Origin of the sequence: Pseudofrankia inefficax (assembly GCF_000166135.1) — a bacterium.
Lineage (GTDB): Bacteria > Actinomycetota > Actinomycetes > Frankiales > Frankiaceae > Pseudofrankia > Pseudofrankia inefficax.
In genome coordinates, this window is sequence record NC_014666.1 from 5,044,964 (window position 1) to 5,099,316 (window position 54,353).

The 54,353-nt window shown below is 71.4% G+C and carries 57 protein-coding genes (2 of these 57 running past the window's edge); 29 read left to right on the forward strand and 28 right to left on the reverse strand.

Annotated elements, in window-relative coordinates; genetic code table 11:
• The 3 genes from FRAEUI1C_RS20565 to FRAEUI1C_RS20575 form a co-directional block, all read right to left on the reverse strand.
• Positions 1–227, reverse strand: the start of a protein-coding gene (locus tag FRAEUI1C_RS20565) for a cytochrome P450 (protein WP_013425263.1). 1,063 nt of this gene lie to the left of the window's left edge; 227 of the gene's 1,290 nt are visible here — the first part of the coding sequence; the start codon lies at positions 225–227; its stop codon lies off the left edge, out of view.
• A gap of 118 nt (positions 228–345) precedes the next feature.
• Positions 346–1,509: an amidohydrolase family protein gene (locus FRAEUI1C_RS20570; RefSeq protein ID WP_013425264.1), complete on the reverse strand. Its 1,164-nt coding sequence runs from the start codon at positions 1,507–1,509 to the stop codon at positions 346–348.
• A gap of 186 nt (positions 1,510–1,695) precedes the next feature.
• Positions 1,696–2,577, reverse strand: a complete 882-nt coding sequence (locus FRAEUI1C_RS20575) for an alpha/beta fold hydrolase (RefSeq protein ID WP_013425265.1) — start codon at positions 2,575–2,577, stop codon at positions 1,696–1,698.
• A 150-nt stretch (positions 2,578–2,727) separates the two neighbouring features.
• On the opposite strand from FRAEUI1C_RS20575, the gene FRAEUI1C_RS20580 reads away from it, so the two are divergent.
• The gene (locus FRAEUI1C_RS20580) at positions 2,728–3,576 is read left to right on the forward strand and encodes a FadR/GntR family transcriptional regulator (protein ID WP_013425266.1); all 849 of its coding nucleotides are present in this window, start codon (positions 2,728–2,730) and stop codon (positions 3,574–3,576) included.
• Between the two features lie 34 nt (positions 3,577–3,610).
• Here the strand turns inward: FRAEUI1C_RS20580 and FRAEUI1C_RS20585 are convergent, their stop codons facing one another.
• The 4 genes from FRAEUI1C_RS20585 to FRAEUI1C_RS20600 are packed head-to-tail and all read right to left on the reverse strand — an operon-like array spanning position 3,611 to position 7,243.
• Positions 3,611–5,155: a glycosyltransferase 87 family protein gene (locus FRAEUI1C_RS20585; RefSeq protein ID WP_013425267.1), complete on the reverse strand. Its 1,545-nt coding sequence runs from the start codon at positions 5,153–5,155 to the stop codon at positions 3,611–3,613.
• Positions 5,152–5,868, reverse strand: a complete 717-nt coding sequence (locus FRAEUI1C_RS20590; RefSeq protein WP_013425268.1) for a class I SAM-dependent methyltransferase — start codon at positions 5,866–5,868, stop codon at positions 5,152–5,154. Before FRAEUI1C_RS20590 ends, FRAEUI1C_RS20585 begins: the two co-directional genes overlap by 4 nt.
• Entirely contained in the window at positions 5,865–6,566 is a 702-nt protein-coding gene (locus FRAEUI1C_RS20595; RefSeq protein WP_013425269.1) for a TIGR04282 family arsenosugar biosynthesis glycosyltransferase, read from the reverse strand. The genes FRAEUI1C_RS20590 and FRAEUI1C_RS20595 overlap by 4 nt, the downstream gene beginning before the upstream one ends.
• Positions 6,563–7,243 carry a glycosyltransferase family 2 protein gene (locus tag FRAEUI1C_RS20600; protein WP_013425270.1) on the reverse strand — a complete coding sequence of 227 codons (681 nt, stop codon included), beginning with the start codon at positions 7,241–7,243 and terminating at the stop codon, positions 6,563–6,565. The genes FRAEUI1C_RS20595 and FRAEUI1C_RS20600 overlap by 4 nt, the downstream gene beginning before the upstream one ends.
• A gap of 272 nt (positions 7,244–7,515) precedes the next feature.
• On the opposite strand from FRAEUI1C_RS20600, the gene FRAEUI1C_RS20605 reads away from it, so the two are divergent.
• Positions 7,516–8,697: a sensor histidine kinase gene (locus tag FRAEUI1C_RS20605; protein ID WP_013425271.1), complete on the forward strand. Its 1,182-nt coding sequence runs from the start codon at positions 7,516–7,518 to the stop codon at positions 8,695–8,697.
• A 92-nt stretch (positions 8,698–8,789) separates the two neighbouring features.
• Positions 8,790–9,833: an NAD-dependent epimerase/dehydratase family protein gene (locus tag FRAEUI1C_RS20610; protein WP_013425272.1), complete on the forward strand. Its 1,044-nt coding sequence runs from the start codon at positions 8,790–8,792 to the stop codon at positions 9,831–9,833.
• Here FRAEUI1C_RS20610 and FRAEUI1C_RS20615 read toward each other — a convergent pair.
• The 5 genes from FRAEUI1C_RS20615 to FRAEUI1C_RS20635 form a co-directional block, all read right to left on the reverse strand.
• Positions 9,822–10,289 (reverse strand): hypothetical protein, encoded by a 468-nt coding sequence (locus FRAEUI1C_RS20615; protein ID WP_013425273.1) that lies wholly within the window; start codon positions 10,287–10,289, stop codon positions 9,822–9,824. The genes FRAEUI1C_RS20610 and FRAEUI1C_RS20615 overlap by 12 nt on opposite strands.
• 129 nt (positions 10,290–10,418) lie before the next feature.
• Positions 10,419–11,072 (reverse strand): hypothetical protein, encoded by a 654-nt coding sequence (locus FRAEUI1C_RS20620; RefSeq protein WP_013425274.1) that lies wholly within the window; start codon positions 11,070–11,072, stop codon positions 10,419–10,421.
• A 178-nt stretch (positions 11,073–11,250) separates the two neighbouring features.
• On the reverse strand, positions 11,251–11,952 hold the full coding sequence (locus tag FRAEUI1C_RS20625) for a response regulator transcription factor (RefSeq protein WP_013425275.1): 702 nt from the start codon (positions 11,950–11,952) through the stop codon (positions 11,251–11,253).
• 92 nt (positions 11,953–12,044) lie between these two features.
• Positions 12,045–12,572 carry a hypothetical protein gene (locus FRAEUI1C_RS20630; protein WP_013425276.1) on the reverse strand — a complete coding sequence of 176 codons (528 nt, stop codon included), beginning with the start codon at positions 12,570–12,572 and terminating at the stop codon, positions 12,045–12,047.
• Positions 12,569–13,789, reverse strand: a complete 1,221-nt coding sequence (locus FRAEUI1C_RS20635) for a molybdopterin-dependent oxidoreductase (RefSeq protein ID WP_013425277.1) — start codon at positions 13,787–13,789, stop codon at positions 12,569–12,571. The genes FRAEUI1C_RS20630 and FRAEUI1C_RS20635 overlap by 4 nt, the downstream gene beginning before the upstream one ends.
• 230 nt (positions 13,790–14,019) lie before the next feature.
• Between FRAEUI1C_RS20635 and FRAEUI1C_RS20640 the strand changes: the two genes are divergently transcribed.
• Complete coding sequence (locus FRAEUI1C_RS20640; protein WP_013425278.1) at positions 14,020–14,997, forward strand: alpha/beta fold hydrolase; 978 nt, start codon at positions 14,020–14,022, stop codon at positions 14,995–14,997.
• 15 nt (positions 14,998–15,012) lie between these two features.
• Here FRAEUI1C_RS20640 and FRAEUI1C_RS20645 read toward each other — a convergent pair whose 3' ends face one another.
• Entirely contained in the window at positions 15,013–15,897 is an 885-nt protein-coding gene (locus tag FRAEUI1C_RS20645) for an NmrA/HSCARG family protein (RefSeq protein WP_013425279.1), read from the reverse strand.
• An 88-nt stretch (positions 15,898–15,985) separates the two neighbouring features.
• On the opposite strand from FRAEUI1C_RS20645, the gene FRAEUI1C_RS20650 reads away from it, so the two are divergent.
• From FRAEUI1C_RS20650 to FRAEUI1C_RS20660, 3 genes are all read left to right on the forward strand, one after another.
• Positions 15,986–16,801, forward strand: a complete 816-nt coding sequence (locus tag FRAEUI1C_RS20650; RefSeq protein WP_013425280.1) for a helix-turn-helix transcriptional regulator — start codon at positions 15,986–15,988, stop codon at positions 16,799–16,801.
• 68 nt (positions 16,802–16,869) lie between these two features.
• Entirely contained in the window at positions 16,870–17,475 is a 606-nt protein-coding gene (locus FRAEUI1C_RS20655; protein WP_013425281.1) for a TetR/AcrR family transcriptional regulator, read from the forward strand.
• A gap of 206 nt (positions 17,476–17,681) precedes the next feature.
• Entirely contained in the window at positions 17,682–18,746 is a 1,065-nt protein-coding gene (locus FRAEUI1C_RS20660) for an oxidoreductase family protein (RefSeq protein WP_013425282.1), read from the forward strand.
• 109 nt (positions 18,747–18,855) lie between these two features.
• Here the strand turns inward: FRAEUI1C_RS20660 and FRAEUI1C_RS20665 are convergent, their stop codons facing one another.
• Positions 18,856–19,314 carry a group II truncated hemoglobin gene (locus FRAEUI1C_RS20665; protein WP_013425283.1) on the reverse strand — a complete coding sequence of 153 codons (459 nt, stop codon included), beginning with the start codon at positions 19,312–19,314 and terminating at the stop codon, positions 18,856–18,858.
• Positions 19,315–19,713: 399 nt separating this feature from the next.
• Here FRAEUI1C_RS20665 and FRAEUI1C_RS20670 point away from each other — a divergent pair, with 399 nt between their 5' ends.
• Positions 19,714–21,252 (forward strand): WD40 repeat domain-containing protein, encoded by a 1,539-nt coding sequence (locus FRAEUI1C_RS20670; protein WP_013425284.1) that lies wholly within the window; start codon positions 19,714–19,716, stop codon positions 21,250–21,252.
• A gap of 132 nt (positions 21,253–21,384) precedes the next feature.
• On the opposite strand, the gene FRAEUI1C_RS20675 is transcribed toward FRAEUI1C_RS20670, so the two are convergent.
• Positions 21,385–21,843, reverse strand: coding sequence for a hypothetical protein (locus FRAEUI1C_RS20675; RefSeq protein WP_157734994.1), 459 nt, complete (start codon positions 21,841–21,843; stop codon positions 21,385–21,387).
• Between the two features lie 40 nt (positions 21,844–21,883).
• Positions 21,884–22,420: a hypothetical protein gene (locus FRAEUI1C_RS39670; protein WP_157734995.1), complete on the reverse strand. Its 537-nt coding sequence runs from the start codon at positions 22,418–22,420 to the stop codon at positions 21,884–21,886.
• A 209-nt stretch (positions 22,421–22,629) separates the two neighbouring features.
• Between FRAEUI1C_RS39670 and FRAEUI1C_RS20685 the strand changes: the two genes are divergently transcribed.
• Positions 22,630–22,902, forward strand: a complete 273-nt coding sequence (locus FRAEUI1C_RS20685) for a hypothetical protein (RefSeq protein WP_041259567.1) — start codon at positions 22,630–22,632, stop codon at positions 22,900–22,902.
• Positions 22,903–22,950: 48 nt separating this feature from the next.
• Here FRAEUI1C_RS20685 and FRAEUI1C_RS41680 read toward each other — a convergent pair whose 3' ends face one another.
• Entirely contained in the window at positions 22,951–23,082 is a 132-nt protein-coding gene (locus FRAEUI1C_RS41680) for a hypothetical protein (RefSeq protein ID WP_269724360.1), read from the reverse strand.
• 309 nt (positions 23,083–23,391) lie between these two features.
• Entirely contained in the window at positions 23,392–24,135 is a 744-nt protein-coding gene (locus FRAEUI1C_RS20690; protein WP_013425288.1) for a maleylpyruvate isomerase family mycothiol-dependent enzyme, read from the reverse strand.
• A 427-nt stretch (positions 24,136–24,562) separates the two neighbouring features.
• Between FRAEUI1C_RS20690 and FRAEUI1C_RS20695 the strand changes: the two genes are divergently transcribed.
• Complete coding sequence (locus tag FRAEUI1C_RS20695) at positions 24,563–24,751, forward strand: low molecular weight phosphatase family protein (protein ID WP_049806958.1); 189 nt, start codon at positions 24,563–24,565, stop codon at positions 24,749–24,751.
• Positions 24,752–24,808: 57 nt separating this feature from the next.
• Here FRAEUI1C_RS20695 and FRAEUI1C_RS20700 read toward each other — a convergent pair whose 3' ends face one another.
• Positions 24,809–26,053, reverse strand: coding sequence for an ABC transporter substrate-binding protein (locus FRAEUI1C_RS20700; RefSeq protein ID WP_013425289.1), 1,245 nt, complete (start codon positions 26,051–26,053; stop codon positions 24,809–24,811).
• Between the two features lie 193 nt (positions 26,054–26,246).
• Here FRAEUI1C_RS20700 and FRAEUI1C_RS20705 point away from each other — a divergent pair, with 193 nt between their 5' ends.
• Positions 26,247–27,161, forward strand: a complete 915-nt coding sequence (locus tag FRAEUI1C_RS20705) for a LysR family transcriptional regulator (RefSeq protein WP_013425290.1) — start codon at positions 26,247–26,249, stop codon at positions 27,159–27,161.
• A gap of 33 nt (positions 27,162–27,194) precedes the next feature.
• Here the strand turns inward: FRAEUI1C_RS20705 and FRAEUI1C_RS20710 are convergent, their stop codons facing one another.
• Positions 27,195–27,992, reverse strand: a complete 798-nt coding sequence (locus tag FRAEUI1C_RS20710) for an SGNH/GDSL hydrolase family protein (RefSeq protein WP_013425291.1) — start codon at positions 27,990–27,992, stop codon at positions 27,195–27,197.
• A 102-nt stretch (positions 27,993–28,094) separates the two neighbouring features.
• Positions 28,095–28,760, reverse strand: a complete 666-nt coding sequence (locus FRAEUI1C_RS36540; RefSeq protein WP_013425292.1) for a TetR/AcrR family transcriptional regulator — start codon at positions 28,758–28,760, stop codon at positions 28,095–28,097.
• 161 nt (positions 28,761–28,921) lie between these two features.
• On the opposite strand from FRAEUI1C_RS36540, the gene FRAEUI1C_RS20720 reads away from it, so the two are divergent.
• The 7 genes from FRAEUI1C_RS20720 (at position 28,922) to FRAEUI1C_RS40250 (ending at position 34,957) form a co-directional block, all read left to right on the forward strand.
• On the forward strand, positions 28,922–30,409 hold the full coding sequence (locus FRAEUI1C_RS20720; RefSeq protein WP_013425293.1) for an aldehyde dehydrogenase family protein: 1,488 nt from the start codon (positions 28,922–28,924) through the stop codon (positions 30,407–30,409).
• Between the two features lie 16 nt (positions 30,410–30,425).
• Positions 30,426–30,629: a ferredoxin gene (locus tag FRAEUI1C_RS20725; protein ID WP_013425294.1), complete on the forward strand. Its 204-nt coding sequence runs from the start codon at positions 30,426–30,428 to the stop codon at positions 30,627–30,629.
• Entirely contained in the window at positions 30,626–31,090 is a 465-nt protein-coding gene (locus tag FRAEUI1C_RS20730) for a nitroreductase family deazaflavin-dependent oxidoreductase (RefSeq protein WP_013425295.1), read from the forward strand. Before FRAEUI1C_RS20725 ends, FRAEUI1C_RS20730 begins: the two co-directional genes overlap by 4 nt.
• A gap of 78 nt (positions 31,091–31,168) precedes the next feature.
• Positions 31,169–32,428 carry a cytochrome P450 gene (locus FRAEUI1C_RS20735; protein ID WP_013425296.1) on the forward strand — a complete coding sequence of 420 codons (1,260 nt, stop codon included), beginning with the start codon at positions 31,169–31,171 and terminating at the stop codon, positions 32,426–32,428.
• On the forward strand, positions 32,425–32,967 hold the full coding sequence (locus tag FRAEUI1C_RS41165; protein ID WP_013425297.1) for a Zn-ribbon domain-containing OB-fold protein: 543 nt from the start codon (positions 32,425–32,427) through the stop codon (positions 32,965–32,967). Before FRAEUI1C_RS20735 ends, FRAEUI1C_RS41165 begins: the two co-directional genes overlap by 4 nt.
• Positions 32,964–34,124 carry a thiolase family protein gene (locus FRAEUI1C_RS20745; RefSeq protein WP_013425298.1) on the forward strand — a complete coding sequence of 387 codons (1,161 nt, stop codon included), beginning with the start codon at positions 32,964–32,966 and terminating at the stop codon, positions 34,122–34,124. Before FRAEUI1C_RS41165 ends, FRAEUI1C_RS20745 begins: the two co-directional genes overlap by 4 nt.
• A gap of 116 nt (positions 34,125–34,240) precedes the next feature.
• A complete protein-coding gene (locus FRAEUI1C_RS40250) occupies positions 34,241–34,957 on the forward strand; it encodes a TetR/AcrR family transcriptional regulator (protein WP_198318608.1) in 717 nt (238 codons plus the stop codon).
• On the opposite strand, the gene FRAEUI1C_RS20755 is transcribed toward FRAEUI1C_RS40250, so the two are convergent.
• Entirely contained in the window at positions 34,876–36,069 is a 1,194-nt protein-coding gene (locus FRAEUI1C_RS20755) for an amidohydrolase family protein (protein WP_198318609.1), read from the reverse strand. The genes FRAEUI1C_RS40250 and FRAEUI1C_RS20755 overlap by 82 nt on opposite strands.
• Before the next feature lie 321 nt (positions 36,070–36,390).
• On the opposite strand from FRAEUI1C_RS20755, the gene FRAEUI1C_RS20760 reads away from it, so the two are divergent.
• From FRAEUI1C_RS20760 to FRAEUI1C_RS20795, 8 genes are all read left to right on the forward strand, one after another.
• Positions 36,391–37,539: an amidohydrolase family protein gene (locus FRAEUI1C_RS20760; RefSeq protein WP_013425301.1), complete on the forward strand. Its 1,149-nt coding sequence runs from the start codon at positions 36,391–36,393 to the stop codon at positions 37,537–37,539.
• A gap of 73 nt (positions 37,540–37,612) precedes the next feature.
• Positions 37,613–39,049, forward strand: coding sequence for an aldehyde dehydrogenase family protein (locus tag FRAEUI1C_RS20765; RefSeq protein WP_083819605.1), 1,437 nt, complete (start codon positions 37,613–37,615; stop codon positions 39,047–39,049).
• A gap of 68 nt (positions 39,050–39,117) precedes the next feature.
• Positions 39,118–39,993, forward strand: a complete 876-nt coding sequence (locus FRAEUI1C_RS20770) for an SDR family NAD(P)-dependent oxidoreductase (protein ID WP_013425303.1) — start codon at positions 39,118–39,120, stop codon at positions 39,991–39,993.
• 343 nt (positions 39,994–40,336) lie between these two features.
• Positions 40,337–41,680 carry an ABC transporter substrate-binding protein gene (locus FRAEUI1C_RS20775; RefSeq protein ID WP_013425304.1) on the forward strand — a complete coding sequence of 448 codons (1,344 nt, stop codon included), beginning with the start codon at positions 40,337–40,339 and terminating at the stop codon, positions 41,678–41,680.
• 156 nt (positions 41,681–41,836) lie between these two features.
• Positions 41,837–43,012, forward strand: a complete 1,176-nt coding sequence (locus FRAEUI1C_RS20780) for an acyl-CoA dehydrogenase family protein (RefSeq protein ID WP_013425305.1) — start codon at positions 41,837–41,839, stop codon at positions 43,010–43,012.
• Between the two features lie 54 nt (positions 43,013–43,066).
• Complete coding sequence (locus FRAEUI1C_RS20785; RefSeq protein ID WP_013425306.1) at positions 43,067–43,525, forward strand: Zn-ribbon domain-containing OB-fold protein; 459 nt, start codon at positions 43,067–43,069, stop codon at positions 43,523–43,525.
• Entirely contained in the window at positions 43,522–44,691 is a 1,170-nt protein-coding gene (locus FRAEUI1C_RS20790; protein ID WP_013425307.1) for a thiolase C-terminal domain-containing protein, read from the forward strand. The genes FRAEUI1C_RS20785 and FRAEUI1C_RS20790 overlap by 4 nt, the downstream gene beginning before the upstream one ends.
• A gap of 83 nt (positions 44,692–44,774) precedes the next feature.
• Positions 44,775–45,437 carry a TetR/AcrR family transcriptional regulator gene (locus tag FRAEUI1C_RS20795; RefSeq protein ID WP_013425308.1) on the forward strand — a complete coding sequence of 221 codons (663 nt, stop codon included), beginning with the start codon at positions 44,775–44,777 and terminating at the stop codon, positions 45,435–45,437.
• 191 nt (positions 45,438–45,628) lie between these two features.
• Here FRAEUI1C_RS20795 and FRAEUI1C_RS20800 read toward each other — a convergent pair whose 3' ends face one another.
• Positions 45,629–46,873, reverse strand: coding sequence for an ABC transporter substrate-binding protein (locus tag FRAEUI1C_RS20800; RefSeq protein WP_013425309.1), 1,245 nt, complete (start codon positions 46,871–46,873; stop codon positions 45,629–45,631).
• A gap of 82 nt (positions 46,874–46,955) precedes the next feature.
• Positions 46,956–48,176 carry an acyl-CoA dehydrogenase family protein gene (locus tag FRAEUI1C_RS20805; RefSeq protein WP_013425310.1) on the reverse strand — a complete coding sequence of 407 codons (1,221 nt, stop codon included), beginning with the start codon at positions 48,174–48,176 and terminating at the stop codon, positions 46,956–46,958.
• A 197-nt stretch (positions 48,177–48,373) separates the two neighbouring features.
• On the opposite strand from FRAEUI1C_RS20805, the gene FRAEUI1C_RS20810 reads away from it, so the two are divergent.
• The 3 genes from FRAEUI1C_RS20810 to FRAEUI1C_RS20820 all read left to right on the forward strand — a co-directional run bounded on the left by FRAEUI1C_RS20810 (position 48,374) and on the right by FRAEUI1C_RS20820 (position 50,360).
• The gene (locus tag FRAEUI1C_RS20810) at positions 48,374–49,114 is read left to right on the forward strand and encodes a hypothetical protein (RefSeq protein ID WP_013425311.1); all 741 of its coding nucleotides are present in this window, start codon (positions 48,374–48,376) and stop codon (positions 49,112–49,114) included.
• Positions 49,111–49,869, forward strand: coding sequence for an SDR family NAD(P)-dependent oxidoreductase (locus tag FRAEUI1C_RS20815; RefSeq protein ID WP_013425312.1), 759 nt, complete (start codon positions 49,111–49,113; stop codon positions 49,867–49,869). The genes FRAEUI1C_RS20810 and FRAEUI1C_RS20815 overlap by 4 nt, the downstream gene beginning before the upstream one ends.
• Positions 49,870–49,934: 65 nt before the next feature.
• Entirely contained in the window at positions 49,935–50,360 is a 426-nt protein-coding gene (locus FRAEUI1C_RS20820) for a VOC family protein (protein ID WP_013425313.1), read from the forward strand.
• 51 nt (positions 50,361–50,411) lie between these two features.
• Here FRAEUI1C_RS20820 and FRAEUI1C_RS20825 read toward each other — a convergent pair whose 3' ends face one another.
• The 4 genes from FRAEUI1C_RS20825 to FRAEUI1C_RS20840 form a co-directional block, all read right to left on the reverse strand.
• Positions 50,412–51,314: a crotonase/enoyl-CoA hydratase family protein gene (locus FRAEUI1C_RS20825; RefSeq protein ID WP_013425314.1), complete on the reverse strand. Its 903-nt coding sequence runs from the start codon at positions 51,312–51,314 to the stop codon at positions 50,412–50,414.
• A gap of 63 nt (positions 51,315–51,377) precedes the next feature.
• Positions 51,378–52,184: an enoyl-CoA hydratase/isomerase family protein gene (locus FRAEUI1C_RS20830; protein WP_013425315.1), complete on the reverse strand. Its 807-nt coding sequence runs from the start codon at positions 52,182–52,184 to the stop codon at positions 51,378–51,380.
• Positions 52,185–52,314: 130 nt separating this feature from the next.
• Positions 52,315–52,986, reverse strand: a complete 672-nt coding sequence (locus tag FRAEUI1C_RS20835) for a TetR/AcrR family transcriptional regulator (RefSeq protein WP_198318611.1) — start codon at positions 52,984–52,986, stop codon at positions 52,315–52,317.
• 233 nt (positions 52,987–53,219) lie between these two features.
• Positions 53,220–54,353, reverse strand: the 3' portion of a protein-coding gene (locus FRAEUI1C_RS20840) for an ABC transporter substrate-binding protein (protein ID WP_041261155.1). 216 nt of this gene lie beyond the right edge of the window; the window shows 1,134 of its 1,350 coding nt (coding positions 217–1,350); the start codon falls outside the window, past its right edge; its stop codon occupies positions 53,220–53,222.

A 54,353-nucleotide genomic window follows, 5' to 3' on the forward strand; every position in this document is an offset into this window, starting at 1 on the left:
AGCGGGACCGGGAACGCCGCGAACGGGCCCGCGAAGGAGTTGCACGACGAGAAGGTCTCGACGTTGCGGTACACCTCGGTGGCCTCGTCGTAGCCGGACACCGCCACCACTCCGAGGTGCGGCAGCGGCAGCACCGGGCACTCCGCCCGCAGCGACTCGAAGTACGGGTACGGGTCCTCGACGAGCGACGCGTCGTTGAAGAAGTCGATCGTCTTCCAGTCAGGCATCACGCTTTCCTTCCAGCATGCGGTGTGCACAGGATCCGGGCGTTCCTACATCTGGGTGCTCCCTTTGCCGGCGAGGATCATGCCGGCAAAGGGACGTGTCATGCTGGCTGGGCGGTACTCAGAGCCGGTAGAGCTTCCTGGCGTTCTCGCCGAGGATCTTCGCGCGCGCGTCCTGGGACAGGGTCGCCATCTTCGCCTCGACGCTCTGCAGCGGTCCCGGGTAGAGGCAGGTCGGGTGCGGGAAGTCGGTCTCGAACAGGATCCGGTCCTCGCCGACCGCCTCGATGAGGTCGGGCAGCTTGTTGCGGTTGTTCTCGAACCAGAACGTCGCGTAGATGTTGCTGCGGAAGTAGTCCGACGGCATCTTCCTCAGCTGGGCGAGCTCCTCCGGGGCGTTCTCCGCCATCTCGTAGTCGAGCGTCTCGAGGATGAACGGGATCCAGCCGATGCCACTTTCCACCGACACCGTCTGCAGGTCGGGGTGGCGGTCGAAGATGCCGGACAGGATCAGGTTCGTCACCACCCGAGCGTTGCCGATGAACAGCAGTGTGCCGCCGATCGCGAGCTTGGTGTTGGCGCCGTGGGACTCCCACGGGTACTTGCCGTAGAAGGTCATGCCGGTGACGCTGGCGCCGATGTGGAAGTGCACCGGCAGCCGCAGCTCGCTGCAGGCCTCCCAGAACGGGTCCCAGGCCCGGTTCGCCAGGTCGGGCGAGCCCAGGTCCTGCGGGTCCGACGTCATGTTGATACCGCGCGCGCCCAGCGCCGCGACCCGCCGCGCCTCGCTGACGCACAGGTCGATGTCCCACGCCGGCATCAGCGGCAGCGGCAGCAGCCGGTTGCCCGACTCGCTCTGGATCTCGGCCATCGCGTCGTTGTAGATCTCGATCGACAGCCGCGTCAGGGCCGGATCATCCGAGAGCCCGAGGTCCTGGCCGCCGAGTCCGATGGTGCTCGGAAAGATGATCTGGGCGTCGATGCCGCACTCGTCGAGAACCTGGAGCCGGACCTTCGGGTCGTAGGCGCCGACGTGGATCTCGTCGATCGTCCACTCGAATAACGCCTTGTTGGCGCTCTCCTTCTTGCCGTCACGGCCGATGACGCCGCCGGCGCTGTAGGCTCCGACCGGTTTTCCGTCGAACACCCACATCTGCTGTCCGTCGATGGTCTCCACCCGGGGAACCCGGTCGCGGAACTGGGCCGGCGCGCGCTTCGTGAAAAGATCGGCTGGTTCTGACCAGTGAGAGTCGGAGTCGACGATGAAGAGGCCGTTATCCGTCATGGTGGCCGATGCTAATCTCCCACCGAGTCACGCGCAATAGTCGCAAAGGCCTCGCGCACAATGAGTCTGCCGCCGCCGGACTTAGCCACAACCGATAAGTAAATGGCCGCTATTCGGGCGCGCGAACACCGTGCGCAGCCGCATCGCGCGCCGGGCAAACAAACCACGAGCGGTTCGCTCGACGTGTCATTTCTCGTCGAAGAACTCCAGCAGGACGGGCGCGGCCAGCACCCAGGGGTCGAAAAGCGCGCCAGTACCCGCCTGCGCCGCGGCGACCGCGCGCTCCCAGGCGTCCTCGGGCCACGGAGGCTCGACCAGGCGGGATCCCTCGATGAGCGCGTGCACCTCCAGCGAGGTCCGCTTCGGGTGGTCGTAGTCCTTCTCGCCGCCCCGGATGATCAGCGTCGGTACCTTGATCTGCTCGAACTCCCAGTCGCTGACCCCGGGGATGGGCTCGTTGGGCTTCGGCACGAAGGCGTCCAGCCAGCGGTTCATGACCCGTTCGAACCGCTCGGCGCCCAGGGCGAGCAGCCGGTCCTTGTTGCGCGGGTTCGCCGCGATGGCGTCGGCCCAGCCGCCCGCGGCGCCCGACATCTCGAGGACGCCCTCGATGCCCTTGGCCCGGACCACCCGCAGCTCGTCGATGACGTACACCTGCGCGAGCGACATCGTGCTGAAGGTGCCGCCGACGATCGACCAGACGGCCAGCTTCCGGACCAGCTCGGGCCACATCATGGCGAAGATGATCGAGTCCCGGGCGCCGCCGGAACCGCCGGCCACGAGGACCTGCCTCACTCCGAGCGCCTGCAGCATCAGCCCGAGCGTCTCGGCGCGCAGGTGGGACTCCGACCGCCCGTAGAGCTGCACGTCGGACTTCCCGCAGTTCGGCCGGTCCCACAGCAGGACCCGCTTGCCACCCGCGGCCAGCGCGTCGGCGAACTCGTGCAGGCCGCCGACGTCCTTGCCGAACCGGCCACCCGGGGTGAGGACGACGGTCTCACCGTCAGGTGGACCGACGAACTCGTAGACGACGACACCGCCGTTGATCTCGATCTCCTGATCCGGCATACCCCTCCTCCGACCCCGCCCGAACCGCCACCGGACGCGCCGCCCGGGTGGGCGACCATAACAGCCTAATCATATATATTGATCAACTGGCGTCGTCAACATCTCTATGATTCGGATGAAGCGGTCGGGCGCTGCTACAGTCGGGGGTCTATGGGCCACGCCGAGCAGCAGCTAGCCGGTGATCCGCGCGCGCCGCAGGTCCACGTGCCGAAGGTGGCGGAGCTCGTCGCCGCCGAGTTCCGGCGGCGGATCGTCGGGGGCGAGCTCGGTGAGGGCGACGAGCTCCCGCGCGAGTCGGACATGCAGGAAGAGTTCCGCGTGAGCAGGCCCAGCCTCCGCGAAGCCCTGCGGATCCTGGAGACCGAGGGCCTCGTGCGGATCCGCCGCGGCAAGGTCGGCGGCGGCGTCGTGCGGCGGCCGACCGTCACCACCGCCGCGTATCACCTGGCCCTCACGCTGAAGGCCAACGAGGTCACCCACCAGGACCTGGCCACCGCTCGGCTGGCGATCGAGCCGAGCTGCGCCTCGCTGGCGGCCGAGCTTCCGGACCGACGCGCCGTCGTCGACGAGCTCACCCGCCTCGTCGACGAGAGCGAGGAATGCGCCACGACCGCGGCGTTCACCGAGGCCGCGCACGCGTTCCACCTGCGGCTCACCGAACTGTGCGGCAACACGACGATGACGCTGCTCGCGGGCACGCTCGAGGCCGTCTGGAGTTTCCAGGAGTCACGGGTCGCCCGCGTCGTCCTCGACGCCGAGGACCATCCCGACAACCTGAAGACCAGACAGCGCTCGATCGCGTCCCATCGGCGTCTCGTCGCGGCGATCGCCGACGGCAACAGTGATCGAGCAAGCCGCGAGATGCGCAGACATATCGTCGACATGCAGCAGGAAGTGATCGGAACCTACGGGTCCACCGTCATCGACCTCGCGACGACGCCGACAGCGGGCGCACAGCGTCCTCCGGGCCGATCGACCGCTCCCACTCCGTCCTCGTAGCGAGCCCGTCGCCCAGCGGCCAGGCCGCCGAACCTCAGAGCCGGGCCCGCGGGACCGGCTGTCCGACGGCGACGCCCACGTCGGCCCCGGGCCCGGCGCGCCGAACGGAACGGCTGACGGCGACCGCGAGCACGATGGCCGCGGCCACGGCGTAGGCACCGACCCGCAGTGTCCAGGCGTCGCCGGGCAGGTTGACGAACAGGGAGATGTAGAGCGGGTAGGCCGCCGCGGTCACGGCGAGCCACTCCAGCCGGCCAGCGAGAACGGCGAGAGCGGCCAGCAGGATGCCGTACCAGGGCTGCGCCGGGGTGGCCGTCAGGAAGGCCGCGCCGACGAGCCACAGCGCGGCCCGCTCGACGGGCACCCGGTCGGGATCGCGGCACAGCACCGCGGCCGTGACCGCCGCGAGCACGGCGACCGCGACGGCCTTGGCCGCGGTGCCGCGCAGGCCGAGGCCGGCCAGCAGCAGGAACCGGCTGCCCTGGTCGTAGCCCTCGACGTTCAGGTACTGCGGGAGGAAGCCCAGCACGCCGGTGCCCACCGCCAGAACATGCGGCAGGTACGACAGCCCGATCACCGCGCCGGTCCCGCACAGCACGCTGACGGGCCGGGACCGCCGTCCCCGCCAGGCCAGCGCCGGGATGAGCAACGCCGGGTACAGCTTGACCGCGACGGCGGCTCCGAGGAGCGCGCCGGCCAGCCACCGCCGTCCACGGGACGGGACAGCGCCGGTCGGCGGCGGCAGGCCGCCGGCCCGGGAGACGGGTGGCGCCAGCACGGCGATGGCCCCGAGCGCCAGGAGCACGCCGACGACGTCCACGTGCGCGTCGGAGCCGGCGTCGATACCGGCGAGCGGCGTCAGCGCGTAGAACGCGGCGTGACGCGGGTCCCGGCCACGGACCGCCAGCAGGCGCATGAGCATGCCGACCAGGGCGAGCGAGGCGAGCGAGGCGTAGAGCTGCGGCTTGTGCTCGCGGGGCGGCCCGGGCAGGACGTGCACCGCCGTGAAGTAGGCCTGGGCGACCGGCGGGTAGATGGTGTGCGCCCGCGGATAGTTCAGCCGGGTGCAGTGTGGCCGCGGGTGGTCCGCGGTGCAGCCGGCCGAGTCGGGGAACAGCCAGGCGTCGCGCTCCCCCGCGAGCTCGGGCGCGAGCGGGCCGTAGCGGTAGGGGTCGATGCCGGCGGCCTGCACCCGGCCGTCCCAGGCGTACCGGTAGAGGTCATCGGACAGCCGAGGCCCGTGGGTCAGTGCCAGGGCGGGGATCGCGACCGTCCCGGCGAGCATCAGCGCGAGGGCCAGCCGGCGGGGAGCCGCGAGGACGAGCAGCGCCGCCGTGAGCAGCCCGAGCGCCCACCAGGCCATGGTCAGGTACAGCAGGGCGGCTCGGCTGACGAGATAGCCCGGCTGCTGGAGCACCGCCACCTGGATGGCGAGCACCCCGGCGAGCCCGAGGCCGGCGCCGATGAGCGCCGCCAGGCGGCCCCCGCCTGGCCGGTCCGCCCGCCCGGTCGCCGGCATGGTCGTACCCTGGCCGCCGGCGTCGGCCTCGGCGCCGCCCAGGACGCTCGGCAGGTTCACGCCCGGCTCAGGGCCGCGAAGTGCCGCCCCGCGCTCGACCAGGTCTCCGCGACGCGGAGCCCGGCGGCCGAGGCGTGGTGGTGGATCTCCCCAGGTCCGACGAACGCCCAGGGGAAGGACCGTGACACGCGGCCATCCGGCCCTTCGAGGCGGACGAGCAGTCGACCGGACGGCACCGCCGGCGGCTGGAGCTCGACGAGCGCCTGACCGGTCGCGCTGAGGATCTCGGCGGCCCGGGCGAGCAGGCGGCCGGGGTCGCCGCCGATGCCGATGTTGCCGTCGGCGAGCAGCAGCCTCGACCAGCGTCCCTGCCCGGGCAGCCGGTCGAACACGTCGCGGCACAGTGCGGGCGCGCCCGCCCGTCGGGCCAGGCGCACGGCGTACGGCGCCACGTCGATGCCCAGCGTGAGGACGCCACGGGTGGCCAGGGCGGCGACCAGCCGGCCCGGGCCGCAGCCGACGTCCAGGGTCGGCGCGGCGCAGCGCCGCAGCAGGGACGCGTCGCCGGGGACGAGCCCACCACGCCAGGACGGCACGGGCAGCAGGTCGCGCTGGCCGTCGGAGTGGCTCACCCACAGCCGGCCGTCCGCCGAACGCAGCGCCTCCTCGTACAGCGCGGTCGGCGAGGCGTCGAGCGCGACCGCGGTGCCTGCGCCGACGGGCCGGCCGCGCATGGCGGCGGCCGCCCGGCGCCCGGTCGTGACGGCCGTCATCGGGTGACCAGGGCCTGGGTCGCGGCCGTCGCGCCGCCGGTCACGCCGCGCACGGCGGCGGCGAAACGGCCGTGCGGGACGAGCCGGGCGACCGCGTCGGCGTCGGCGCAGGTGTCGACGTCGCGCAGAACCGGCAGCGTCGCCACGCGTAGGCCGGCCCGGGTCAGCCGGTCTCGCTGGCGGGCCCCGGTGTCCGGCCGGGAGGTCGCGACCCCGCGCAGCAGGCCGCCGTCGGGGCGGCGCAGGCCGAGCGCCCACCAGCCACCGTCGGCGGCCGGTCCGAACACCGCGTCTGCGCGGCCCAGCGCCCGGCAGGCGTCGGCGAGCAGTGCGGGCGTCACCTGCGGGGTATCCATGCCGATCAGGAGCGCCGGGCCGGAGACGGCGTCGAAGGCGGCGGCGAGCCGAACGTCGAACGGTCCCGCGGCCTGCGGAACCACCTCGACGGGCACCCGCAGCCACGGGCCGGCGGCGCCGTCCAGGACCAGGACCGGCCGGACCGCTCCGAGGCCGGGAATCCGGGCCAGACCGCTGACCGCCGTCAACGTGTCGGCGATGGCCGCCTCGGCCACGGCGGCGGCCTGCGCCGGGGTGAACGGCGGCGTCAGCCGGGTCTTCACCCGGCCGGGGACCGGCTCCTTCGCGACCACCAGCACGGTCACCGCCGGCCTGGCCTCCGCCGGCCGTCGCGTCGTCATCGCAGGCTCGCCAGCGCGGCGGTCATGTCCCGCACCGTGCGGGCCGTCCCGAGCGGCGTCCCGGTCACCTTGGAGCGCCCGACCCTGGGGTGGTAGTCGACGTCCGTCTCGGCGATGCGCCAGCCCGCCTGCGCGGCGCGCAGCAGCAGTTCCAGCGGGTAGCCGAAGCGGCGGTCCGCCACCGGCAGGCCGAGCAGCTCCGCGCGGCGGGCGGCCCGCATCGGGCCGAGGTCGCGGACCGGGACGCCGCGGCGGCGCAGCCGCTGGGCGACCACGGCGTTACCCAGCCGGGCATGCGGCGGCCAGGCGCGCGCGGACGTGGGCCGGCGCCGGCCCAGGACGAGGTCCGCGCGCCCGCTGGTCAGCTCGGCGACGAGCCCGGGCAACTGCCCGGGATCGAGGGAGGCGTCGGCGTCGCAGACACAGACCACGTCAGCGTCCGCCGCGAGCAGGCCGGCCTGGACGGCCGCCCCGTAGCCGCGCCGCGGCACGTCGACGACGAGGGCGCCCCGCGCGCGGGCCAGCCCGGCCGAGCCGTCGCTGGACCCGTTGTCCGCGACGATGGCTCGGTAGCCGGGAGGTATCCGGTCAAGAACCCAGGGCAACGCCTCGGCCTCGTTCAGGCAGGGCAGCACGACGTCCACCGACCCGGCCACCTGGTGACATTGCGTGATCATGAGCGCGACTCTAGTGACGGTCCGCCAACATCGACCCTTACCGAATGGAGAACTCCGGCCGGCGCCGAGCCGCCGCACCCGAACTGACGCGGGCGTTCTTACGAACCTGTGACGGCTCGCCCGGCACCGGCCGGGTCGGGCAGCGGCGGCCTATCGTGGCGGTGGGCCATCGTCGGCCATGGCGGCCGCACGGGGCCTCCCGGATCGTGCGGGGCTGGCCCCGGGCCGTTCGCGGGCAGAGCCAACGGCCCGGTCGGAGGGGAGACATCGGCATGAGCCCGGACCTGCAGGTCGTGGCGATCGCCCTGGCCTGCTCCGCGGTGGCCGCGCTGACCGGCGTTCCGTTGCTTCGGCTGCTGCGCGCCCGCCCGCTCTGGGCGACGGCCGCCGTGCTGTGCGTCGTTCCCGTCCTGGCGGTCGCGGCCGGGGTAATCGGTACGGCGCGCGCCATGTTCCTCTCGCACCACGACCTGCGGGTCGTGCTGATCGTCGTCGCCGTGTCCGCCGTGGTCGCCGCGGCCGTGGCGGTCGGTCTCGGCCGTCCGCTCGTCGCGGCCACCAGTCTGCTGACCCGCTCGGCGGACACGCTGGGCGAGCCGGTGTACCGGCACGCCGGGCGGCTCCCGACCGCCGAGCTGACCACCCTCGCGGACACGCTCGACGCGACGCACCTGCGGCTGGTGGAGTCGCGGGGCCGCGAGCGCGCGCTGGAGGCCAGTCGACGCGAGCTGGTGGCCTGGATCAGCCACGATCTGCGGACTCCGCTCGCCGGCATCAGGGCCACCGCGGAGGCGCTGGCGGACGGCCTGGTCTCGGACGTCGAGACGACGGAGCGCTACCACCGGCAGATGCTCGCCGACGCCGAACGGCTGACCGGCATGGTCGACGACCTGTTCGAGCTCGCCCGCCTCCAGGCCGGAGCTCTCGAACTGGCGCTGGAGAAGGTCTGCCTCGCCGACATCGTGTCCGACGCCGTCGCGACGGTCGACCCGATCGCCCGCGCCAGGAGGGTCACCGTCACCGGCGACACGGACGACGCGGTCTACGTCGACGCGGACGCGGCCCAGGTCAGCCGGGCACTGATCAACCTGCTGGTCAACGCCGTCCGGCACACCCCGGACGACGGCACCGTCGAGGTCAGGGTCGGGTGGGAGCACGGAGTGCCGGGCGGCGGCCCGCCGGGCCAGCTCGACGCCAGCCGGGCGATCGTCGCGGTCGCGGACCGGTGCGGCGGGATCCCCGCCGAGGACCTGCCCCGGCTGTTCGACCTCGGCTTCCGCGGGGAGACCGCGCGCACCCCCGGCGACGGGGGCGATCACCCGCACCAGCCCAGGGTGCGGTCCGGCATCGGGCTGGCGATCGTCCGGGGCATCGTGGAGGCGCACGGCGGCGATGTCACCGTCCACAACCAGCACGGCGGCTGCCGGTTCGTCGTCGCCCTCCCCGCGGCCTGAGCCGTCCCGGCCGCGGCAGGCTCCTGTCTCCCTGAGCAGGCTTCCGCGGCTCGTAAGATCCAGCGCGCCCGCGGGCCACTAGCGTCGCGGACATGCAGGTCCTCGTCACCGGCGGCGCCGGCTTCATCGGTTCCCACATCGTCGACGCGCTGGTCGAAGCGGGTCATCAGGTCCGGGTGCTCGACGCGCTGCTGCCGGCCGTCCACCGGGTGAGACCCGAGGTCAACGACGCGGCGGAGTTCCGCGCGGGCGACGTGACCGACCGGTCCGCCGTGGAGGCCGCGCTCGACGGGGTGGACGCGGTCTGCCACCAGGCGGCCATGGTCGGCCTCGGGGTGGATCTGGACGACCTTCCGCTCTACGCCACCCACAACGATCTCGGTACCGCGGTCCTGCTCGCGGCGATGGCCCGCCGGGGCGTCGGGCGCCTCGTGCTCGCCAGCTCGATGGTCGTCTACGGCGAAGGCGGCTTCCGCTGCGCGACCGACGGCCCGGTGCGCCCCGGTGCGCGCCGGCGGACGGACCTGGACAACGGGCGGTTCGAGCCGCCCTGCCCGCGGTGCGGCGCGCCGCTGCGGTCGACCCCCGTCACCGAGGGCGCGCCGCTCGACCCGAGAAACGTCTACGCGGCCACCAAGGTCGCGCAGGAACACCTCGCCGCCGCCTGGGCGGCGGCCTGCGGCGGCACGGCCGTGGCGCTGCGCTACCACAACGTCTACGGGCCGCGGATGCCGCGGAACACCCCCTACGCCGGGGTCGCCTCGCTGTTCCGCAGCGCCCTGGAGCGAGGCGAGGCGCCCCGGGTCTTCGAGGACGGCGGCCAGCTGCGCGACTTCGTCCATGTCCACGACGTCGCGGCCGCCAACCTGGCGGCGCTGGAGCACAGCCCCGAGCCCGGCCGGCTCGTCCCGGTCAACGTCGGCTCGGGGCAGGCTCACACCGTGGGCGAGATGGCGGGTGCGCTGGCCGGCGCCTTCGGCGGGCCGCTCCCCCGCGTCACCGGGCAGTACCGCATCGGCGACGTCCGGCACATCGTCGCCTCCAGCGACCGGGCCCGCGCCCTGCTCGGCTACCAGCCGGCGACGACCTTCGAGGCGGGGATGACCGCCTTCGCCCGCGACCCGCTACGCGCCTGAGTCCAGCGACCTGCAGCTGGCCTCCAGCAGCACGTCGACGAGGCCGGCGAGGTCGGCGGCCGCGGCGGCCACCCGTTCGTAGCCACAGGGCGCCGGCGCCGGCGCCGGCCCGTCGGCGGCGGCAGCCGTCACGGCGAAGACCGCCGCCCGCAGCGTGTCCAGGCGAACGCGCAGGTCGCGCCCGGCACGGGTGACCTCACGCCGGTGCCGTCGATCGGCGTCCGCCTTCCGCGCGACCGCGTCGAGGGTCCGCAGATGCGCGGTGTCGAGAGCCTCGGCGAGCCGGGCCAGCTCGGTGCTCGTCCGGGACCGCAGGAGCCGGTAGCCGGGCTGGCCGACGACGCGGGCCCCGTCGTGGACGAGGCGCAGCTCCGCGCCACGACGGCGCAGAGTCCGGGCGGCCACCACGACTCCGGCCGCGCCGAGCAGGAGGACGGCGGCGGTCAGCACGTTCATGCGGCTGCTCCCAACGGTCCCGCGTCGCGGCCGTCCGTCGGTGGCCGCCTGGAGGTCCTCCGCGACGGGGGCGAGGCGCCGGGTTCGTCGGCCCGCCCCCGCGGCGCGAGGTGGTGTCGTGCGGGAAGGTCAGCTCGCGGTGATGTGCGCGATGCCGATCAGCATGCCGGCCTCGAACGCGGTGACGCCGAACGTCGAGTTCAGCGCGCCGGCGGCCGTGCTGGTGAGCTCGACCTTCGTCCCGTCGAGCTTCGCCCGGCCCTGCGCGTCCTTCGTGATGGACAGGTCGGTGCCGTCCAGGTTGAACAGCGGGACCCGCGCGTTGTTCATCTGCACGACCTCGGCGGTCAGCAGCGACGTGCCCGGATTGACGTCGAAATTGTCGACCGTGAGGGTCTTGCCGTTTCCGGTGAACGTCAGGCCGCTGCCGTCGTGGTGAAGAATCCCCTGGACGTAGGGCGAGACCTGCCCCTTGGGATAGATCGTCACGTTGCCGCCGGTGATCGGGAAGACCAGGGTCGGTCCGTACTGGGAGGTGAGAGTGCCGGTTCCGGACGGAGCTACCGCCACGCCGAGACTCTTCAGCGCGGCCAGCGTCGCCGGCTCGACGGCGACCGCCGTGTCGACCCCGTTGACGCTGGCGATCGTCGCCGCCGGGGTCGGACTCGACGAGGTGGCCCGGGCGGGGGACGCCCCGGAACCGCTGCTGCTACCGCAGGCCGCGAGGCCGACCGTGAGGGAACCGGCGAGGACCGCGGAGGTGGCCAGGTATCGCACGCGCATTTCTCTCTCCTCATCGTGGGACTACGAGAGAGATTCGGAACCCACACCCAGCGGGATGGGTGGCCCGTCCATAATTTCGAGAATTTCCCGCCGCGCGTCCGCGAGTATCCGCGCGGGCGGAGATCTGTGGACGTCTGATCAGTAGAGAATTCTTAAACCAGTTGAGCTGGTTACGCGGTCACGCCGCCGTCACCGGACCGGGCGGCTCGTAGCGGTAACCGACGCCCCAGACGGTCACCAGGATCGACGGCGACGAGGGATCGGCCTCCAGCTTCTCCCGCAGCCGGCGGATGTGGACGGTGACCGTCGACTGGTCGCCGTAGGACCAGCCCCAGACCGCCTCCATCAGCTCAGGCCGGGAGAACGCCCGGCGCGGATGGCGGACCAGGTAGGCCAGCAGGTCGAACTCGCGGACCGTCAGCGAGATCGTGCCGTTCTCACCCCGCACCTCCCGGGCCGGGAGATCGACGGTGAACGGGCCGACGTCGATCACTCCACCGGCCGTGGAGGTGGGCGGCCCGGCGGCCCGGCGCAGCACCGACTGGACCCGCAACGTGAGCTCCCGGGGGGAGAACGGCTTGGTCACGTAGTCGTCCGCGCCGTGCTCCAGTCCGACGATGCGGTCATGCTCGGCGCCCAGCGCGGTCAGCATCACCACCGGAACCGACCCTGTCTCCCGCAGCCGCCGGCACACCTCCAGGCCGTTCAGTCCGGGCAGCATCAGGTCGAGGACCACCAGGTCAGGCCGGGTGGCGGCCGCGGTGGCGAGGGCGGCGTGGCCGTCGGCGGCCAGGTCGACCTCGTAGCCGGCCCGTTGCAGGTAGCGGCTCAGCACGTCGGCGACCGTCGGATCGTCGTCGACAATCAGCACCCGCGCCATCGGTCCAGGTTAGGCCGCCATCGGGCGGGCGCGGCGATCGTTCACCGCCCCGTAAGGACCTCCGGCCGGCGGCCGGTTCGGATGGCCGCCGGTCACGCCGTCGGGCCGTCCTGCTCCGGTTCCGTGGCCGATTCCGGCGCGCGCCGGCGAGCCAGGACGACCATGGCGGCCGCGGCGGCGACCCAGACGGCCGCGAGGACGATCAACAGGTTGCGGCCGTAGGGCAGCGGATCGACGGTCGGGTTGCCCGGATCGCTGGTGTAGCCCCGCCAGAGCGGGAGCGACATCAACGCCACGCTGCCGCTGACGAACAGGGCGGCCTGCGTGACGGCCCGGTAGGGCGCGGGTAGGAGCCGCGCGAGCAGCCAGCCGATGACCGCGAGCGCAGGGATGAGGACGGCGTCGTGGAGCACGATCGCGACCATCGCCCATTTCAGCGAGTAGGACGGGTTGCTGAGCCGATGGGCCCCGAGCGCGCCGTGCACGCCGTAGACCAGTCCGGCCAGGCCGATCAGGACGAACGCCGCCTGCGCCGTCCGCACCGCCCGGCCGGGGGAACCGCGCCCGGTGACGGCACTGCTGGGGCCCGGCTGGTCGGTCGACGGCTCCGGGGCGCTCACGGCAGCATCACGATGCGGTGGATCCACTTGGTCTGCAGGACGCCGGGCCTGTTGGGGGCGATCAGCCGGGCCGGGTAGCCGTGGTCGAGCGCGAGCGGCTCGCCGTGCAGGCCTGTCGCGATCAGAGTGAGCGGATCGCGGGCGTGGGACGGGTTCACCTCGCTGAGCCGGTATGGCCCGCCGGACTCCAGCGACTCCACCTGGACGCTGCGCCCGTGCGGGATCTCCGCCTGGTCCAGCAGGGCTCGCAACGGCACTCCCGTCCAGGTGCCGTCCGCCGACCAGCCCTCCACACAGGTGATGGGCAGGTGCGAGGTGACGTGCGGCAGCGCCAGCAGGGCGGCGAGGCTCAGGGTGAACGGGCGGGGCCCGACGACCTCCAGCGTGTACGCCGGGTCACGGGCCGCCGTCAGCACCCGGGCGGCGGCCGCCGTCTTGTTGACCGGGAGGCGCTGCGGGCCGAGGTCGGGCCTGCGCGGGGCGAGCACCGCCAGGTCGGACAGCCCGGGGACCGACTGGCCGACCGTGACGACGGTGATGACCCCCGACGCGGCGGTCACGGCCGCCAACAGCCCGCGACGAGACAGGCCGCCGCCGGGTGGCTCGGGGGTGCTGATCCGGTCGGTCGTCCCGGCACGGAGCGCCTGCGCCGCGCGGGCCTCCCGGCCCGGACCGACGTTGGCCCGGACGACCACGATCTTCGCGCCGACGTGGAGGAACAGCGCGCCCATCGTCACCCACGCGCCCCAGTAATGAGCGACCGTGAAAAAGAACCGGAACGGGTACCACTGCGCGATGTTCGCGATCCCGGTCGAGAGCTGGAAGAGCGCTCCCCCGATCAGCGGGACGATGGACAGCCGTTCCAGGGCGCCGGCCACACTGCGCAGCGGCGGCCATTTCCAGAACAACGGCGCGACGGTCCACAGCTTCGCCAGCAGCAGCGGCACCGTCGCCAGGCCCGTCGCGACGTGCAGCCCCTGCGTGAACCGGTACAGGTTGACCGGACGCGACGGCCATCGCAGCCACGGCGCCGGATGCTGCATGAAATGTGAGACGAGCCCGGTGACGAAGCAGGTCGTGAAAGCGACCCCCAGCCAGATGCCCAGCAGCGAGGCGACCCGAGGATCGTGCAGCCTGCTGGGGAAGGCGCCCTCCCGCAGCGGGCCGCGCCGCAGGGTCTCCGGTGGTGGCGGCAACGGCCTGGTCAACGGGTTCACGTCGAATCACGCTAGGTCGCTCCTGGCCGTGAACGGCCCGGGCCGCACCTTACGGACCGAGGAAGTTCCGCCCCGCGGCTCCGGACGGTGCGCCGCGGCTGTCCGGGGCCGGAAACACGAATCTCGGCGGCGTGCATCGCCCTGGCGCGCGGAGCCAATTCTCAGCCGGACCGGGAATCGCCCGGGAGAGGGATGCGCGAGCGCGGGTCGTTGACCTATCGTTCGGGCCCGTGAGGCATCAGGTCGTCGACGCCCGCGGGACGCGGATCCACTGCGTCGAGGAAGGCTCCGGCCCGTTGGTGCTCTTCGTCCACGGGTTCCCCGAGTCGTGGTACTCGTGGCGTCACCAGTTGCCGGCGGTCGCCGAGGCCGGCTTCCGGGCCGTGGCGATCGACGTCCGAGGGTACGGGCGGTCCTCCGCTCCCCTCGAGGTCGAGGCGTACGGGATGCTCCAGCACGTCAACGACAACCTCGGGGTGGTCGAGGGGCTCGCCGGCCGGGGCTCGCCGGCGGTCATCGTCGGCCACGACTGGGGAGCGCCGATCGCCGCCCACTCGGCCCTGTTGCGACCGGACATCTTCACCGCCGTAGCGCTGCTCAGCGTCCCGTACAGCCCCCCGGGCGGGCGGCGGCCCACCGAGGCCTTCGCCGAGATGGGAAGGCTGGCCGGCCCGGACCACGAGTTCTACATAAACTACTTCCAGGAGCCGGGACGGGCCGAGCGGGAGATCGAGCTCGACGTGCGGTCCTGGCTGCTCGGCGGCTATGTCGCGTCGTCGGCTGACGGGTTCACGTCGACGCCCGACGGGCACACGGCCGGCACCGTCGCGCCCGGAGGAATGCTGCGGGACAGTTTTCCCGTTCCCCACCGGCTCCCGGACTGGCTCACCGAGGACGACCTCGCGTTCTACGTCGAGGAGTTCGAGCGGACCGGATTCCGGGGGGCCCTCAACCGCTACCGCAACGTGGACCGGGACTGGCGGGACCTTCAGCCGTGGCGAGGCGCGCCCATCCGGGTGCCGTCGCTGTTCATCGCCGGGGAGAAGGATGCCCCGGCCCTGTGGGGAAGCCGGGCCATCGCCCGCTTCCCCGACACCCTGCCCGGCCTGCGCGGCAGTCACATTCTCCCCGGCTGCGGCCACTGGCTTCAGCAGGAACGAGCCGACGAGGTCAACCGGCTCCTCGTGGACTGGCTGACAACGCTGTAACGCCGCTGACGCGTCCTAAGGACGCCAGCCGGTCGAGCGCAGCCACGCAGCCAGCGTCCTGACCTCGGGGTGCAGTGCGCGCAGGGCAGGCAGGTCGGGGCTTTCCATCTCGCCGGAATCGAACCAGTCGAACATCTTCGCGACCTCCTGGTCGAAGGCGCGCAGCTGCTCGATCGGCGTCTGGCGGAAACGCGCCGGAATCCCGGCCGCCTCGCCGAACCGTTCGGCCATCGCCGCCGCGGACAGCCGGTCACCCGCGATCACGAGGGTCTGCCCGAGAAACGTATCGGGACGCTCGAACGCCAGGGCCGCGAACTCGCCGATGTCGGGGATCGAGATCAGCGGCAGCTCGCTGGTCGGGCGCAGGGCCAGCGCGACGACCAGCCCGCCGTCGGCCAGCACCGGTCGGGTGACGGTGGTGAAGTTCTCCATGAAGAACACCGGCCGAAGGACGGTCGCCGGCAGGCCCAGCTTCCGGATGTGCGTCTCGATCTGTCCCTTGCTCTCCAGGTGAGGGATTCCCGTGTTCTGGTCCGCGCCGGCGACCGAGCTGTACACGAGGTGCGTGACGCCGGCCTCCGCCGCCAGGTCGGCGACGGCCTTTCCGCGCCGCACCTCGGCCTCGACGTCGGCCAGGTTCACCGTTCCCGAGGTCACGCTGGTCAGCATCAGGAAGACGCGGCCGACGCCGGTCACCGCCGCGCGCACCGACGCCAGGTCGTCCAGATCCCCCACGACCAACCGAGCCCCCGCCGCCTGAAGCTCCCGCGCGCCGGTTCGGTCGGGGTCACGGACCAACGCGTGCACCGTGCGCCCGCGGGCCAGCAGCGCCCGAGCGACCGCCCCGCCCTGCTGGCCGGTCGCGCCGATGACGAGTACCGATTCCTTGTGATCATCCATGGGGCGTCACGCTAGCCACGGGCACGGCCGACAACCTGGTGGGAATGCTGCTACTCAGCTCCCCTGGACAGTGAGGGAACGAGGATCTATGGACCGCGCCGAACTGGCCACCTTCCTGCGCGCGCGGCGGGCGAGCCTGCGGCCCGGGGACGTCGGCCTGCCGGACGGCCTGGGCCACCGGCGGATACCCGGCCTGCGCCGCGAGGAGGTCGCCGAGCTGGCCGGGCTCTCGATCACCTGGTACACCTGGCTGGAGCAGGGCCGCCCGATCGCGGCCTCCGCGCAGGTCGTGGACGCGCTGGCCCGCGCGCTGCTCCTCGACGTCGACCAGCACCGCCACCTGCGCGTCCTGGCCGGCCTGCCGGTGCCGCCGGCACGGACCGCGATCGACGCCATCGAGCCCAGGGTCCAGCGCCTCGTCGACTCGACCGCGCCGAACGCGTCCGTCATGTTCGACCGCTATTTCGACTTCATCGCCTGGAACTCGCCCTACGTTCGGATCAGGCACGACCCCGCCGCGATGCCGGACGACCGGCGCAACCTGCTGTGGATGATGTTCACCGACCAGGAGAACCGCGCCCGGATGCCGTCCTGGGAAGCAGCCGCCCGCGCCGTGCTGAGCCAGTTCCGCGCGGCCGTGGGGCGAAGCCCGGGCGACCCCCGGTTCGTGGAGTTGGTCGGCGCGCTGACCAGCGAAAGTCCGGAGTTCGCCCAGTGGTGGAGCGGCTATCCGATCCGCGATTTCAGGCCGGCGACCATTCTCGTCGACCACCCCGCCGCCGGCCGGATCGCCCTGGACGTCTACCAGCTGCGGCCCGTCGAATACCCGGACCTTCTGCTGGTCATGCAGGTCCCGGCGACGCCGGAGGACCTCCGCCGCGCCGCCTCACTGGCCGACGCCTGACGGGGCACTACGTGCAGGTCCTCTGGTGCACGCGGCGGCCAGGGAGTCCGGGGCCGTAGCCTCGCGCCATGACTGACCCCGGTCGGCCGCGGCGCGCCTACGACAGCAGCCGGCGGCGTGAAGGCGCCGCTGAGACACGGGAGCGCATTCTCGCGGCCGGTGTGGAACTGCTCCACCGCTATCCGATCTGGAACTGGCAGCCGCTGACCGTCCCCGCCGTCGCCCATCGGGCGGAGGTGACCGAGCGCACGGTCTACCGGCACTTCCCGACCGAGCGTGCGCTGCGGGATGCCGTGCTGGCACGCACCGCCGAGGACGTGGATGTCGACCTCGACGCGATGACGCTGGACACGGTGGAAGGCTTCACCGCCAGGGTCCTCGAGTACGTCGCGTCGTTCCCGGTGAAGGAACGGCAGCAACGTGACCCGACGGTCGTCGCCGCCCGGGAGCGGCAACGAGAGGCGCTGCTGCGCGCGGTCGCCGCCTCGGCCGCCTGGGCCGAGCCCGAGGTGCGGGCGGCGGCGGCGATGCTCGACGTGCTCTGGAGCGTGGTGTCGTTCGAGCAGCTGGTGACCGAGTGGGGCATGCAGCCGCAGGACGCCATCGCCGCGATTACCTGGGTCATCCGCGTCCTGCGTGACGCGATCCGTGAGGACCGGGGTCCCCGGAGCTGACGCTGGACAGTCAGACCCATTCATGTCAGGGTCTCGGCTGACATGAAATCGGGTGCGCTTGACATGAAATCGGGTGCGCTGACCGTGCGCGGCGCCGACCGGCCGGCCCGAGATCGCCTCGTGGCTGCCGCGGCGGTCGGCCTGTGTCCTGTGGCATCCGGCGGCATGTCGATAGTGATCGCATTCCGCGCCTGAGGGGATAGCCCATGAACGACGCGCCCACCCCGGATCTTCGGATACCTCCGGACTGGGACGGGGTCACCGCGGAGTGGATGACCGCCGTGCTCGCGACCGCCTTCCCCGGCGTGAAGGTGCGTTCGGTGGACCTCGTGACCCGTGACGACGGGACCAACCGGCGGGCCCGCTTCGCCCTGTCCTACGCCGGTGACGGCGGCCCGCCCGCCGTGTTCGTGAAGGCGGCCGACCCGGCCCATGCCGAGCTCAACGCGCTGACCGGCGGGGTCTTCAACGAGGCACGGCTGTTCGGCGGCACCGTGTCGCTACCGGTCGAGCACCCCGCCGTCTACCACGCGGCCATGGACGAACCGACGCTCAACTTCATCCTCGTCATGGAGGACATCACCCTGCGCGGTGCGCGACCGCGGGACGCGACGACGCCGATGACTCCCGAGCAGGCCGCCGACGGCGTCCGCAGCCTCGCCCACTTACACGGCGCCTTCTGGGGCCACCGTCTCGATCCCCTGGACCTGGACTGGGTCGCGCCCTTCACCGCGTGGAAGGGCATGAGAGGCATCGAGGCCGGCCTGCGGCGGGTGGCCGACACCGTCCCCGCCGAGATCAGGTCGCTCACCGCCGCCGAGATCGAACAGGTGTGGGCGCGCTACATCGGCACGCTCACGGCCGGATCCCAGACGTTGCTCCACGGCGACGCCCACATCGGCAACACCTACACGCTTCCAGGGAACCGCGCCGGATTCCTCGACTGGCAGGTACTGCGCCGAGGAAACCACGTCATCGACCTGGGCTACTTCCTCCAAAGCGCGTTGACGTCCGAGGACCGCCGCACCCACGAGGCCACCCTCATCGACGAGTACCACCAGGCCCTCCAGCTTCCGGCCGACGAACGGCCGACGCGTGACGACATCTGGCTGCGCTACCGGGCCTCGGCCGCCCACGGCCTCGCCATCTGGCTGGCAACCGCGTCCGCCGACACCTGGCAGCGCCCCGAGGTCTCCATCCCGCTGGCCCAGCGCTACGCCGCCGCCTACGTCGACCTCGACACCGCCGACGCAGTCACCCGCCTCTCCTAGGACCTTCCCGAGGGCAAACCTTGATCGCCGTTTCCGCCCTCTGGTGGTCGCGAAACAGACCTGGTTACGACCGCTGGAGGGCCGAAACGGCGATCACTGGGACGGGTTGTCAGTCCTTCGGCCAGTTCCAGGCCGGGACCTCGCGGATGGGGTGCAGCTCGGCATCGGTGACGGCGTGGGAGTTCTGCTGCGCGACGTGGGCTCCGAATTCGACATGCTCGCGGAACGCCCGCCGGAACGGCGCGTCGTCTGGCATCCCGGCCTCGTCCAGCGCCTCGAGATAGGTGGCGACGAACCTTTCCCGCTGCTCGTCACTGATCTTCAGGCCGCGATGCACGTCGATGAGGTACCGGAAGCCGAGCTGCCTGGTGAAACGATCAGCTCCGCCGAACGACTCCGCGGTGAACCACGTCAGATGGTCGACGTGGGTCGGCACCCGCTCGGTAAACAGCGCCCGCAGCACCGGGTCGGCCAGTGCCTTCGCGTAGAACAGCTCCTCCAGCCGGTGCAGGCCCTCGTCCCCGCCCGCGTGCTCGTACAACGACTCTGTTACAGGAGACTCTGTCACTGGACGCCTCCGGGCGTGCCACGAACCCCGTACGCCGATCCTAGGGCGCATTCACCCGCCATCGCGGCGGAAGCGCGGGTCCGACGAGCACCGTCGGCACGGCCGTTGGTCGCCTGCTGCTCCGCGAGGACGTCGGCCTCCCCGATCCCTCGGAAACTCACCGGCTCGGCCAGACGCCTCCATCAACACATCGGGTGTTATACGGTCCCGCACAGATCCGTCGCCTCCAGGCGGGAACCACACGGTCGCGTCGTCATGACGGAGGAGCTGTGGTCGGAATACCAACGGCCCGCCGCCTACGACGGATCACCGCTGTCGCGATCGCCGTCACCGCGGCCTGCACCACGTCGTCCGCCTATCGGAACGCGCCCCCCCGCGAACGCACCGGGGGTGCAAGCGGTGGAGTTCTCCCCGGCCGGCGCCACCGACAACGTGACCTCGGTGGCGTTCTCGCCGAACGGTCACACTCTCGCCGCGGGCGGCGGCAACAACACGGTTCGGCTGTGGAACGTCAGCAACCCGGCCGGCCCGACCCCGCTCGGCCAACCCCTCGTCGGCCCCGCCAACCCCACGCCCTTCGGCCAACCGCGCGCAGGCCCGACCGATGCCGTGAACTCGGTGGCGTTCTCCCCCAACGGCCACACCCTCGCCGCCGGCGGCCTTGATGCCACGGTCCAACTCTGGGACGTCACCGAAGCCGCCCGCGCCAGGCCCCTCGGCACACCCCTCACCGGCCCCGTCCACAGCGTGACCTCGGTAGCGTTCGCTCCGGACGGCAGGACTCTCGCCGCCGGCAGCGCCGACACCCGAGTCTGGCGGTGGAACGTCACCAACCCGGCCCGCCCCACACCCCTCAACCCGCTCGACGGCCCCGCCGGTGCCGTGACCTCGGTGGCGTTCTCGCCGAACGGACACACCCTCGCCCTCGGTGGCTCGGACGACGCCGTCTGGCTGTGGAGCGTCACCAACCCAACCAGCCCCACGCCTCTCGGCACCCCGCTGATCGGCCCGAGCGATGCCGTTGCCTCGGTGGCGTTCTCCCCGGACGGGCACACCCTCGCCGCCGGCAGCTCCGACGACAAGGTCTGGCTCTGGAACGTCAGCAACCCGGCCAACCCCACCGCCCTCGACCCGCTCGCCGGCCACACCGGCTCAGCGTTCTCGGTGGCATTCTCCCCGGATGGCCACGCCCTCGCCGCCGCCGGCCTCTCCACCGTCCGGCTCTGGCAGTCGCCACTCCCCACCAACGCACCGCCGCGGTCGGTGGCGTCCACCCAGGTCCCCCTCGGCCAACCGCTGACCGGCCCGACCAGGGACGTGTATTCAGTAGCGTTCTCCCCGGACGGCCACACCCTCGCCGGCGGCAGCGCGGACGGCACGGTCTGGCTGTGCGACGTGACCAACCCGGCCCGCCCCGCGCCCCTCGGCCAGCCCCTCCCCAATGGAGTGGTGTTCTCGGTGGCGTTCTCCCCAGACGGCCGCACCCTCGCCGCAGGTTCGCAGGACACGGTCGGCCTGTGGAATGTCACCAACCCGGCAAGCCCCACGCCCCTCGGCCGGCCCCTCACCGGCCCGACCGGTCAGGTGCGCTCGGTGGCATTCTCCCCGGACGGCCAGAGGCTCGCCGCTGGCTCAGGCGCCAGCGTCTGGCTCTGGAACGTCGCCGACCCCACCCGCCCCATTTCGCTCCGTGTGCCTTCCTACGCTCCGACCGTGAACTCGGTGGCATTCTCCCCCGACGGCCACACCCTTGCCGCCGGCAGCGGCGACGACGAAGTCTGGCTGTGGAACGTCACCGACCCGGCAAGCCTCACGCCCCTCGGCCAACCCGTCACCGGCCCCCACAGCGGCGTCAACTCGGTGGCGTTCTCCCCGGACGGCCACACCCTCGCCGCCGGCAGCACGGACGACACGGTCTCGCTCTGGACACTGCGTTAGGCAGGCCGATGACCGTCGGTGTCCGAGGCGCGGGACTGCCCGCGGTGGCGAGATCATGTTCCGCAAGCCGCCACTTCAGGGCCTGTTTCGAACAGGAAATCGGACGCCCGAGATGTCGGAACGATCGTCAGCTCAGAGCCGCCACTCGCCGTTCGACGATCCGCGGGAAACCCCCTCCTCACCATAGGCCATGACGCATATCAACATTTCTTTCGTATGGTTTCTTATGATTCTATCCCGAAGCGGGATGCGAATGTCGTCCTCGAACGAGACAAAGTCGCCAACCTCCAGGTTGGCAGCCCCAAGGATCCTGGATCCTCGCGCCTCATAGGAAATATCGCCCTTCGCCCACCACTCATGTGGCCCACGCGAGATCCACTCAAGACTGAGCCACAGAGCGCCGTCTTCGACTTGAAAAGACTTGATCCTGCCGTAGATTCTGGACACCTCGACTTCTGGCCGGCGAACCTCGAGGTGGGCGACGTCCCGAGCCATGTCGATGTCTTGCTGTCTATCAATTGCCTGCTGAGTATTGAGCCGTTCAATATCCGGAGGTCGACCCTGCGATGTCCCTCCCGCAAAAATGTCCACCGGCCCTAAATCCTCCCCCTGGTAGGTCTCGAAGAAGAGATCACGCTATTACGGATGATACGTCGATAACCGTTGTCGCGGTCCAGCGGAATCCTTTCTTCGACCAGATCTCACTCCTCAGCTTGACGGCACCCGAATCTCGCACGGAGTCCAGGCAGTGATTCGGAATGGGAAGTAGCTCCTCTTCTTTGACAACCTCCTGCCCCTCCAACCAGTCGTGACCCGTCAGCGTCTGAGTCAGGAGCACCTGGCGCCACTGCAAGTTTGCTCCGTCGACCGCCGGCCGGCTCGCGACTGACAGCGTCACTATCCGCATACCCAGCGGCAGACGCACGAGGCCCACATTGTTGAGTTCCACTACGGCGCGAACAGCGTAGCCGCCGGCAGTCTCGATGACCGATCCGTCGATTGAAACTCTTGTACGACTGGAGAATGTTCTTCCTCGGATGAACTTGAAGTAACCCCAGAATCCGCCGACAGAAATAGCCAAAACCTGTACGATCTGACTCGCGAAACTCGCAACCGAATTCAATGTTGCCAGCGTGTCATTCGAGGCGGCTATTATCATGGGAGGCACCGCGGCCCACATCCTCGACCGAGAAAAGCAGAACGACTGACCTCGCTTCGAGACGGGGTCGTTCCCGCTCTGGGCGTCGCCCTGATCAACATTCGATACCGAAAGCCATGGCCGTCCCCCGCATTGCAAGCAGCGCCGATCATCGGCATCGGACAAGATACTCCAGGTACACGCACCCGCCGATCACTTCCGCGTGTCAGCCTGCCGACGTGACATCGCGAGGTCCTCGGGAGGATGGAGCGGCCAGCTGCTTCCAGCGCATCGACGGCGTCGCGGACACCCCAGCGGGTGTCGCCGTCGAGATCGCCTCGACGCTCCAGGACCACGTCATGGACGATCTCAACACCACTTGGCCCGACGTGCTCGTCAACGGGCGGACGGTCGTTCTCGAGCCGCGGCTCGGCCCTGACGGGATGCCGCGCCGGGAAGGCCGCGAGGTCGAGCCCTGCCCGTTCGGCCAACTCGCCGAGCGTCTCACGTAGCGGCCTGCCGTTCCCCGCGCGGGGTAGACCTGCCCCGGTCAGGCGCCGCTAGCAGCCGGCCGGCAGAGCTCGCAGCGGTCGTTGCCGTCCCAACTGTCCCAGCCGAAGACCATAGGCGACCGTCGCGGTGGCGTCGATGAACAGCCGCTCGCGCACGTCGTGGATGCCCGCGTCGGCCACGCAGCTGATCGGCCAGGACGGTGCCGGCGATCGCGATGACCGCACCGCTGGCGGTCGCGACCAGTGTGCCCCAGTCCACCTCGTTCCTTCCTTGCGAGCATCCAAGATAGAGCGATCGATGCCGGCCACGCATCCACCGCGTGCGGTGGCAAACCTCCCAACGTCAGATACGACGGACTCACCCCGGTTCTCCAGCACTAATGTCAGGGCGAAATGCGGGGTCGCTGGCAGCCGCGCTGACCAGGGCCAGGAGCTGGCCGTTTGCCTCGGTAGTTAGCCAGTCCGCGGGTGGAGCAGGGTGGTGGACCGTTAGTAGGCGGTGTTCGCGAGCCAGGTCGTCCAGTGCTCCCGCTCGCCTGCGATCACCAGCCGGCCGTCATCGCCAGGGATCCGGCGCATCACCGCGAGCAGCAGGTCCGCGGCATTACCACTCAGCGCGACGTCACCAACGCCGTGACCATGCTCCCATTCGATTCGGGACAGACCGCCGCGGATCGTCCATTCCCCGTCGGCGCCGAGGCCGACGTCGGTGGCGTGCAGGCGCATCGTCGACCCGTCTCGCAGCATCGCGGTGCCGGAAAGCCCGACCATCAGGTCGAGCCACTCCGAAATTCCGTCGGCGGCGAGTACCGGCTCGATCGGATGGTCGACACCCAGCGCGATCGCGGCGTCGACTCGGTGGATGACCGCCTCGTGCAACATCCGTCGGACCCACCAGCGCGCCGGCTGTAGCCCGGCGGCCGTCGTCCAGACCCGCGCATCCGGGTCGTCGGCCACGGCCTCCAGGAGCAGCCGCGGGCCCTGCTGAAACCAGGCGAGCGCACCGTCGCGGTCCCCCGGTGGCCTGCCACCCTCGGCCCCGCGAGGGTCGACGACCTCCTGGGCCCGGGCCCGGACAATCGTGGCCGCCCACCGCGGCGCGCGTCCAACGTGGCGCATGACCTGGGTGAGGGTCCAGCCCGGGCAGGTCGGGACCGGCGTGGACCAGTCGGCCTCGCCGAGCAGGTCAGCGAGAAGACGATTCTGCTCTAACAGGAGAGCACCATAGTCCACACCTGAAACCGTAGCCGTCGGGGCGTTCTCGCGCAGCGGGTCACCGATCGGTTTGAGCGCGAGGGCGGGTGCTGGGTTCCTTTACCGGCCACACCGGCATGGCGCGGTGGGGAGGGATTTCCCGACGGCGCCCTGATCGTCACCATCTCCGTCGATGGGACGGTTCGGCTGTGGGACGTGGCCACTGGCCGCGAACGCACGCTCGAATGCTCCGGAAGGCCCCACTGTCGCCCCTCCGCCGCGCCCGACCCCAGCAATGTGACCATGCATCCACAGGAGCGCTGTGCCGTCGCCGACGTGACGGGTCGCCAATGGCGTGACCGCGAAGGTCGGCCCGGCGGAGTGGTCGCCGTTTTCGCCCTCCGGTGGTCGTGAATCGAGCCTGGTCGCAACCGCTTGAGGGCCAAGACGGCGATCATGTCGCCGGTTGGCCGCCGCACTGGTCGGCGGCATGGGATGCGGCGACGCCTGCCCGATCCTCCCGGGCAAGCGCCACGAGACCTGGACGCTGGACGACCCCGCCGGCCAGAGCCTCACCACCGTCCGGGCCATCGGCGACGACATCCGCGCCCACGTCGAATCCCTGCTCACCACCCTTGGAAACCCACAGGCCTGACGGACGCGAACGTGCGGGCGTCCGTCAGGCCCGGGAGTGTTCGGGGAAGGCGCCCGGTCAGGAGACCGTGACGCCCTTGACCTCGGCCCCGCAGACCGGGTCGGCGCCCGCGACCAGGCGGAAGGCGCTGCCCTCGAACTGCGTGATCCAGACGCAGTTGTCGACCCCGGCGATGATGTTCTCGCGGTCGTTGATGTCGATCTTCCGGCCGCCGAGCAGGCCCAGGGCTCCCCAGTCGTGGACCTTGGACAGGGCGGTGATCAGGGTCGCCGAGCTCGGGGCGCCGCCGGCGTCCTTGAGGCCTCGGACGAGCAGGCCGATCGAGGCGTAGCCGTTGTACTCCGCGTAGGTCGGGGCGCCGGTCGTCCCGGTGGCACGCAGGTCCGAGACGAACTGCTTCGTGGCCGCGGTCTGCATCTCGACCGGCTCGTACGCCAACGAGAAGTAGACGTTCTGGGCCGCGGCCGCCGCGCCCGGCCCGGCCGCGAGAAGGTCGCCGCCGTAGCCGACCGGGAGCAGCGCGGCCCTGAGGTCGACGCCCTGCTGGCGCAGCGCCGTGATCAGGGCGAAGGAGGTGTTGGGGGCCGTCGCCGAGGTGACACCGTTGACGCCGGCATCCTTCATGGCGAGCGAGACGGGGCCGACGTCGGTGCTGCCCAGCGGGAACTGGGCGTTGACGTAGCCGACCTTCAGCCCGGCCGCCTGGGCGGAGGCCGCCGAGGACCTGGCGCCGGCGGCGGACTGCGGCGAGGCGCCGTAGCCGATCGTTCCCACCGTGGTGACGCCCCGCGCCTTGAAGAACTGTCCGACGGTGGTGGCCACCTTCGTCTGATGCAGTGCGCCGAGGACCGGGAACATGCTCGGGGTCGTCGACCACTCCGGCCCGTCCGACCCGGAGCCGATCACGGGAACGTTGTGCGCCGCGAGATAGGGCGCGGCGATGAACGTCAACGCCGACTGGGCGACGACCGCCGTCACATGGTCCTGGGTGACGAGTTTCTGCGCGGCGCTCAGCGCGGTCGTCGGGGAGGTCTGGGTGTCAGCCAGCACGTATTTGATGGTGTAGCCGTTGCGGGCCGCGTACTGAATACCGGCTTTCATCCCGTTGATCGCGGTCTTGTTCGTCGACGCCGCCGCACCGGTGTCGTCGACTAAGACCCCGATGGTCAGTTTCTGGCTGGCGGAGCTCGCGCCGCCGGCTGGAGTCGTCGGGCTCCCCGACGAGCTTCCGCACCCAGCGGCCGTCAGCGTGGCTGCCGCCACGGCGGCCGCCGCCGTCAGCGCCTTCCGTCCGGAAAACATCTGCTTCCGCCTCACTCTCGTCGTCACCAGCTGAGGCCCATGACCAGCTCTCGGCGGCCATCGCTCGCTCGCCAGGCGGACTCGGCTCTCCAGGCGGATTCGGTCCTCGCGGCATAGTGGATGCTGCGTTGCGTCCGTTATGCACCAGTCGACGCGCTGGTAGCGAACCGAGGCCGACTAGATTCATGCAGCGATGAATGAGAAGACAGCGGCCGCCGCGCTCGTGCCGGAGCTCGCCCAGCTCGCCGCGCTCGGGGTGGAGCGCTCCATCACACGGGCGGCGGCCCGGTCAGGTACGAGCCAGCCCACGCTCAGCCGCGCGGTCCGGCGCTGGGAGGAGGCGCTCGGCGTCCGCCTGGTCGAACCGCACGGCCGTGGCGTCCGGCTCACCCCGGAAGGCGGCCTGCTGACCGCCGCGGCAGGCGAGGCCTTCCGCCTGATGGAGACCGCCGTGCGCCGGGCCCGCGGCGAGGCACCCGGGCCCACGCTCACGATCGCGTTCCTGCGCTCGCTCGGCCCGCCGGTGGTGGGCGAGCTCGTCTCGTCGTTCCTGCGGGAGCATCCGGGAGTCCTGATCGCGCACCTGGAGGCCTCCACCGCGGCGGTGCTCGACGGCATCGACGCACGCCAGATCGACCTCGCGGTGACCGCGCCCCGCCCGCCCGGGCGATTCGGCTGGCTCCACCTGGGCGACCAGGCGATCGTGCTGATGATGCCGGCCACGCATCGCCTGGCCGGCCGGAGCGCCGTCGGGCTGCGGGAGGTGGCCGACGAGGCCTTCCTGTCCCTCGACCACCGCTTCCACACCCGGCAGGTCACCGACGCGCTGTGGGCGGCCGCCGGCCTCTCGCCGCGGATCACGATGGAGGCCGACGACCTGCGCACGATCGCGAACTACGTGTCCGCCGGGCTCGGGCTGGCCCTCGTGCCCGCCGACTCCGCGGCGCACCCGCGCACGGCGAACCTGCCGCTGGCGGAGGCCGGAGCGCGCCGGGAGTTCGGCCTCGCCTGGCGCGCAGCGGACGACCGGCCGCTCACCCGGTCGTTCGTCGACCACGCCCGCCAGCTCAACGAGCGCTACCCCGGGTGGGCGGACATCGACCTCTGACGCCGGGCGCGGCCTGTCAGCCGAAGGGCCCGCTCAGGCGAGCAGCTCCGCCAGAGCGCCAGCGATCGCGGTCATTCCCGCCAGGTTCGGGTGAAACGAGGCCCCGGTGCGTTCGACCTCCGGGATGAAGCCGAAAACCCACGGGTCCTGCGCGGCGCCGCCCAGCTCGTGCCCCTCGCTGAGCACGGACGCCGCCAGCAGCTCGGCGCCGGAGCGCTTCGCGGCCCGCTCGTTGGCGTCCCGCAGCGCCGACTGGACGCGCAGCAACGCCGTCAGCTCCTCGGCCGCGAAAGGCACGTCGACGCCCGGTCGAGTGTCAGCCCCGAGGGGGGCCAGATAGTCCACGATGATCACACGGCCGCGCGGGGCACGCCGGCGCGCCTCGGCCACGATGCCGGCCAGCCCGTCCGCGACCTGCTCCACCTCGGCGTCCGTCGGGTCCGGGATGCCGGTGGCGCCCAGCATCTCCTCCAGCATCGTCGCCATCACGCCGCCCGGGTCGTGGGTGCGCCACGCGGCGGCCAGCACCGAGCCCACGAACCGCAGGTCGTTGCCACCGGCCGTGACCGTGACGAGGTTTGCGTCGGCGGGGAGCCCGTCGATCTGCGGCGCGAACCGGGCACCTCGCATCGTCGTCTGCGGGCAGCGCAGGATCGTCTCGGTGGTCGCGCCCGAGACGGTGAGGTCCACCAGCCGCGCGCCGAGCCGCGCCGCGCACAGGTGCGCGTAGTTGCGGGCCGACCGCATCGCGTCGGAGTCCTCCACCGGCTCGATGCCGGGGCCCGCGGCGTAGGAGCTTCCGAGCGCGGCGATGACCTTCGGCGCAGCCATGGGCCGATCCTGCCAACACGCGCTCGCCCGGCGCTTGGCCAGGCGGTGTTCTCATGCACGCCTGCATGATTCGCCGTCGGTCGCGATCTCGGCATTCCAGCGTCAGGCGGGGGACTCCTTGGCGTCCTGCTCGCCGCGCACGACCGTGTCGGCGAGCAGGTGCAGCCATTTGGTGACGAGCGCGTCGGCGTCGACGGCGGTCGCGTCGACGTCCGCGATGGACAGGCCGATGGGGCGAAACAGCCGCCAGCCGAGCGCCACCAGCTGCAGGAAGGCGGCGAAGACCCGCGCCTCCTCGTCCGGCACCTCGTTGCCATGGGCGCGGGCGTCGCGGGCGACGATTCCCGCGACCTGGCTGAGCGCGGGCGACGGGCCGAAGACGTCCGCCGAATAGCCGCCCTCCAGCGCGACCCAGCCCATGATCCGGCCGATGCTGTCGTCCGCGATCGTCAGAAAGATGTCCACGACGTCGGTGAGTGCCTCGACCTGTTCGAAACGGCCGGCGGAGCGGGCGGCGACACGCTGGTAGACCTCGTGCAGAAGGTCTTCCTTGGTGCCGAGGTACTGATAGACGAGGCCGAAGTTCACCCGGGCGGCGTCCGCGACCTCGCGCAGCCGCACATTCGCCGGGCCCTGCTCGGCGATCAGGCGCTGAGCCGCCTCCAGCAGCGCCTCCCGCACCTCCTGGCGGCCGCGGGGCCGCCGCGCGGCGGCGTCCGGCACGGGCGGCGTACCCGAGGGCTCTGAGGTGTTGCCGCGAACTGCCACTCCTGGATCCTAGGCCGGTCCCCGCGGGCCGGGCGCTCAGCCTGAGCAGGCGGTTGCGTGGGTCTAGTCACATGGCTATAGTCGTCTGACTAGCAAGGGTGCGCGGGCCCGAGAGCCCTCGTCCTCGCGTCGGATACACGTTCAGGGACCGGAGTCCGTCAGTGGCTGACACCCTCAGTTTCACGCAGCTGTACATCGACGGATGGGCCGTCGACGGAGGATCCGAGCCGCTCGAGGTCGAGGACCCCGCGACCGAGGAGGTCTTCACGACCGTGCCCACCGCGTCGCCCGCCCAGGTCGACGCGGCGATCGAGGCGGCCCGGCGCGCGTTCGACCGGGGCCAGTGGAGCCGTCAGCCGGTCAGCGAGCGGGTGTCCACCCTCGCCCGGATGGCGCGGGTGCTCGCTGCGCGTCGCGCCGAGCTGATCGAGACGGTGATCCGCGAGACCGGCGCGACCCAGCTCGTAGCCCAGTGGGCCCAGGTCGACATGTCGCTCGACCAGGCCCGCCAGCTGCCCGAGCTGTTCGCCACGCTGCCCGAGTGGGAGCACAACGAGGTGCCGCTCGCCGAGTCGTTCGACCCGGCCGGCCGCGACGTGGTCATGAGCATCCGGCGGTACGAGCCCTGCGGCGTCGTCGCCGCGATCACGCCGTACAACTTCCCCCTGCAGACCGGCGTGTGGAAGGTCTTCTCCGCGCTCGCCGCCGGCTGCTCGGTCATCCTGCGGCCGAGCCCGCTCACGCCCCTGACCGCGCTGGCGCTCGGTGCCGCCGCCCAGGAGGCCGGGCTTCCGCCGGGCGTGCTCAACGTCGTGGTCGAGGCCGGTTCTGCCGGTGCCGAGCTGCTCACCAGCGACCGCCGGGTCGACTGCGTCTCCTTCACCGGGTCGACGGAGGTCGGCCGGCGCATCGCCGCGCAGGCCGCGCCGACGGTGAAGCGCCTGCTTCTCGAACTGGGCGGCAAGTCGGTGCAGCTCTACCTTCCCGACGCGCTCGGCCCGGGGGCCATCGAGGCCGGCGTGGCCACGGTCTTCGGGTCGCAGGCCGGCCAGGGCTGTGCTTTGCAGACGCGGATGCTGGTGCCGCGCGACCGCCTCGACGAATGCGTCGAGCGGGCCGGGGCCATGGCGCGGTCGCTGCGGGTGGGCAATCCGCGTGACCCGGAGACCGCGGTCGGGCCGGTCATCTCCGCCGCGCAGCGCGGCCGCGTCGAGCGGCTCGTCGCGGCCGGCGTCGAGGCGGGCGGGACGCTGGTCGCCGGCGGCGAGCGGCCGGCCCACCTCCCGGTCGGCTACTACGTCGCCCCGACGGTCGTGCGGGTCGAGGACAACCGCAACCCGCTCGCCCAGCACGAGGTCTTCGGCCCCGTCGTCACCATCCAGGGCTACGACGACCTCGACCAGGCCGTCGAGATCACGAACGACTCGGAGTACGGCCTGGCGGCCGGCGTCTACACGGCCGACCTGAAGCTCGGCCTGAGTCTCTCGGACCGGATCCGTACCGGCACGGTCCAGATCAACCGGGGCGCGGCCAGCGCCTACACGCCCATGGGCGGCGTGAAGCAGAGCGGGATCGGCCGTGAACGCGGCGTCGCGGGTTTCCGGGAGTACCAGGAGCTCAAGCACGTCGTTCTCGCCGGCGCCCGCTGACGATCGGAACGGGGACATGGAGAAATCGGGCCTGGCCTTCTCGGTGGACCGGGAGTCGTGCCTGGGGTCGGGTTCCTGCGCCTTCCACGCGCCGGGGACCTTCGATCTCGACGACGACCTGAAGGTCGTCGTGCTGGCCGACGGCGACCCGGACGCCGCCGTCGCCGCCGCCATCGACTCCTGCCCGTCGGGAGCACTCAGACGCAAGGAGACGGGATGACCAGCGACGACACGAGCACCAGCGAAGCCGGCGCCGCGGGGTACACCGCCCCCGACCTGGCGCTCTTCGGCGACGGGCACGTCGAGCGCTACCTCCAGACGGACGGCGCCGTCGGGCACGCCTGGAACGGCGTCACCTGCCTGCTGCTGTGGACGGTCGGCCGGCGGACCGGCCAGCGGCGGGTGAACCCGCTCATCTACGGCCGCGACGGCGACGACTACCTGGTGATCGCCTCCCAGGGCGGCGCGCCGAACCATCCCGGCTGGTACCACAACCTGCTCGCCCAGCCCGAGGTCGAGGTGCAGGTGGAGGCGGACCGGTTCACCGCGCGGGCCCGCACCGCCGAGGGCGAGGAGCGCGACCGGCTCTGGACGCTGATGGCGGCCCGCTGGCCGAACTACGACGAGTACACGAAGCGGACGACCCGGCGGATTCCCGTGGTCGTCCTGGAACGCGTCTGATGCCCGGCGCGAAACCGAACACGGGACTCGCAGAACCGGGCAGCGGCCGTGCCCGGACACGACAGGGGCTGGACTGACATGAGCGACATCGCGACCCTGGACCCGCGGCGCATCCGCGAGCTGTTCGACCTGCGCAGCGACGTCTACGCGAACCGCGGCGGTGGCTTCGACCTCGACTTCTACCCGGAGCTGCACCGGCTACGCGAGACCGGCCCCGTGCACGCCGGCGTCGTCGGGCCGCTGGTCGGCTATCACGGCGAGGCCTTCTTCCAGGGCCTTCCCTTCCCCGACCTGCCGCACTTCTCGGTGTTCGACTTCGCCACCTGCCAGGACGTGCTGCGTGACGGCGACACCTTCGGGTCCAAGCCGACCGCGCCGGGCCCGGAGCTCGACCTGAGTGACAGCGTGATGCTCTACTTCGACGGCGACCGGCACCGGCGGTACCGCGCGCTGGTCCAGTCGTCCTTCGTCCCGAAGCGCGGTGCGTGGTGGTCCGAGCGCTGGATCGAGAGCACCGTCCAGGGCCTCATCGACACGTTCGAGCGCAACGGCCGCGCGGACCTCAACGTCGAGTTCTGCGCCCCGATCCCGCTGCTGACGATCTGCGGCAGCTTCGGGATCGGGGTCGCCGACGCGCTGCGGGTCCGCGAGGCCGCGACGTCGGACGGCGGTGACCGCGCGCTGCTCGCCAGCATCCTGATGCCCATCATCAGCGAACGGCGCAAGGAGCCGCGGGACGACATCATCAGCGTGCTCGTCCGGGCCGAGGTCGCCGACGGCGACGGGCCACGCGAGGTCCTCTCCGACGTCGACATCCTGGGCTTCGCGCTGCTGCTGCTGGCCGCCGGCTCGGGCACCACCTGGAAGCAGATGGGCATCACCCTGCTCGCGCTGCTGCGTCATCCACGCTGGCTGGAGGCCGTCCGCGCCGACCGGACGCTGCTGCGCCCGGCGATCGAGGAGTCGCTGCGCTGGATGCCGACCGACCCGATGTTCACCCGGTACGCCCTGCGGGACACCGAGCTCGGCGGGGTCGCGATCCCGGCTCGGTCCGTGGTGCACCTGTGCTTCGCGGCGGCGAACCGGGACCCGGCCCGCTGGGAGCGGCCCGACGAGTTCGACCCGTCCCGCCCGCCGGGGGCCCACCTCGGCTTCGGCGGAGGCCCGCACATCTGCCTGGGCATGCACGTCGCGCGGGCCGAGATCCACACCGCCATCGACGCGCTGCTCGACCGCCTGCCGGGCCTTCGCCTCGATGAGGACGCCGAGGCCCCGCAGATCATCGGGATGTACGAGCGCGGCCCGACCTCGGTGCCGGTGGTCTGGGACACGCCGTGACCGGCCCGGGTATCGAGGGCGGTGCGCTGGTCGTCGAGGACTTCGAACGGGTGGCGCCGCCGCTGACCGACCGGACCGCGGCCTTCTGGACCTCGGGCGCCGACGGCCTGCTGCGGATCGCCCGCTGCCAGGACTGCGGCCGCTACCTGCACCCGCCGCGCCCGGTCTGCTCGGCCTGCCAGGGGCGCGGCGTCGCGTTCACCCCGGTGTCCGGGCGGGGCACCGTCTGGTCCTGGACGGTCAACCGGTACGGCTGGGTGCCGTCCATGCCACCGCCGTACCTGGTGGCCGACGTCGAGCTGGTCGAGCAGCCCGGTCTGCGGCTGCTGACCAACCTCGTCGACTGCCCGGCGGCCGAGGTGTACGTCGGCCTGCCCGTCCAGGTGTGCTTCGCCAGGGCCGGTGAGGCGTATATCCCGCTCTTCCGGCCGGAGGCCGGCAATGCACAGGGCCGGCCGGAGGCCGGCAATGCACAGGGCCGGCCGGAGGCCGGCAATGCACAGGGCCGGCCGGAGGCCGGAGGTGGGGATCAGCGATGACCCGGGCTGAGGATCTGGCGGTGATCAGCGGGGCCGGGCGGTCACGGATCGGGCGGCGGCTCGGGATCGACCCCTGGGTGCTGACCGCGGACGCCGCGCTGGCCGCGATCGCCGACGCCGGGCTGACGACGGCGGACATCGACGGGGTCTCGACCTACCCGGGCGCGTTCTGGTCGACGCCCGGGATCACCGGCGCCGGCGTGGACGACGTCCGGTCGATGCTCGGGCTGCGGCTGCGCTGGCACAACGGCGGCGGCGAGACCGCGGGTCAGCTCGGCTCGGTCATCAACGCGGTCCTGGCCGTGGCCGCCGGGTTCGCGACCCATGTCCTGTGCTTCCGCACAGTCTGGGAGTCCACCGCGCAGCAGGGCTACGCGGGCCGGGCGGCCACGCTGCTCGACGGCGGTGGCACGGCCGGGCAGCCGGTCCGCTTCGGCCGGGAGCTCACCCAGTGGACCACGCCGTTCGGGATCGGCTACCCGTCGCACGCCGCCCTGGACATGCGGCGGCGCGTCGAGCTCGCCGGCGCCACCCGGGAGCAGTTCGCCCAGGTCGCGCTGGTCAGCCGGGCTCATGCCGCGCGCAACGAGGCGGCGGTCTACCGCGACCCGCTCACCCTGGAGACCTACCTGAACGCGCGGATGATCTCCGATCCGCTCTGCCTGTACGACTGCGACGTCCCGGTGGACGGCTCGGTGGCGTTCGTCGTCTCGCGTGCCGGGAGCGTGCCGGATCCCGGCCGGGCGGTGAGCTTCGAGGGCCTGGGCAGCGCCTCCGGTTTCGACGAGGCAGCGGCGATGATGTGGACGCGCACCGACCTGAAGCCGATGGACGTCGACGTGGCGCAGGTCTACGACGGGTTCACGGTCTACGCCCTGCGCTGGCTGGAGGCCCTCGGCTTCTGCGGCCGCTACGAGGCCACGGACTTCGTCGACGGCGGCACCCGCATCCGCGCCGGTGGCGAGCTGCCGCTCAACACCGGAGGCGGGCAGCTCTCCGCCGGGCGGATGCACGGGTACGGCGGCCTGCTCGAGGCCTGCCTCCAGCTGCGCGGCGAGGCGGGCGGCCACCAGCTCGCCGACCGCCCCCAGGTCGCCGCCGTGACCAGCGGCGCCGAGAACTTCACCTCGTCGCTGCTGCTCGGCGCACCCCAATGACCGTCCCACCACGCTGACCACCCACTCCCCCACCATCTCTTCGGCCGTGGCAGCGGCACCGTCCCTGGTGATCACGGCGGACGGCCTGGGGGCGGCCGGTGGGTAGCATCCGGATCGTGCGAGACCCCCTCACCCCGGACCGGGTGATCGACGCCGCGAGATCGCTGCTGGAGCGCGACGGCGTCCGGGAGTTCTCCATGCGCAGGCTCGCCGCGGACCTCGGGGTGGCGCCCACCGCGATCTACTGGCACGTCGGCAACCGGGATCAGCTGATCGACGCCGTCGTCGACCAGACCTCGGATGTACTGGGCCAGGTGAGCACGGTCGGCCGGGCTCCGATGGACCGTGTCCTGTCGACCGCCTCGTCCCTGCTCGCGAACATCAACCAGCATCTCTGGCTGGTCGAGCTGGCTCATCAGCGCGGAATCCTGCTGGCGCTGCTCGGGCCGGCCAGGCGGTCGATCGCGGCGGAGTTCGCCGCCGCGGGCCTGCGCGGCCCGGGGATCGCCGACGCGACCAACGCGGTCGTCCAGCTCGTCGGTGACCACGTGACGGTCGGGTACTTCGCCAGGACCTGGCGCGCGCAGGCCGTCGGCGACGATCTTCAGGATTGTGCCGGCCCGGCCCTCGAGGAGGCCGCCGCCGCCGCGCTCTCCCGCATCCCGGACCGGGACCGGACCTTCGCCGTCATGCTGCGGGCGCTGGTCGCGGGGCTGTTGGCGGACTCGTCGGGGCCGGACGGCACCGACGATCAACCCGCCGCGAGGATCTCCGCGGGCGCTGGCCCGATCCTGGACGCCGTGGACGTCAGCAGGTCCGGGTCGAAGCCGTAGAACTCGATCGCGTTGAGGCCGAGAATGCGCCGAGCCTCCTCGGCCGGCACGCCCGCGACCGCGGCGGAGATGGATTTCCTGCTGTCCGGCCACGTGCTTTCCGTGTGCGGGTAGTCGCTGCCCCACATCATCCGGCCCACGCCGGCCTCATGACGGCGACCCGCCTCGGCCGCGCCCATGAAGCTCACCCCGAACCAGATGTTCTGCCGCAGGTAGTCGCTCGGGCGCCGGCCCAGGTCCTGGATGAATGCCGGGCCGACGAGCTCCCGCATGGCGGCCGCCGACTCGTACTCGGCCGCGCCGGTGAGGATGGCGTGCAGCCCGTCATGCTTCACGGCGTCGTCGAGCACGCCGGCGAAGCTCTGCTCGGTGACGACGTAGCGCAGTGATGGATGGCGCTCGAAGGTCCCGGCCCAGATGAGCAGCCAGAGGTTGCGGTGCGAGTAGAAGGTGAACTCCTGCAGGTAGACGAGACGGGCCATGCCCGGCTTGCCGCCGTAGTCCGGCGAGCCGCTGCCGCCGTGGTGGTTGATCGGCACGTCGAGGTCGGCGCAGGCGGCCCAGATCCGGTCGTAGCTCTCGTCCCAGATCGGCGGGATCGTGGCGCCCGGCGGGATCGACGGCAGCAGGATGCCGCCGGTCAGGCCGTTCTCCCGGGCCCAGGTGATCTCCGCGACGGCGGCGTCCGGGTCGTTGAACAGGATCTGCGCGATCCCGGCCCGCCGGCCCGGCGTCTCCTGGCAGAAGTCGGCGAGCCAGCGGTTGTGTGCCTGCAGCCCGGCCCAGCGGCGCTGGTAGTCCGCGGCCGACGGGGGCCCGGCGACGAGGCTGGTCTGCGGGCAGAACGGCGGCGCGGTGTTCGGGAAGATGACCTCCGCGACGATGCCGTCCTCCTCCAGGTGGCGTAACCGCTTCGCGCTGTCCCAGTTCCGGTCCGCGTACACGTCGTCGAGATCGCTCCACGGGTTGACGAACTCACGCGCCCACCGGTCGAAATCGTCGCGCCATTCGGCGGCGAGATAGTCGCGGTATCCGAGAATCGGCGCGCCGGCATGACAGTCCGCCGACACGATCACCACTGGTTCGCTGGCCATCCGTGCGTCGAGTTCCACGACACCCTCCAGGAGCCCCTTCGCGCCGCCGCGGTCGGCGGCACTGTAACGGGTGTAACATAGCAAGTACATGAAGTCTTTGCTATGCCTCCGCGAAGCCAGCGGGATCGCCCGGCGCGGCGGCCGCGATCACGCCTGCAACCAAGGGCTCCGCCCAGGCGGGCGGCCATCAGCCCTGGCACGGCGCCAACCGTGCACGCACCGTCACTCAGCCACACCCGGTCCGTACATAGCATCCGCCATCCTCGCATGCTATGTTACGCGTGTTACAGCCTGGGGACGGCCGAATCGCGCTGGCGACTGGATGGAACGGAGAGACCTGTGATCTTCGATGTCGACTGCCACTTAGAGGTCGCCTTCACGCTCGAAGAACATCCACTCAGGCGTTTCGCCGACCGTTTCCCGACGACCGACGACTACATCACCTTTGCCATCGCCGGCGAGTTGTACCGGGCCACTCCCGAGGACTCCCGCCCGCCAGCCTCCGTCATCCAGGCATTTCTTCCCGACGCCAACCGGTCGGCGTCGGAGCAGGCGACGACGCCCGGCACCCGCGAACCGCGCTTCGTCGTGTCGAGCGCGGCCGAGCGGCTCGCCTGGATGGACCGGATCGGTATCGACAAGGCCCTCGTGAACCCGGGCCTGTACTTCGCCCTCTGCGACCTGCTGGGCGACGATCGCCCGACGGCCGTGGCACTGTGCAACGACTTCCTGGCAGAACGCCTGCAGGACGGCGGCGATCGGCTCTACCCGGTCAGCCTCGTCGACTTCCGCGATCTCGACGGAGCCGTCCGCGAGCTGCGGCGGATGCGCGCGCGGGGCAGCCGGGCGTTCTGGATCCGCGCGGACGCGCCCGGCGGCGTCAGCCCCGCGCACCCGGACTGGGACAAGGTCTGGTCGGCGGCCACGAGCCTCGGCATGGTCGCGATCCTGCACGTGGGCAACGCCCCGGCGAACTTCGACGGCGGCTGGGGCAACGCCGGCTGGCTCGACCCGACCAGCACCGGTGCGGGCGGCTTCTTCGCGTTCGCCAACTCGGTGCGCCACCACGCGGCGGAGAAGATGCTCGCCGCGATGCTCTTCGGTGGCGTGTTCGGCCGCCACCCGAATCTCACGGTCCTCTGCGAGGAACTGCAGAACTCGTGGTTCCCGTCCTTCGTCGACCGGATCACCGGGCTCGGCCACAGGACGCCAGGTTGGCCCTTCGGCCGGTCGGCTGGCGAGATGCTGCGGCACAACGTCCGCTCGGCGCCGCTGGTCGGGATGGGTGACCTCAATATCGCGCAGCTTCTGGCCTCCTACCCCGAAATGATGGTTTTCTCGTCCGACTACCCGCACGGAGAAGGGAACGCGGACCCCATCACGCTCATCTCCGACGAACTCCAGGAATTCCCCGAGGACGTGCGATCGCGCTTCCTCGGCGAGAACATCGCCGAGGTCTTCACCCGGATGGGTGACCCGGTGACGTAGGCCGGTCTCCACATCACTGGCAGGTCCGACGGCCAGGAAACTCCTGCACGATTCAGCGCTTTACCTTTCATCTATGACCGACTGTTTGGGAGTACGGGACGGAATGAGCCTTCAGGAGACGGTCGACGGACTCGGCCAGCTGATCAACGGTGAACTGGTGACCAGCGGGGAGACGATCGCGGTCGTGAACCCGGCCACCGGCGAGGTCGCCGCGCAGTGCCCGGCGGCCACCACCGCGATGGTCGACGACGCGATGGCGGCGGCAGCGGCGGCGTTCCCGGCGTGGTCCACCACGCCGGAGGCGCAGCGGCAGGCGGTGATCCGCCAGCTCGCGGACGCGATCGAGGCGGTCTATCCCGAGCTGGAGACGCTCGCGGCCGTCGAGAAGGGCAACGCGGGGGGCGCCGCCGAGGGGTTCGCCGCGATCTGGTTCGGCCGGCACATCGCCGAGCAGAACCTCGCGGTCGACGTCATCGAGGACACCCCGGACCGTCAGGTCACGGTCGTGCGGGCGCCCGTCGGGGTCGTCACCGCGATCGCGCCCTGGAACGCGCCCATGCTGATCATCGTCGAGAAGATCCTGACGGCGCTGCTCGTCGGCAACACGGTGGTGGCGAAGACCTCGCCGTTCACACCGCTGGCGACGCTGCGGATCGCGAAGGCGTGGAAGGACATCGCCCCGCCCGGGGTGGTCAACATCCTGGCCGGCGGCGACGAGGTCGGGAAGGCCATGGTCGCCCACCCCACGGCGCGGATGATCAGCTTCACCGGCAGTGCCGCCGCCGGCCGGAGCATCGCCGCGACGGCGGCGACCACCCTCAAGAACGTCCTGCTGGAGCTCGGCGGCAACGACGCCGCGATCGTGCTCGGCGACGTGGACGTCACCAAGGTCGCCGAGGGGATCTTCGCGTCGGCGTTCCTGATGAGCGGGCAGGCCTGCGCGCTGGTCAAGCGGGTCTACGCGCACGACTCGATCTACGACGCCCTGGTCGCGGAGCTCGCCGAGCTCGCGCGGAAGAAGGCGGCCGAGCTTCCCCCGCTCACGACCAAGCCCCAGTTCGAGCGGGTCAAGATGCTGGTCGACGACGCCATCGCCCACGGCGGCAAGGCCGTCACCGGCGGCGCGCCGACCGGGACCGGCTACTTCTACCCACCGACGATCATGACGGGCGTCGGCCCCGGGGTGCGGGTCGTGGACGAGGAGCAGTTCGGCCCCGTGCTCCCGATCGTCCCCTTCAGCGACGTGGACTGGGCCATCGAGCAGGCCAACGGCACCGAGTACGGCCTGTGCGGATCGATCTGGACCGCGGACGTGGCCCTCGGCGAGCAGCTCGCCACCCGCCTGGTCTGCGGCACCGTCTGGCTGAACCAGCACACGGAGATCGACCCGAAGATTCCGTTCGGCGGGGTGAAGTCCAGCGGCATCGGGCGCAACAACGGCCAGGTCGGCACCGACGCCTATGCGGAGCTCCAGACCCGGATCTTCTACAAGAAGTCCGACCGGGTCTAGCACCGCGCGGGCGCCTCGCCCCATTCACCGCGGATACGCGCGGTCATCTCAGACGAGAGGGAAAGTTCGTGGAAGACCTCGATGGCAAGATTGCGGTCGTCACCGGCAGCGGCGGCCCGCACGGCATCGGCCGCGCGACCGCGAAGCTGCTCGCCGAGCAGGGCTGCACGGTCGTCCTGTCCGACGTCGACACCGCCGCGCTGGAGGCCACCGTCGGCGACCTCGCCGCGCTCGGTCTCAAGGTCGCCGGCGTGCCTGCCGACGTCGCCAGCCTCAGCTCGGTCCAGAACCTGGCCGACACCGTCTTCTCCACCTACGGGCGGGTGGACATCGCCTTCCTGAACGCCGGGATCAGCGGCGGCGGAAGCCTGTTCGACGACAAGATCGACGACTGGCACAAGGTGATCGACGTCAACTTCTACGGCATCCTGCACGGCATCAAGTCCTTCGTGCCGAGGATGGTCGCGCAGGGCACGCCAGGGCACGTGCTCGGCACGTCCTCCGGAGCCGGCGCCGTCGGGGTCATGTACCAGACGCCGGCCTACTCCGCCTCCAAGGCCGCCGTCTGCACCCTGCTCGAAGCGCTGTACGGGCAGCTGCGGGACATGAACGCGCAGATCAAGGCACACGTCGTGCTGCCACCGCTGACCAGGACGAACCTGGCCGGCGACCCGCAGCTGATGGGTTTCGTCCAGCAGGGCCTCGAGGCCGGCGGCGCGACGGCCGTCCTGGCCGAGCCCCAGGACGTCGCGGTGACCGTCCTGGAGGCGATCCGCTCCGGGAACTTCTGGGCCCACCACGACCACGAGGCCGACAAGCGGCTGAGTGAGGGCAGGTTCGCCGCCGACATCGACTGGCAGGACGAGATCATCCGGGCTCGGGCGACGGCCATCATCGACCGGTCGGCGCCCGACCCGTACCTGTGGGGCATGAAGTCGGGCTGACCGCCTCCCCCGCACCATGCGGCGCATCGACGCCGCACGGCACGCACCCTGGTGCTGCCCGGCCCTGACCGGCCGGGCAGCACCCGCCGCCACGCGGCCGCACAGCTGACCCGGGTCCGGGAGCCTGCCGTCCATCCGACCGGCAGGTGACCCGAGCCATGCCCATTGATAGTTTCTACTATGTGGCGACTACCATAGAGCGATCGTCCCGCCGGCCCTCGCTGGGCCCGCCGCATCGTCGCGGCCAGCCCAGCGAGGGCCGAAATCGTTGATCTCGCCCTAGCAGCCGCCACGTCGAGAAACCATCCCGACCTCCTTTGGTCGGCAAGAGAAGGAGACAGCTATGCGGCGACCTCACCGGGTTGCTTTAGTCGTGACGGTGGCCTGCGCCGTAGGCCTCGCCGGTTGCGGCGGCAGCAGTGGCGGCGGCAGCGCCGCCCCGGTCACGGTGGACCCGGCGCTGACGAAGCTGGGCCCGGATCACGGCTGGAGCCAGACCAACGTCACCGCCGACGCCGCCTCGCTCAAATGCAACACGGCGGCCTCAGATCCGAACCGCGGCATCACCGCGACGTCCATCAAGATCGGCGGGCTGGTCTCTGTTACCAGCCCCGCCGGCGCCGCGATGGGTGACACGACCGCCGGCGCCGCGGCGCGGTTCGGCCGCGCCAACGCGGACGGCGGCGTCAACGGCCGAAAGATCGATTTTCTGGACGTGCGTGACGACGGCAGCGACGCGGCCCGCGACGCCGACCAGGCCAAGGCGATCGTCGAGAAGGACAAGCCCTTCGCGTCGATCGTGGCGACCACCAACGGGAACTACCTCGACTCGTTCTGCTCGGGCGACATGCCGTTCTTCGGCTGGGGCAACAACACCGGCTTCTGCGGCAACGTGATCGGCTTCGGCATCACGGGCTGCCAGACGCCGGCGACCGGCAGCCAGCGCGCGGTCGACACCACCGGTGGCCTGCTGGTGGGCAAGTCCGTCCCCGCCGGCGCCGCCAAGACCCTCGCGCTCATCGGGCTGGACAACGACGCGGCTCGCCAGGGGCTCGTCACCGTACGGCAGAGCTTCGACATCGCCGGGTTCAAGACCGTCTACAACAAGAGCCCGATCCCGGTCTCCGGCCTGACCGATCCGACCTCGATCGTCAGCGAGGTCATGACCGCCGACGCGGGCAAGCCGCCGGCCGTCGTCTTCTTCATCTCCCAGTTCAACGACGCCATCAAGCTCACCGGCGCGCTCAAGGCGGCCGGCTACAAGGGCACGATCGTCTCGCCGATCTACGACCCGCGCGTCAGTGGCCTCAAGGAGTTCGACGACACCTACGCGCTGCTGCAGTGGCAGGGCGGCTTCAACACCGACATCCCCGCCGTCGCCCAGATGGTCGCCGACTTCAAGAAGTACTCCCCCGACGCCGCGCTCAGCCTCACGGCGGTGGCCGGTTACTGGGCCGCCGACATGCTCGTCACCGGCCTGCAGAAGGCCGGGAAGGACCTCACGGTCGATTCCTTCCTCAAGACGCTCAACACCGACTACTCCAACTACGTCCCCGGAGCGCTGCCGGAAACGCGCTGGCCCGTCAACCACGTCGCCCCCGCGCCGTGCGAGACGGTCGCGCACCTGACCAACGGCACGTGGTCCGCCGGCCCGCTGCAGTGCGGCGCTGTCACCCGGACCAACTGACCGCACGATCCTGGCCGGCCCGGCGACCAACGCGCGCCGGGCCGGTCAGGTATCGGGCCGACGCAGAAGTCGCCGCGGCGACATAGTAAGTGCTACGTTCCGCACGCCCGCGGGTTACGCGGGGTCTGCTGAACATCTCTAGCGAGGAGAGTCGACGTGCGGCGAGAACTCTTCGGGCCTGACCACGAGGCGCTGCGGGAGACGGCCCGGACGTTCGTCGAGCGCGAGGTCGTTCCCCACCAGGACACCTGGCTGGAGAAGGGCCTGGTGGACCGGTCGGCCTGGCTCGCGGCCGGCGCCCAGGGGCTCCTGGGTATCGCCGCGCCGGCCGAGTACGGTGGCGCCGGCGAGGACGACTACCGGTACCGGCTGGTGCTCGTCGAGGAGCTGGCCCGGGTGGGCGCGGCGTCCTTCAACGCCGGCACGTCGGCGCAGGACGACCTCGTCGTCCCCTACCTGCGGGACCTCGGCACCGCCGAGCAGCAGGCGGCCTGGCTGCCGCGGCTGTGCACCGGCGAGGCGATCGGCGCGCTGGCGATGACCGAGCCGGGCGCGGGCAGCGACCTGCAGGGCATCCGGACCAGCGCCGTTCGCGACGGTGAGGGCTGGCGGCTGTCGGGTAGCAAGACGTTCATCACCAACGGCATCCTGGCCGACGTCGTCATCGTCTTCGCCCGGACCGACCCCGAGGCCGGTTCGCGCGGGTACAGCCTGTTCCTGGTCGAGAGCGCGGCGGACGGCTTCCGGCGCGGCCGCAAGCTGGAGAAGCTCGGCCTGCGCGGCAACGACACCGCCGAGCTGTTCTTCGACGACATCGTGCTGCCCTCGACGGCCCTGCTCGGCACCGAGGGACGCGGCCTGGCTCACCTGATGGAACGGCTGCCCCTGGAGCGGCTGTCGATCGGGGCCACGTCCTACGCGTTCGCCCGCGCCGCCTACGACTGGACCGTCGAGTACTGCTTCGGGCGCCGCGCCTTCGGCCAGCCGATCGGCGACTTCCAGAACACCCGGTTCACCCTGGCCGAGATCGCCACCGAGCTGGATGTCGCGCAGGCCTACCACGACCGCGCCGTCCTCGCCCTGGGCGACGGCTCGCTGACGGCGGTCGACGCCGCGAAGGCCAAGTGGTGGCTGACCGACCTGCAGAACCGCGTCGTCGACCGGTGCGTGCAGCTGCACGGCGGCTACGGCTTCATGTGGGAGTACCCGATCACCCGCGCCTACGCCGACGCCCGGATCCAGCCGATCTTCGGCGGCACCAACGAGATCATGAAAGAGATCATCGGCCGCGACATCGCCAAGCGGGCCAACGCGGGCGGCGCGACGGCGTAGCACGACCGCCCGCGCCGTTTGCGGCGCGCCAGGTCCGCAGATAGCATCTACTATGTGGCGGACACCATAACCCCGGTCGACGCGGCCGTGCACCCCGTGCCAGCGATCACCGGGGACAACGAGTTCTTCTGGACGGCCGCCAGCGAGGGCCGGCTGGTAGCCCAGCGCTGCACGGGCTGCGGCCTGCTGCGCCACCCACCGGCCGTCGCCTGCCCGGCCTGCCACTGCCTCGACCACGCGGTCGTGGAGCTCAGCGGGCGCGGCGAGGTGTACAGCTACGCGCTGCTGCATCATCCCCGCAGCCCGCGGTTCCAGTACCCGGTGGCGGCCGTGCTGGTCGATCTGGAGGAAGGCGTCCGGGTGGCCTCGAACCTCGTGGACGTCGACCCGGCCGCCGTCCGCATCGGCCTTGCGGTCGAGGTCGCCTTCGAGCGGACGGACGACGACGACCTCGCCGTCCCGGTCTTCCGCCCCCAGGTGGGCACGGCACCGGCGAAGGGAGACGCCCGATGAGCGGCGGCGGGCTGGGCGGACGGACCGCGATCGTCGGCATAGGGGCGACCGAGTTCTCGCAGGACGCCGGGCGCAGCGAGACGCGGCTCGCGACCGAGGCCATCCTCGCCGCGCTGGCCGACGCGGGGCTGTCGACCGACGACGTCGACGGCCTGGTCAGCTACACGATCGACCCGGTCGAGGAGACCGAGCTGGTCCGCGCGCTCGGGATCCCGGAGGTCGGCTGGTCGAGCCGGGTCCCGTATGGCGGCGCCGGCTCGCAGGGTGTGCTCCTGCACGCCGCGGCCGCGGTCGCCTCCGGCGCCGCCGACGTCGTGGTCGCCTACCGGGCGGTGCGGGCCCGGTCGGGCGCACGACGGTTCGGGGCGGCGAAGGCAGGCGGAGCGACGTCCTCGCACTCCGGCACGACCGCTGGCCAGTGGTGCGCCCCGTACGGCATCCTCACCCCGGCGTCCTGGATGTCGCTGAACGCCACCCGCTACATGCACGCCTTCGACGTCACCAACGAGGACTTCGGGCGGGCGGTGGTCGGCCTGCGGGCCTACGCGGCCACCAACCCGGCCGCGCGCTTCTTCGGCCGGCCGATCACCCTGGACGACCACCAGGCCTCCCGGTGGATCGCCGAGCCGGCGATCCGGCTGTTCGACTGCTGCCAGGAGACCGACGGCGCGATCGCCCTCGTCATCACGTCGCGCGACCGCGCCCGGGACACCCCGTCCCCGGTGACGATCGCCGCGGCGGCCGGCGCGGCGCTCGCCGGCCAGGAGGTCGCCACCGACCACTACTCCCCCGACCTGTCGGCGATGGCCGGATCGGCGGCGCTCGCTCGCCGGCTGTTCGACCGGACCGGCATCGACCGCGCCGACCTCGACCTCCTGATGGTCTACGACGCGTTCACCCCGGTCCTGTTCATGCAGCTCGAAGGCCTCGGCTTCTGCGCGCCCGGCGAGGCGAAGGACCTCGTCGCCTCGGGCGTGTTCGCGCCCGGCGGGTCGCTGCCCCTGAACACCAACGGAGGGCTGATCGGCGAGGGCTACATCCACGGGCTCAACCTCGCCACCGAGGCGGTCCGCCAGCTGCGCGGCACGGCCGCCAACCAGCTCGACCGGGTCGAGCTCGCCCTCGTCAGCGCCAGCCGTACCGGCGTCGTGCTCGCCAGCGCGTGACGCGTGACCCACCCTTCGCTCCGGCCAGGTACGCCCCAGCATGCGAGGATCTACTTGCAGGAGGAACGTCCGGGAGGAGAACAGTGACGGAGACGGCCGAGAACGGGACGTCCTACGCTCCACGCGACCGCTCGCGGTCGCGTCGGCAGCCGAAGGACCAGGCCGGGCGGACCCAGATCGTCGACGCCGCCGTCGCCTGCATCCTCGAGCTCGGCTTCTACCGCGCGAGCAGCAACGAGATCGCCCGGCGGGCGCACCTGAGCTGGGGCGCGATCCAGTACCACTTCGGGACCCGCGAGGCCCTGATGCTCGCCGCGGTCGAGGAGATCAACCGCCGCTTCATCGCCTCGCTCGCGCAGTGCCACGTCGAGGGCGAGACGCTCGCTGAGCGCGTCGACTCCCTCTACGACCTGCTCGCCCAGCACTACGGCGGCTCGTCGTACCTGGCGAGCATGCAGATCATGCTGAACTTCCAGCACGACCCGAACACGTCGCCGGCGGCCAACGAGGCGCTCCACGCGCAGCACCAGCGGGTCGGCGACGAGATCCGCCGTCTGCTCACCGAGACGTTCGGCCCGGACATCGACCCCGCCCATCGCACCGCGATGTTCCACGCGATCCGCGGCTACGCCATCAGCACCCAGCTTCGCGACCTCGTCGCGGCCGACCTGGCCGGCCCGCTCCAGCCCGAAGCCCTCAAGTTCTTCCTCGCCGGCCTCGTCGCCGGCGCGGATCCGGCCGGCTGACTAGTGGCCTTGATCGCCGTTTGGGCCCTGGGGTAGTCGTGACGAGGACGTTTTAACGACCACCGCGGGGCCCAAACCGCGATCATGAAGGTGGCGCGGCTCTCGCTACCGGGACTGCCGCGGGGTGCCGACCGCTCAGGATTGGCCCGGTGGCCAGGCGACCGCGATCCGGACCCGGACAGGGCGGCCGGTCAGGTCCCGAGCCGGGTACCGCACCACTGTTCCTTGCCGTCCGGGGCCTGGTCTATCTCGAACGCCGTCCCCTGCGCGTTGACCGTGAGGAAGGCCAGGCACACCGTCGGGGATCCCCGGTTGGTGCTCAGGTCAATACCGCCCGGTAGGAATCCCGCGGCGTTGAAGTCGTGGACGGACCGCAGGTTGGTGATGAACGCCTGGCGGGTCGGGCACGCGCCGGCGACCTCGAGCCCGCGCAGCAGCAGGTCCGCCTGGCCGTAGGAACCGAGCACCACGCTCTGGTCCGGGTCGTCGATCTCCGGCGAGAAGCGCCGCACCGCGGAGCGGAACGTGGTCACGGCCGGTGCGTTCGACTCGAACGGCAGGTGGGTGATGTAGGCCGTCATGCCCGCGAGGTCGGCTCCGTAGCGGGCGAGCAGCGTCTTGTCGTACACCGAGCCCGAAAGCACGACCTTGAGGCGGAGACCGGCCTGGTGGGTCGCGGCCACGATCTCGCTGATGCTGTCGGCACCGAGCTCACCGATCAGGACGTCCGCTCGACTGACCTCGATCTTCGAAGCAGTCTGTACGGCGGAGGTGACACCCGCCGTGTAAGGGATGCGGGCGACCACCTGAATGCCCGCCGCGGTCAGGCTGGTTATCAGGGTGTTGGTGGCGGCACGGGTCGCGGGCGAGCCCTGGTCCTCGACGATGGCCGCTTTCTTGCCACCATGCGCCGCGATGAAATCCCCATAGGTGGAGATGGACTTCTGGTCCGAGACGTCGTACGACGTCGAGAACATGTTGTCGTACTGGCTCCAGGACGGCTCGGTCGCCAGTCCGACCACCGGGACACCGGCCTTCGCCAGGTAGGGAGCGGAGCCCGACGCGACCGTGGTGAGCTCCGCCAGGGCGAAGACCCCGGACTTCTGCACGAGGTCCTGGGCGACGGCGAGGTTGCCGCTGAGGGCGCCCGCGTCGTCGCCCCAGACGACCTCGACCCGACGCCCGTGGACACCACCCTGCTGGTTCGCCAGATCGATGCGAGCCTCGAAACCGCCGCGGGCCGTGGCGAACGCGGCCGCCAGCGCCCCCGTGTCCGGGTAGACCAGTCCGACCTTTATGGCGCCGGCGCTGACGCCGGGCGAGTGGCAAGGGCCCGCTCGTCCTGCGTCGGCGCTCGAACCGGCGCAGCCCGCGGCGAGGCATAACAACGTGGCCGCGCCGGCGACGCTGGCCTTCCTCCCCAGTCCAAATGCCATGAATTTCCGTCCTCAGGTGAAGGGAAAGGTGAAGTAGCCACGGTCTGGTGGCCGGCAGGCAGGAGCCGGCTGGTCTGGGTGGTCAGGCGCGGCTGAGGTACGGACGCAGTTCCTGGCGCGCGACGGTGCGGACGTGCACCTCGTCGGGCCCGTCGGCGAGGCGCAGCGTCCGGGTGTGGGCGTACAGCGAGGCGAGCGGGAAGTCGTCGGAGACGCCGCCACCACCGTGGATCTGGATCGCGCGGTCGAGCACGGCGAGCGCGATCCGCGGGGCGATCACCTTGATGGCGGCGATCTCGGTCCGGGCGCCCTTGACGCCGCCGTTGTCGATCAGCCAGGCCGCCTTCAGGGTGAGCAGTCTGGCCTGTTCGATCTCCATCCGCGACTCGGCGATCTGCTGCTGCACGACCCCCTGCTCGGCCAGCGTCATCCCGAACGCCACCCGTGTGCTGGCCCGCCGGCACGCCAGCTCCAGCGCCCGCTCGGCGACCCCGATGCAGCGCATGCAGTGGTGGATCCGGCCGGGGCCGAGCCGGGCCTGCGCGATGACGAAGCCGTCGCCCTCGCCCGCGATCAGGTTGCGGGCCGGCACCCGGACGTCGGTGAACGTGATCTCGCAGTGCCCGTGCTGGTCCCAGTACCCGAACACCGGCAGTGGCCGGACGATCTTCACGCCGGGCGTGTCGACCGGCACGAGGACCTGTGACTGCTGCCGATGGGTCGGCGCCTCGGGGTCGGTGCGACCCATCACGATCATGACTTCGCAGCGGGGATCCGCGACGCCGCTGATCCACCATTTCCGGCCGTTGATGACGTAGTGGTCGCCGTCGCGGCGGATCGACGTCTGGATGTTGGTCGCGTCCGAGGAGGCGACGTCGGGCTCGGTCATGGCGAAGGCGGAGCGAATGCGCCCGTCGAGCAGCGGGCGCAGCCACGTCTCCTTCTGCTCGGTGGTGCCGAACAGGTGCAGGACCTCCATGTTGCCGGTGTCCGGCGCGGAGCAGTTCAACGCCTCCGGCGCGAGGTCGAGGCTGCGGCCGGTGATCTCCGCGAGCTGCGCGTAGTCGGTGACCGACAGGCCGTGGGCGGGGTCATCCGCGTCCGGCAGGAACAGGTTCCACAGCCCGCGCCGGCGGGCCTCGGCCTTGAGCTCCTCGACCACCGGCGGCACGGTGTTGTCGGCCCACCCGCGATCCCGCCGGTACGCCTCGTAGCTCGGCTCCGCCGGATAGACGTGCTCCTCCATGAACTCCGTCAGCCGTGCGCTGTACTCGGCGGCCTTCGGGCTCGGCGCGAAGTCCACTCCGGTTCCTCCCTGGATCTGGTCCTGAAGACGGGCCCGAAGGCATGGCGTGCGCCACATAGCGAGTACTACAGTGCTGGAACCTCATCCCGCAAGGGTCCGCGCCAGGCTTCCCGCCGACCGGCCGCCTCGGCGGTCACCTCGGTGGGCTGGCGTACCGACGACCCCGAAACACCACTCAGGACGGGCGGAACCAGATGACCGACGACGACGCCGGGCCGGCCGCGCTCGCCGTGGCGACCTGCACCTGGGACGCGGCGGCACCGGATCGAGTCACCGTGACCTACCTGGTGCCTGGCCAGGCGCACTCCGAGGCGGCCACGCAGACGGCGCTGCTCACCTTCTCCACGGGCGGCCTGGACGCGGCCGGGCACCACCAGGCGGCCGCGCGGCTGCCGGACGGCGCGGAGCTCGCCATCGAGCTCGACGTCACCACCCGCGGCACGGCCCTGGTCGACGTCGAGGCGAAGGTCGGCGAGGCGAAGTTCGGCGAGGCGAAGTTCGGCGAGGCGAAGTTCGGCGGGACGGTGTGGCGCGGCATGGGACTGCGCGACGAGGCGTCGCCCTCGACGGTCCTCGTGAGCTGCTGGACCGGCGACGCGGCGCCGACGGGAATCGTGCGGTACACCATCCGCGACCCGTACACGATCGACGCCTACTACTGCTCGATCATGTCGGCCACATCCGGGCAGCACGAGGCGCTGCGCGGCCGGGCGATCGGTGACACCAGGGACGGGTTCCCGGGGACGTACGCCATCACCTACGACGGGTACGGCGGGACGACCTGGGGGCCGTTCACCTGGACCATCACGCAGCGAGGGCCAGCCCTCGACCTCACCTGGCACCAGAACGGGCAGCTCTGGATGACCGGGTTCGGCTTCGTCGACCCGGCCGACCCCCGTTCGATCATCGTCAACTACAGCGGCGCGAAGCGATGACCGCCCGGCTCGCGGGCAAGGTCGCGATCGTGACCGGAGCCGGCCGCGGCATCGGCGCCGCGACCGTGCGCCGTCTCGCCGCCGAGGGCGCGTCGGTGGTCGCCTCGGACATCGACGCCGACGCCGTGGCCGCCGTGGCCGAGCAGCTCGGCGACGCGGTCGTCGCGCGGCAGGCGGACGTCACCGACGAGGCCGCCGTCGCGGCTCTCGTCGACACGGCGGTCGAGCGGTTCGGCCGGCTCGACGTCCTGCACAACAACGCCGTCAGCTCGTCGGCGGAGGACACCGACACGGTCCGCACCCCCGACTCGCTGTGGCGGGCGACCTTCGACGTGGTGGTGATGGCGGCTGTCTACGGGTGTCGCCACGCCATTCCCGTGATGGTGAAGACCGGGGGCGGCTCGATCATCACCACCAGCTCGGGCGCGGCCCATGCCGCGACGGCGACCCGGGTCGCCTATGGCACGGCGAAGGCCGCGGTGGAGACCCTGTCCCTGTACACGGCGGCCAACTTCGGCCAGGCCGGCATTCGCAGCAACGTGGTCGCGCCCGGCTTCGTCCTGACCGAGGGCATCCGCGGGATCTTCGACGACGAGATGATCAACAAGTTCGGCGCAGCGTCCGCCGCGGGCCGGGTGTGCCTGCCCGAGGACGTCGCCGACGTGGTCGCCTTCCTCGCCTCGGACGACTCCGGGTACGTCAGCGGCCAGGTCCTGACGGTCAACGGCGGCGGCGCGCGCGGCGTCTCGTGGTGACCCGGCAGCTCGGGCGCCCGTCTTTCTGAGAAAGCGCAACTCATTTCCGATTGGCAGGAGAAAACATGGACCACTTAGGATTCAACCGGGTCGAGCTCGTCGTCCGGGAGGACGAGATCGAGAAGGCCGTCGAGCAGTTCAACGAGGTCTTCGGGCTGGGCCTGCCGAAGCCGCACCCGATTCAGGGCATGCCGGTGTTGTCGGCGACCGCCTTCGACGGCTTCGTCGAGTTGGTGGCCCCGGTGGGCGGCAAGGGCAGCTTCGCCGCGAAGCTGGAGCGGGGCCCGGGCCAGATCGGCCCCCTGGTCTGGGAGATCGCCGACATCGACGAGACCCGAGCCTGGCTCGCGGAGCACGGCTACAACATCGTCTACGAGTACGACAGCCGCAAGGGCAACGCCGACGAGCAGTCCGCGGCCGTCCACCAGCTCATCCTCGACCCGGCCCAGTGGTTCGGGTTCAACGTGACCCTGATGCGCCGCTTCCCCTGACCGCCGCCCCCGGCTGCCCGACCGAGCGGGACGGGCAGCCGGGCAGGCCGGTCACCGTGGCGATCGGGGCGCCCGATAGGCCGGGGCGGGCAGGTCACCGAACAGGTCAGGAGTCTGCGTCGACACGCGCTGCGGGAAGACCGCCGGGCGTTTGTCGAGGAAGGCGCTGATGCCCTCACGCGCGTCCTCGCTCACCCCGCGAACGTTGATGCCGAGCGTCTCCACCTCGTGCGCGCGCATCGGATGGTTCTCGCCGAGCATCCGCCACAGCAGCTGGCGGGTCAGCGCCACCGACACCGGCGCGGACTCCGCCGTGAGGGAGACCGCCAGCGCACGCGCGGCCGGGAGCAGGTCGTCGCGCTCGTGGAGGCCGCGCAGCAGTCCCGCGTCGAGCGCCTCCTCGGAGGTGAAGATCCTCCCGCTGTACATCCAGTCGAGCGCCGTCTGCAGCCCGACCAGGCGTGGCAGGAACCAGCTGGAGCAGGACTCAGGAACGAGGCCCCGGCGCGAGAAGACGAAACCGATCTTCGCCGCCGGCACCGCCAGGCGGAAGTCGGCGGCCAGGGTCATCGTGATGCCCACCCCGACGGCGGGACCGTTGATCGCGGCGATGATCGGCTTTCGGGACTCGTACATCCGCAGTGCCACCCGGCCACCGCCGTCGCGGCGTAGCGCGTCCTCGGGCGACGGCCCGTCGTCGGACGGTGAGCCGCTCGCCGTCCAGGAGTCGAAGACGGCCCCGCCGTCGCTGAGGTCCATCCCGGCGCAGAACGCCCGCCCGGCGCCGGTCAGGATGACCGCCCGGACGGCGTCGTCGGCGTCCACGAGGTCGTAGGCCGCGACGAGCTCGGCCTCCATCGTGTCCGTGAACGCGTTGAGCGCGTCCGGCCGGTTCAGCGTGATCGTGGCGATGCCCTCGGCGCTGTCGAGGCGAATCTGCTCGAAGGAAGTCACGCCTGCTCCTCCTGTTCCCGGTCCGCGTGCGAACGTCCGTGCCGTTCCGAGTGCCTGGTCCGCCTAGCGACGGCGGTAGTGCGCCGGCCGCTTCTCCAGGAACGCCGCCGTGGCCTCCGGCTGGTCCTCGGTCAGCGCGGTGAAGACCTGCTGCCGGTTCTCGAACTCGATGGACGTCTCCCAGGCCGGCGTCTCCAGCGCCATCCACATGCCCTGCTTCGTCATCTCGACGGAGAGCGGCGGGTTGGCCAGTACCGCGTCGGCGCTGAGCCGGGCCCGGTCGAGCAGCTCGCCCGAGGGGACGACGTCGACCAGCAGGCCGTTGCGCAGCGCCTCGGCGCTGTCGAAGCGGCGGCCGGTGAGCATGAGCTCATGCGCCCGCCCGGCGCCGACGAGGCGCGGCAGCAGCCACGAGACGCCCAGGTCGCACGCGGAGTAGCCCGCCCTGATGAAGGCCACGGTGAAGATCGCCTCGCTCGCGGCCAGCCGGATGTCGCTGGCGCACACGAGAGCGAGGCCGGCGCCCGCGGCCGGGCCGTTCACGGCGGCGATGACCACCTGAGGCACGGCCCGGATCCGCTGGCACAGCCCCACGAGCTCACGCTGACGGCTCATCAGGCGCCCGACGTGGCCCTCGGCGGCGACCAGGTCGTCGTCCCCGAATCCCCGCAGATCGAGACCCGCGCTGAACGCTCGCCCCGCGCCCGTGAGGATGACGACCCGGACCGAGCGATCACGGGCGATCGTGTCCAGCGCGTCGGCGAGCCGGGTCGACAGGTCGAGGTTGATCGCGTTGAGACGATCCGGCCGGTTGAGGGTCACGACGGTCACGCCGTCGGCCGCCGGTTCGACGAGCACGGACGCCTGCATAGCCGTTCCTCCCAGGATTCAGGGTCTTGCGACGTCCCGTCCCACCAGCGGCGACGTCGTCAACTTACCGAACAGCCGCTCGGTCAGGCGCTGGTGAGCGACGTACCGCACGAACCGCCGCGCGACGGGGTCAGCGGGCCACCGGGTGTGGGCCGCGCACGACGCCCAGCGCGAGCTCGCAGTAGCGGGCGGCCAGCTCCTGCGGCGTCACGCCGGCGCCGACCCGGTACCAGGAGGCGACCGAGTAGCCCATGTTGATGATCGCGCGCGCCGCCTCGACCGGGTACCGCGTCGCGAACTCACCGCGCTGGATGCCGTGCTCGACCACGTCGCGGAACATCGCCTCCTGCTCGTCGCGCAGCGCCACGACGAGGCGGCGGCCCGACGCGTCGAGGTTGCGCAGCTCGCTCGCGCCGATGAGCGCCTCGGCCCGACGGTCCGTGTGGAACAGGATCCAGGCGGTCACGAGGGCGGTCAGCTGCTCGGACGGCGATCCGCCCGCGTGGACCAGCGCCCGGCGGGTCGACGCGATGACGTCCCGCATGGTCGAGGCCATGATCGCCTGAAGGATCTCCTGCTTGGAGGAGAAGTGGTGGTAGATGGTCGCGACCGTCATGCCCGCGTCGCGCGCGATGTCCCGCATCGACGTCGCGTGGTAGCCGACGCCCGCGAAGTTCGAGACGGCGGCCCGCAGGACAGCGTCGATCCCGCCGCGCGGGGAGACGCGGCGGCCCGACGGCGCGGCCGGCTCCCGCGATCCCCCGGCGGTCGAGCCGGACCTCTCCGTGACGCCGTCGTCCACCCGCCCTCGCTCCCAGCCACCGTGCCGGCAGGACATCGCACCGCCCGGCCGTCCGGCCGGGCCTGGCGCTCCGCCACCACTCTGCCCGGTGAGCCGGCGACGTCCGCCGCCGGCATCCCGGCGACGGACCGTCCGCGCGAAATGGCCGGAGCCGAACGGTCGTTCGGGTTCGGTTGGGTGATCACCAGACGGGCCCAGGCGCCGCTGGCGTCCGGGCCCGTCACGGTTCGCGGCTACTTCTTGACGAGCACCGAGCCACAGCTGAGCGAGCCCACCAGGTGCCAGGCACCGTCCTTGAGCTGCGCGAGCGTGCTGCACGGTGTGGCCACGAAGTGGTTGAGCGGCCACCGGGTCTGGGGAAGCGCGCCCGGGAGCTCATAGGTGTAGTTGGTGTTGAGGACGGACAGCAGCTTGTCCACCGTCAGATCCCGCCCGGCCTTCTGCGCGGCCGTGAGGAACATGTCGGCGGCGAAGTAGCCGGCCATGGTCGCGAGACTCGCAGCCTGGCCGGGCGCGTACTTGGCGAGATCCGCGCGCATCTGGCGGATCGCCGGGTTGGCGTCGTCGAGCGCGGGCAGCCACTGCACGGTGCCATAGGCGCCGTCGAGGTCCTTGAGCGCGGCGAGCCGGGGGTCGAAGGTCGGGCTGATCTGCTTCCCGGTGTACCCGGCCGCCTTCAACGCGGTCGTCAGCTTCAGCACCGACTGGAAGTCGGACGTGTGGAAGACGACGTCCGGCGGCTGGCCGTTGTTGGACCGCATCACGGCCTGGACCACCGGCGTCGGGTCGGTCAGGCCGCTCGCCGGGATCGGGTTCTGCGCGTAGACCACGTGCAGGCCGCCGGCCTTCGCGTACGCGGCGAGGGTCGTGACCCCGGCCCGGGCGGAGTCGTTGTCCACGCCGACGAACGCGATCGTGTGCGAGGCCGGCTGTCCGCCGAAGGCGGCGTTGACCGTGTAGGCCAGGCCGTTGTTCGCCAGGTTGCCGGCGGCGAACTGGCAGCCGGTGATGCCGAACCCGATCGTCGTGGCGCAGTAGCCCTGGTTGAAGCCCCAGCCGAAGAACGGCACCACGTTCTTGCAGAAGGTGTCCAGGTAGCCGGTGTTGCTGGTCATCAGCGGCACGGCCGCGAAGATCTTGTCCTGCTCGACGAGCTTGTTGGCGGCCTGCGCGTTGCGGGTGACGTCCTGGCCGTCGTCCAGCACGCCCACGAACTTGATCTTGCGGCCGTTGATGCCGCCCTCGTCGTTCGCGCGGTCGAACCGGGCCTGTGCGCCGGCGTCGGTTCCGGCCATCGAGCTGCCATTGGGGCTGGTCAGATAGGCGAGCCCGCCGATGGTGATGCTGTCCGAGGTGACTCCCCTGGT

What these genes read in the sequence shown, in the direction of transcription:
- FRAEUI1C_RS20775 (WP_013425304.1), top strand. Translation starts at nt 40,337, where the DNA reads ATGCGGCGACCTCACCGGGTTGCTTTAGTCGTGACGGTGGCCTGCGCC.
- FRAEUI1C_RS20790 (WP_013425307.1), top strand. Translation starts at nt 43,522, where the DNA reads ATGAGCGGCGGCGGGCTGGGCGGACGGACCGCGATCGTCGGCATAGGG.
- FRAEUI1C_RS20710 (WP_013425291.1), bottom strand. Translation starts at nt 27,992, where the DNA reads ATGGCTGCGCCGAAGGTCATCGCCGCGCTCGGAAGCTCCTACGCCGCG.
- FRAEUI1C_RS20570 (WP_013425264.1), bottom strand. Translation starts at nt 1,509, where the DNA reads ATGACGGATAACGGCCTCTTCATCGTCGACTCCGACTCTCACTGGTCA.
- FRAEUI1C_RS20745 (WP_013425298.1), top strand. Translation starts at nt 32,964, where the DNA reads ATGACCCGGGCTGAGGATCTGGCGGTGATCAGCGGGGCCGGGCGGTCA.
- FRAEUI1C_RS20580 (WP_013425266.1), top strand. Translation starts at nt 2,728, where the DNA reads ATGGGCCACGCCGAGCAGCAGCTAGCCGGTGATCCGCGCGCGCCGCAG.
- FRAEUI1C_RS20730 (WP_013425295.1), top strand. Translation starts at nt 30,626, where the DNA reads ATGACCAGCGACGACACGAGCACCAGCGAAGCCGGCGCCGCGGGGTAC.
- FRAEUI1C_RS20815 (WP_013425312.1), top strand. Translation starts at nt 49,111, where the DNA reads ATGACCGCCCGGCTCGCGGGCAAGGTCGCGATCGTGACCGGAGCCGGC.
- FRAEUI1C_RS20800 (WP_013425309.1), bottom strand. Translation starts at nt 46,873, where the DNA reads ATGGCATTTGGACTGGGGAGGAAGGCCAGCGTCGCCGGCGCGGCCACG.
- FRAEUI1C_RS20650 (WP_013425280.1), top strand. Translation starts at nt 15,986, where the DNA reads ATGGACCGCGCCGAACTGGCCACCTTCCTGCGCGCGCGGCGGGCGAGC.
- FRAEUI1C_RS20620 (WP_013425274.1), bottom strand. Translation starts at nt 11,072, where the DNA reads ATGCGCGTGCGATACCTGGCCACCTCCGCGGTCCTCGCCGGTTCCCTC.
- FRAEUI1C_RS20660 (WP_013425282.1), top strand. Translation starts at nt 17,682, where the DNA reads ATGAACGACGCGCCCACCCCGGATCTTCGGATACCTCCGGACTGGGAC.
- FRAEUI1C_RS20705 (WP_013425290.1), top strand. Translation starts at nt 26,247, where the DNA reads ATGAATGAGAAGACAGCGGCCGCCGCGCTCGTGCCGGAGCTCGCCCAG.
- FRAEUI1C_RS20735 (WP_013425296.1), top strand. Translation starts at nt 31,169, where the DNA reads ATGAGCGACATCGCGACCCTGGACCCGCGGCGCATCCGCGAGCTGTTC.
- FRAEUI1C_RS20645 (WP_013425279.1), bottom strand. Translation starts at nt 15,897, where the DNA reads ATGGATGATCACAAGGAATCGGTACTCGTCATCGGCGCGACCGGCCAG.
- FRAEUI1C_RS20830 (WP_013425315.1), bottom strand. Translation starts at nt 52,184, where the DNA reads ATGCAGGCGTCCGTGCTCGTCGAACCGGCGGCCGACGGCGTGACCGTC.
- FRAEUI1C_RS20625 (WP_013425275.1), bottom strand. Translation starts at nt 11,952, where the DNA reads ATGGCGCGGGTGCTGATTGTCGACGACGATCCGACGGTCGCCGACGTG.
- FRAEUI1C_RS20590 (WP_013425268.1), bottom strand. Translation starts at nt 5,868, where the DNA reads ATGACGGCCGTCACGACCGGGCGCCGGGCGGCCGCCGCCATGCGCGGC.
- FRAEUI1C_RS20700 (WP_013425289.1), bottom strand. Translation starts at nt 26,053, where the DNA reads ATGTTTTCCGGACGGAAGGCGCTGACGGCGGCGGCCGCCGTGGCGGCA.
- FRAEUI1C_RS20595 (WP_013425269.1), bottom strand. Translation starts at nt 6,566, where the DNA reads ATGACGACGCGACGGCCGGCGGAGGCCAGGCCGGCGGTGACCGTGCTG.
- FRAEUI1C_RS20810 (WP_013425311.1), top strand. Translation starts at nt 48,374, where the DNA reads ATGACCGACGACGACGCCGGGCCGGCCGCGCTCGCCGTGGCGACCTGC.
- FRAEUI1C_RS20605 (WP_013425271.1), top strand. Translation starts at nt 7,516, where the DNA reads ATGAGCCCGGACCTGCAGGTCGTGGCGATCGCCCTGGCCTGCTCCGCG.
- FRAEUI1C_RS20820 (WP_013425313.1), top strand. Translation starts at nt 49,935, where the DNA reads ATGGACCACTTAGGATTCAACCGGGTCGAGCTCGTCGTCCGGGAGGAC.
- FRAEUI1C_RS20600 (WP_013425270.1), bottom strand. Translation starts at nt 7,243, where the DNA reads ATGATCACGCAATGTCACCAGGTGGCCGGGTCGGTGGACGTCGTGCTG.
- FRAEUI1C_RS20765 (WP_083819605.1), top strand. Translation starts at nt 37,613, where the DNA reads ATGACCGACTGTTTGGGAGTACGGGACGGAATGAGCCTTCAGGAGACG.
- FRAEUI1C_RS20655 (WP_013425281.1), top strand. Translation starts at nt 16,870, where the DNA reads ATGACTGACCCCGGTCGGCCGCGGCGCGCCTACGACAGCAGCCGGCGG.
- FRAEUI1C_RS20610 (WP_013425272.1), top strand. Translation starts at nt 8,790, where the DNA reads ATGCAGGTCCTCGTCACCGGCGGCGCCGGCTTCATCGGTTCCCACATC.
- FRAEUI1C_RS20615 (WP_013425273.1), bottom strand. Translation starts at nt 10,289, where the DNA reads ATGAACGTGCTGACCGCCGCCGTCCTCCTGCTCGGCGCGGCCGGAGTC.
- FRAEUI1C_RS20575 (WP_013425265.1), bottom strand. Translation starts at nt 2,577, where the DNA reads ATGCCGGATCAGGAGATCGAGATCAACGGCGGTGTCGTCGTCTACGAG.
- FRAEUI1C_RS20725 (WP_013425294.1), top strand. Translation starts at nt 30,426, where the DNA reads ATGGAGAAATCGGGCCTGGCCTTCTCGGTGGACCGGGAGTCGTGCCTG.